This window comes from Kitasatospora sp. NPDC054939 (assembly GCF_053610105.1).
In genome coordinates, this window is record NZ_JBSGXP010000065.1 from 1 (window position 1) to 43,040 (window position 43,040).

General features: G+C 73.2%; 40 protein-coding genes. 15 read left to right on the top strand and 25 right to left on the bottom strand.

The features are described 5' to 3' along the window. Positions 1-77: 77 nt before the first annotated feature. The 7 genes from ACWGB8_RS19835 to ACWGB8_RS19865 form a co-directional block, all read right to left on the bottom strand. Complete coding sequence (locus tag ACWGB8_RS19835) at positions 78-668, bottom strand: hypothetical protein (protein WP_452214818.1); 591 nt, start codon at positions 666-668, stop codon at positions 78-80. A gap of 163 nt (positions 669-831) precedes the next feature. Next, positions 832-1,635, bottom strand: coding sequence for an exodeoxyribonuclease III (locus tag ACWGB8_RS19840; RefSeq protein ID WP_452214819.1), 804 nt, complete (start codon positions 1,633-1,635; stop codon positions 832-834). Positions 1,636-1,797: 162 nt separating this feature from the next. Next, complete coding sequence (gene ggt / locus ACWGB8_RS19845) at positions 1,798-3,591, bottom strand: gamma-glutamyltransferase (protein ID WP_452214820.1); 1,794 nt, start codon at positions 3,589-3,591, stop codon at positions 1,798-1,800. A gap of 133 nt (positions 3,592-3,724) precedes the next feature. Continuing rightward, complete coding sequence (locus tag ACWGB8_RS19850; RefSeq protein ID WP_452214821.1) at positions 3,725-4,831, bottom strand: ROK family glucokinase; 1,107 nt, start codon at positions 4,829-4,831, stop codon at positions 3,725-3,727. Further along, entirely contained in the window at positions 4,828-5,634 is an 807-nt protein-coding gene (locus tag ACWGB8_RS19855) for an ATP-binding cassette domain-containing protein (RefSeq protein ID WP_452214822.1), read from the bottom strand. The genes ACWGB8_RS19850 and ACWGB8_RS19855 overlap by 4 nt, the downstream gene beginning before the upstream one ends. Continuing rightward, on the bottom strand, positions 5,631-6,662 hold the full coding sequence (locus ACWGB8_RS19860; protein ID WP_452214823.1) for an ABC transporter permease: 1,032 nt from the start codon (positions 6,660-6,662) through the stop codon (positions 5,631-5,633). Before ACWGB8_RS19860 ends, ACWGB8_RS19855 begins: the two co-directional genes overlap by 4 nt. Beyond that, complete coding sequence (locus ACWGB8_RS19865; protein WP_452214824.1) at positions 6,659-7,684, bottom strand: substrate-binding domain-containing protein; 1,026 nt, start codon at positions 7,682-7,684, stop codon at positions 6,659-6,661. The genes ACWGB8_RS19860 and ACWGB8_RS19865 overlap by 4 nt, the downstream gene beginning before the upstream one ends. 305 nt (positions 7,685-7,989) lie before the next feature. Here ACWGB8_RS19865 and ACWGB8_RS19870 point away from each other — a divergent pair, with 305 nt between their 5' ends. Then, positions 7,990-9,198, top strand: coding sequence for an alpha/beta hydrolase (locus ACWGB8_RS19870; RefSeq protein ID WP_452214825.1), 1,209 nt, complete (start codon positions 7,990-7,992; stop codon positions 9,196-9,198). Here the strand turns inward: ACWGB8_RS19870 and ACWGB8_RS19875 are convergent. Beyond that, positions 9,142-10,788: a PucR family transcriptional regulator gene (locus ACWGB8_RS19875; RefSeq protein ID WP_452214826.1), complete on the bottom strand. Its 1,647-nt coding sequence runs from the start codon at positions 10,786-10,788 to the stop codon at positions 9,142-9,144. The genes ACWGB8_RS19870 and ACWGB8_RS19875 overlap by 57 nt on opposite strands. A 426-nt stretch (positions 10,789-11,214) precedes the next feature. Between ACWGB8_RS19875 and ACWGB8_RS19880 the strand changes: the two genes are divergently transcribed. From ACWGB8_RS19880 to ACWGB8_RS19900, 5 genes are all read left to right on the top strand, one after another. Beyond that, on the top strand, positions 11,215-12,102 hold the full coding sequence (locus tag ACWGB8_RS19880; RefSeq protein ID WP_452214827.1) for an FAD binding domain-containing protein: 888 nt from the start codon (positions 11,215-11,217) through the stop codon (positions 12,100-12,102). After that, positions 12,099-12,587, top strand: coding sequence for a (2Fe-2S)-binding protein (locus ACWGB8_RS19885; RefSeq protein WP_452214828.1), 489 nt, complete (start codon positions 12,099-12,101; stop codon positions 12,585-12,587). The genes ACWGB8_RS19880 and ACWGB8_RS19885 overlap by 4 nt, the downstream gene beginning before the upstream one ends. Further along, positions 12,584-14,944 carry a xanthine dehydrogenase subunit D gene (pucD, locus tag ACWGB8_RS19890; RefSeq protein WP_452214829.1) on the top strand — a complete coding sequence of 787 codons (2,361 nt, stop codon included), beginning with the start codon at positions 12,584-12,586 and terminating at the stop codon, positions 14,942-14,944. The genes ACWGB8_RS19885 and pucD overlap by 4 nt, the downstream gene beginning before the upstream one ends. A 230-nt stretch (positions 14,945-15,174) precedes the next feature. After that, positions 15,175-16,656 (top strand): NCS2 family permease, encoded by a 1,482-nt coding sequence (locus ACWGB8_RS19895; RefSeq protein ID WP_452214830.1) that lies wholly within the window; start codon positions 15,175-15,177, stop codon positions 16,654-16,656. 83 nt (positions 16,657-16,739) lie between these two features. Continuing rightward, on the top strand, positions 16,740-17,972 hold the full coding sequence (locus ACWGB8_RS19900) for an XdhC family protein (RefSeq protein WP_452214831.1): 1,233 nt from the start codon (positions 16,740-16,742) through the stop codon (positions 17,970-17,972). Positions 17,973-17,994: 22 nt separating this feature from the next. Here ACWGB8_RS19900 and ACWGB8_RS19905 read toward each other — a convergent pair whose 3' ends face one another. The 15 genes from ACWGB8_RS19905 to ACWGB8_RS19975 form a co-directional block, all read right to left on the bottom strand. After that, the gene (locus ACWGB8_RS19905; protein WP_452214832.1) at positions 17,995-18,291 is read right to left on the bottom strand and encodes a hypothetical protein; all 297 of its coding nucleotides are present in this window, start codon (positions 18,289-18,291) and stop codon (positions 17,995-17,997) included. A gap of 93 nt (positions 18,292-18,384) precedes the next feature. Next, on the bottom strand, positions 18,385-18,597 hold the full coding sequence (locus ACWGB8_RS19910; protein ID WP_452214833.1) for a cold-shock protein: 213 nt from the start codon (positions 18,595-18,597) through the stop codon (positions 18,385-18,387). Positions 18,598-18,685: 88 nt separating this feature from the next. Then, a complete protein-coding gene (locus ACWGB8_RS19915; protein WP_452214834.1) occupies positions 18,686-19,102 on the bottom strand; it encodes a PIN domain-containing protein in 417 nt (138 codons plus the stop codon). After that, positions 19,099-19,308, bottom strand: a complete 210-nt coding sequence (locus ACWGB8_RS19920; protein ID WP_452214835.1) for a type II toxin-antitoxin system VapB family antitoxin — start codon at positions 19,306-19,308, stop codon at positions 19,099-19,101. The genes ACWGB8_RS19915 and ACWGB8_RS19920 overlap by 4 nt, the downstream gene beginning before the upstream one ends. Positions 19,309-19,385: 77 nt before the next feature. After that, the gene (locus ACWGB8_RS19925) at positions 19,386-21,101 is read right to left on the bottom strand and encodes an SDR family oxidoreductase (RefSeq protein WP_452214836.1); all 1,716 of its coding nucleotides are present in this window, start codon (positions 21,099-21,101) and stop codon (positions 19,386-19,388) included. After that, complete coding sequence (locus tag ACWGB8_RS19930) at positions 21,098-21,958, bottom strand: M24 family metallopeptidase (RefSeq protein WP_452214837.1); 861 nt, start codon at positions 21,956-21,958, stop codon at positions 21,098-21,100. The genes ACWGB8_RS19925 and ACWGB8_RS19930 overlap by 4 nt, the downstream gene beginning before the upstream one ends. An 11-nt stretch (positions 21,959-21,969) precedes the next feature. Continuing rightward, positions 21,970-23,058, bottom strand: coding sequence for a PDR/VanB family oxidoreductase (locus tag ACWGB8_RS19935; protein WP_452214838.1), 1,089 nt, complete (start codon positions 23,056-23,058; stop codon positions 21,970-21,972). A 63-nt stretch (positions 23,059-23,121) separates the two neighbouring features. Next, positions 23,122-24,012, bottom strand: coding sequence for a metal-dependent hydrolase (locus ACWGB8_RS19940; protein ID WP_452214839.1), 891 nt, complete (start codon positions 24,010-24,012; stop codon positions 23,122-23,124). 219 nt (positions 24,013-24,231) lie between these two features. Next, complete coding sequence (locus tag ACWGB8_RS19945) at positions 24,232-25,011, bottom strand: IclR family transcriptional regulator (protein ID WP_452214840.1); 780 nt, start codon at positions 25,009-25,011, stop codon at positions 24,232-24,234. Positions 25,012-25,279: 268 nt separating this feature from the next. Next, entirely contained in the window at positions 25,280-26,740 is a 1,461-nt protein-coding gene (locus tag ACWGB8_RS19950; protein WP_452214841.1) for a catalase, read from the bottom strand. A 54-nt stretch (positions 26,741-26,794) separates the two neighbouring features. Continuing rightward, a complete protein-coding gene (gene alc, locus ACWGB8_RS19955; RefSeq protein WP_452214842.1) occupies positions 26,795-28,060 on the bottom strand; it encodes an allantoicase in 1,266 nt (421 codons plus the stop codon). Next, the gene (gene allB / locus ACWGB8_RS19960) at positions 28,057-29,436 is read right to left on the bottom strand and encodes an allantoinase AllB (protein WP_452214843.1); all 1,380 of its coding nucleotides are present in this window, start codon (positions 29,434-29,436) and stop codon (positions 28,057-28,059) included. Before allB ends, alc begins: the two co-directional genes overlap by 4 nt. A 120-nt stretch (positions 29,437-29,556) precedes the next feature. Then, positions 29,557-30,699, bottom strand: coding sequence for a glycerate kinase (locus ACWGB8_RS19965; protein WP_452214844.1), 1,143 nt, complete (start codon positions 30,697-30,699; stop codon positions 29,557-29,559). Between the two features lie 341 nt (positions 30,700-31,040). Further along, positions 31,041-31,928: a 2-hydroxy-3-oxopropionate reductase gene (locus ACWGB8_RS19970; RefSeq protein ID WP_452214845.1), complete on the bottom strand. Its 888-nt coding sequence runs from the start codon at positions 31,926-31,928 to the stop codon at positions 31,041-31,043. Positions 31,929-32,016: 88 nt separating this feature from the next. Next, entirely contained in the window at positions 32,017-32,862 is an 846-nt protein-coding gene (locus ACWGB8_RS19975; protein ID WP_452214846.1) for a TIM barrel protein, read from the bottom strand. A gap of 224 nt (positions 32,863-33,086) precedes the next feature. On the opposite strand from ACWGB8_RS19975, the gene ACWGB8_RS19980 reads away from it, so the two are divergent. From ACWGB8_RS19980 to ACWGB8_RS20010, 7 genes are all read left to right on the top strand, one after another. Beyond that, positions 33,087-33,332, top strand: coding sequence for a thiamine-binding protein (locus ACWGB8_RS19980; RefSeq protein ID WP_452214857.1), 246 nt, complete (start codon positions 33,087-33,089; stop codon positions 33,330-33,332). Then, complete coding sequence (locus ACWGB8_RS19985) at positions 33,329-33,721, top strand: helix-turn-helix domain-containing protein (RefSeq protein WP_452214847.1); 393 nt, start codon at positions 33,329-33,331, stop codon at positions 33,719-33,721. The genes ACWGB8_RS19980 and ACWGB8_RS19985 overlap by 4 nt, the downstream gene beginning before the upstream one ends. Before the next feature lie 204 nt (positions 33,722-33,925). Continuing rightward, entirely contained in the window at positions 33,926-34,432 is a 507-nt protein-coding gene (gene uraD, locus ACWGB8_RS19990; protein ID WP_452214848.1) for a 2-oxo-4-hydroxy-4-carboxy-5-ureidoimidazoline decarboxylase, read from the top strand. A gap of 86 nt (positions 34,433-34,518) precedes the next feature. Next, positions 34,519-34,854, top strand: coding sequence for a hydroxyisourate hydrolase (gene uraH, locus ACWGB8_RS19995; protein WP_452214849.1), 336 nt, complete (start codon positions 34,519-34,521; stop codon positions 34,852-34,854). Between the two features lie 28 nt (positions 34,855-34,882). Continuing rightward, a complete protein-coding gene (pucL, locus tag ACWGB8_RS20000) occupies positions 34,883-35,803 on the top strand; it encodes a factor-independent urate hydroxylase (protein ID WP_452214850.1) in 921 nt (306 codons plus the stop codon). 231 nt (positions 35,804-36,034) lie between these two features. Continuing rightward, the gene (locus ACWGB8_RS20005) at positions 36,035-37,495 is read left to right on the top strand and encodes a nucleobase:cation symporter-2 family protein (RefSeq protein ID WP_452214851.1); all 1,461 of its coding nucleotides are present in this window, start codon (positions 36,035-36,037) and stop codon (positions 37,493-37,495) included. Between the two features lie 57 nt (positions 37,496-37,552). Next, positions 37,553-38,938 carry an 8-oxoguanine deaminase gene (locus ACWGB8_RS20010; protein WP_452214852.1) on the top strand — a complete coding sequence of 462 codons (1,386 nt, stop codon included), beginning with the start codon at positions 37,553-37,555 and terminating at the stop codon, positions 38,936-38,938. A 197-nt stretch (positions 38,939-39,135) separates the two neighbouring features. Here ACWGB8_RS20010 and ACWGB8_RS20015 read toward each other — a convergent pair whose 3' ends face one another. Beyond that, on the bottom strand, positions 39,136-39,522 hold the full coding sequence (locus tag ACWGB8_RS20015; protein WP_452214853.1) for an allophanate hydrolase-related protein: 387 nt from the start codon (positions 39,520-39,522) through the stop codon (positions 39,136-39,138). A gap of 144 nt (positions 39,523-39,666) precedes the next feature. Beyond that, positions 39,667-41,316: a malate synthase A gene (gene aceB / locus ACWGB8_RS20020; protein ID WP_452214854.1), complete on the bottom strand. Its 1,650-nt coding sequence runs from the start codon at positions 41,314-41,316 to the stop codon at positions 39,667-39,669. 192 nt (positions 41,317-41,508) lie between these two features. On the opposite strand from aceB, the gene ACWGB8_RS20025 reads away from it, so the two are divergent. Both ACWGB8_RS20025 and ACWGB8_RS20030 read left to right on the top strand, forming a co-directional pair. Then, positions 41,509-42,306 carry an IclR family transcriptional regulator gene (locus ACWGB8_RS20025; RefSeq protein ID WP_452214855.1) on the top strand — a complete coding sequence of 266 codons (798 nt, stop codon included), beginning with the start codon at positions 41,509-41,511 and terminating at the stop codon, positions 42,304-42,306. 362 nt (positions 42,307-42,668) lie between these two features. After that, the coding region (locus tag ACWGB8_RS20030; protein WP_452214856.1) for a hypothetical protein at positions 42,669-43,040 on the top strand (372 nt) is incomplete at its 3' end.

Here is a 43,040-nt window from a genome sequence, read left to right on the forward strand (position 1 = left end):
GCCCGGACCCACGGCCACCCGGGCGCCGCCGCACCCCCCCGGGGTCCGGCGGCGCCCGCACCGCGTGGCGCGGGGCCTCAGGCCGAGCCGCTGCCGGTGCGCCGCCGCAGCAGCCAGATGCCGCCGAGCCCGCCGAGCACCAGGGCCGCGCCGCCGGCCAGCTGGGCCGGGTTCTCGGTGACGGAGCCGCCGAGGCCGGTGCTCATCGCGCCGTGCGGGGAGCCCGCGGCGCCGGACTGGCCGAGCGAGCCGGCCCATTCGCCCGCGGCCTGGCTCCAGCTCCCGGCGCTCTGGTCGGCCGATGGCAGGGTCACCGTGGTGACCGAGACGGTGGTCGAGAAGGCCGCCCCGTCGGGGCAGGTGCCGTCGACCTTGCTGTCGCCGCCGGCCTTGCCCACGAGCCGGGCGGAGCCGGTGTGCTTGCCGTCCGAGCCGAGGGTGAGGGTGGCGGGGCCGCCCTCGAAGGCCTGGGAGCTCGCGGTGATGGTCTTGGCGGTGGGCTTGTCGGACTTCTCGCAGGAGACCGTGACCGTCACGGTCTGGCCCGGTGCGGCCTGGGACGGGCTGACCGAGGCGGCGCCGTCCTTGGCCAGCGCGGTGGGGGCCGTCAGGCCGGTCAGCAGCGTCGCGCCGATCAGGGCGGCGGCGGCCGTACGCGTGGGGCGCATGCCGGAACCTCCGGGATTCTCGGGCGCAGCCGGGGACTCCGATGTCCACGTGATCGATCAACCACACCCAGTCAGCCACGACGCTAGGAGCCCTCCCCCGGGGCGGCCACCGCTCTGAGCCGTTCGGGGGAGAGCCGGTCACCCGGAGTGACCGTGCGGCGGATCAGAGATCCAGGTCGACCACGACCGGGGCGTGGTCCGAGGTGCCCTTGCCCTTGCGCGCCTCGCGGTCGACGTAGCTGTCGGTGACCGCCTCGACGAAGGGCTTGTTGCCGAAGGTGAGGTCGATCCGCATGCCGCGGTTCTTCGGGAAGGCGAGCTGGCGGTAGTCCCAGTAGGTGTAGGGGCGGTCGTACTTCAGCGGGCGGGGCAGGACGTCCTGCAGGCCGGCCTCGGTGAGCGCGGTGAGGGCGGCGCGCTCGGCGGGGGTGACGTGGGTGAGCCCCTCGAAGGCGGCGACGTCGAAGACGTCCGCGTCGGTGGGTGCGATGTTGAAGTCGCCGAGGACCGCGAAGGGGCGCGGGCCTGCGGCGTCGTCGGCGGCGACGTCCCGCAGGACCTTCAGCCACTCCAGCTTGTAGCGGTAGTGCGCGTGGTCGACCTCGCGGCCGTTGGGCACGTACACCGACCAGACCCGGACGGGGCCGCAGGTGGCGGCGACGGCGCGGGGCTCGACCTCGGGCAGCAGGGCGCCGTCGGCGAGGTAGCCGGGCTGGCCGGGCAGGCCGCGGACCACGTCGTCCAGGCCGATCCGGGAGACCACGGCGACACCGTTCCACCGGCCGGTGCCGTGGGCGGCGGTCTCGTAGCCCAGCTCGCGCACCTCCTCGAACGGGAAGGCGTCGGCGGCGCACTTGAGCTCCTGCAGGCAGAGCACGTCCGGCTTCGCGCTCTCCAGCCATTCGAGGAGCTTGGGCAGCCGCGCGGTGACGGAGTTGATGTTCCAGGTGGCGATGCGGACGGTCACGGCGGGCGGCCTTCCCGGGCTGAGCGGACGGGGGCGGGCGCCCGGCAGGACGCCCACCCCGAATCTACCTCCCGGCGCCGACAGCCCGGCCGTGGCGCCGAACCGCGGACCGGCCCGAGCGCGGCCCGGCGGGACCGGTTCCGCGGGCCCCGCCGGCGGCCCTCAGCGGGCGGGCCGCACCACCGCCGCCGCGCCGCCGCCGCGCCGCACGGGTTCGGCGGCGGCCACCCAGCGGCCGTCCGGCAGCCGCTCGACGCCGGTCGCGGCGCCGATCTCGGGGGTGGCGGCGAAGGCGTGGCCGAGTGCCTCCAGGCCGGCCCGCTCGGGCCCGGCGAGGTAGCCGGGCTCGGCCTGGGTGGCGGCGGCGTTGCGCTGGCTGGCGCGCGGGGCGGCGATGGCCTCGACCAGGCTGAGGCCGCGGTCGAGCCGCCCGAGCAGCACCTGCAGGGTGGTGGTGATGATGGTCGCGCCGCCCGGCGAGCCGGTGGCCAGGACGGGCACGCCGTCGCGCAGCACCACGGTCGGGGAGAGCGAGGAGCGGGGCCGCTTGCCGGGGCCGGGAAGGTTGGGGTCGGGCACCCCGGGGGTGAGCGGGGTGAAGCTGAAGTCGGTCAGCTCGTTGTTGAGCAGGAAGCCGCGTCCGGGGACGGTGATGCCGCTGCCACCGGTCTGCTCGATGGTGAGCGTGTACGAGACGACGTTGCCCCACTTGTCGGCGACGGTGAGGTGGCTGGTGGACAGGCCCTCGTACGGTTCGGCCGCGTCGGCCGGGCCGGCGCTCGCGCAGGCGGCCGGGTGGCGCGGGTCGCCGGGGGCGAGCGGGCTGGTGAGCGCCCGGTCGGGGCGGATCAGGCAGGCCCGGGCGGCGGCGTGCGGGGTGGAGAGCAGTTCGCGGACCGGGACGTCGGTGAACCGCGGGTCGCCGACCCAGCGGTTGCGGTCGGCGAAGGAGATCCGGGAGGCCTCCAGGAAGCGGTGCTGGTACTCGGTGGCGCCGAGCCCGGCGAGTTCGCCGGTCTGCTCCAGGATGCCGAGCGCCTCGCCGACGGTGGTGCCGCCGGAGCTGGACGGCGCGATGGAGTAGATGTCGTAGTCGCGGTAGGCGACGTGGGTGGGGCGCTGGACGTTGACCCGGTAGCCGGCCAGGTCGACGGCGTCCACCTTGCCGGGCCGGGCGGTGCGGCCGGAGGCGGGGTCGACCGGCGGGTGCTGGATGGTCCGGACGATCTCGCCGGCGAGGGCGCCCCGGTAGAGGGCCCGGCTGCCCTCCTTGGCGAGCAGCCGGTAGGTGCCGGCCAGATCGGGGTTGCGGAAGGTGGAGCCGACGACGGGCAGCGCGCCGCCGGGCAGGAAGAGCTTGGCGGTGTCGGGGAAGTCCTTGAAGCGGGCCTGGTTGAGCGCGGTCTGCTCCTGGAACGTCCGGTCGACGGTGAAGCCCTTGGCGGCGAGCCGCTCGGCGGGCTTGAGGGCCTCGGCGAAGGAGCGCCGGCCCCAGCGGTCGACGGCGGTCTCCCAGGTCGCCGGGGCGCCCGGCACGCCGACCGAGAGCCCGCTGGTGACGGCGTCGGGGAACGGGATCGGCTTGCCGTTCTCCAGGAAGAGCGTCTCGTCGGCGGTCCGGGAGGCGGTCTCGCGGCCGTCGATGGTGTGCACCCGGCCGGTGGCGGCCTCGTAGTAGACGAAGTAGCCGCCTCCGCCGATGCCCGCCGAGTACGGCTCGGTGACCCCGAGCGCGGCGGCGACGGCGACGGCCGCGTCGACCGCGTTGCCGCCCTTGCGCAGCACCTCGATCCCGGCGGCGGTGGCGTCGGCGTCGACGCTGGCCACCGCCCCGCCCCAGCCGACCGCCTCGGGCACCTTGGGCGGGGCGTCGGCGGCCCCGGCGGGGGCGGCGACGGAACAGACCAGGGCGGTGGCGAGCAGCAGGGGCGGGGCGATGCGGGCGGTGGCTCTCATCCGGATCCTCCTGAGTCGGCGTCAGCACCGTTGTTTCACAGGAGACATGATCAGGACAACCACACCGCGCGGGGCGGCGCCGGCGGGTGCTCGCAGGGTCGCGCCGGACCGGGCGGGGCTGTGCAGACACCCCCTACGACAGGCTGCGCTCCACCCGGCGGCGCTTGATCGTGCGGAAGCGGCGGGCCACCTGCCGGGCGAGGTCGGCCGCGCCGACCAGGCCGGCGTCGTTGCCCAGGGCGGCGTGCACGATGGTGGCCTCGGGCCGGAAGCCGCGGCCGGTCAGGGTGCGCCGGAAGGTGTCCCGGGCCGGTCCGAGCAGCAGGTCGCCGGCCTCGGAGACGCCGCCGCCGATCACGAAGCGGCCCGGGTCGAGCCCGGCGGCCAGGTTGGCGATGCCGACGCCCAGCCAGGTGCCGACCTCGTACAGCAGTTCGGTGGCCATCGGGTCGCCGGCCCGGGCGGCCTCGGTGACCAGCGGGCCGGTGATGCCGTCCACCTCGCCGCCGGCCCGGGCGAGCAGCGGCTGCACGGTCGGGGACTCCTCGGCGACCAGCTCGCGGGCGTCGCGGACCAGCGCGTTGCCCGAGGAGTACTGCTCCCAGCAGCCCCGGTTGCCGCACGGGCAGCGGTGCCCGCCCGGCATCACCTGCATGTGGCCGAACTCGCCCGCCAGCCCGTACTTGCCCCGGTCGACGTAGCCGTCGCGGACGACGGCGCCGCCGATTCCGGTGCCGAGGGTGAGCATCACCATGTGGTCCTCGCCGCGCCCGGCGCCGAAGCGCCATTCGGCCCAGGCGGCGGCGTTGGCGTCGTTCTCGACGATCACCGGGAAGCGCAGCCGTTCGCCGAGCGCCTCCTGCAGCGGTTCGTTGCGCCAGTTGAGGTGGGGGGCGAAGAGCACCCGGGAGCGCTCGGCGTCGACCCAGCCGGCGGCGCCGACGCCCACCGCGTGGACGTCGTGCCGGTCGGCGAGCTGCAGCACCAGGTCGACGATGACGTCCTCGACGACCTTCGGGCTCTTGCTCTTGTCCGGGGTGTCGGTGCGCAGCTTCTCCACCACCCGGCCCTCGCCGTCCACCACCCCGGCGACCACCTTGGTGCCGCCGATGTCGACGCCGATGGTGGGCAGGCGCAGGATGCTCGCCGGCAGGGCGCGGCGGCGGCGCTCGGCGCGCGGGCCGAGGCCGAGCAGGGTGGGCAGGACGGGGGGCCGGGTGGTGCCGCCGGTGCTGGTCACGGCTGCGGACGCTCCTCGGGGGTCGGGGGCTGGGTGCGGGCGAGCTCGTGGGTCAGCTCGGCGAGGTCGGAGCCGCCCGCCATCTCGGTGGTGAGCCGTTCGAGGCCGATCTCCGCCCGGGGGTGGCTGCCGACCGCGGTGCCGCGGCGCAGCAGGGTGAAGTGGTCGCCGACCAGGTGCGCGTGGTGCGGGTTGTGGGTGATCAGGACGACCCCGAGGCCGGCGTCGCGGGCGGCGGTGACGTACTTGAGGACCACCCCGGACTGCTTGACGCCGAGGGCGGCGGTCGGCTCGTCGAGGATCAGCACCCGGGCCCCGAAGTGGACGGCCCTGGCGATGGCGACGCACTGGCGCTGGCCCCCGGAGAGGGTGCCGATGGGCCGGTCGACGTCGTGCAGGTCGATGCCCATCCGGGCGAGCGCCTCGCGGGTGGTGGCGCGCATGCCGTCGGCGTCGAGCCGCAGGCCGCCCCAGCGCTTGTGGCCCTGCTCGGAGCCGAGGAAGAAGTTCCGCCAGACGGGCATCAGCGGGACGACCGCGAGGTCCTGGTAGACCGTGGCGATGCCGCGGTCGAGGGCCTGGCGCGGGGAGGTCAGCCGGACCTCCTCGCCGCCGATGGTGTAGCGGCCCTCGTCGTGCTGGTGCAGCCCGGCGATGATCTTGATGAGGGTGGACTTGCCGGCGCCGTTGTCGCCCAGTACGCAGCTGATCTCGCCGGCCCGCAGGGTCAGCGAGACGTCGCGCAGCGCGCGCACCGAGCCGTAGGTCTTGCCGACGCCCGTCAGGGAGAGCAGCTCGGTCATCGCGGCCCCCGCTCGGCCCGGCGCTTGACCCAGGAGTTGAGCAGCGCGGCGAGCAGCAGCATCGCCCCGAGGAAGAACTTGAACCAGTCCGGGTTCCACTGCGCGTACACGATGCCCTTGCTGGTCATGCCGAAGATCAGGGCGCCCAGCGCGGAGCCGAGCACCGAGCCGTAGCCGCCGGTGATCAGGCAGCCGCCGATGACGGCCGCGACGATGTAGATGAGCTCGTTGCCGACGCCCTCGCCGGACTGCACGGTGCCGAAGGAGAACAGCAGGTGCTGGCCGAGCACCCAGGCGCCGAAGCCGACGCCCAGGTAGAGAACGGTCTTGGTGAGCGCGACCGGCACGCCGACCGCGCGGGCGGCCTGGGCGTCGCCGCCGACCGCGAAGACCCAGTTGCCGAAGCGGGTGCGCAGCAGCACCCAGCTGCCGACCACCAGCAGGCCGAGCCACCACCAGACGGTGGCCTTGACGGTCAGTCCGCCGACGGTGATCTCGGAGGCGAACAGCCAGCGGCAGGAGGCGAAGCCCTCCATGTCGGAGATCGGCCTGGTGGCGACCGTCCCGGAGACCAGCTTGGTGATGCCGAGGTTGGCGCCGGTGAGCATCAGGAAGGTGCCGAGCGTGACGATGAAGCTGGGCAGTCGGGTCCGGCTGAGCATCCAGCCGTTGAAGCCGCCGACGGCGAGCACGGTCAGCAGCGACACCAGGACGCCGACCCAGGTCACCGCGGTCAGCTGGTAGCTGACCATCGAGGAGGTGAGGGCGGCGGTGGTCACCAGGACGCCCGCGGAGAGGTCGAACTCGCCGCCGATCATCAGCAGCGACACCGGGACGGCCATGATGCCGATGGTGGAGGCGGCGTACAGCACGGTGCCGAGCGAGGAGAGCCGCAGGAAGCTGTCGGCGGTCGCCGAGAAGACCAGGAACACCGCGACGGCCGCGATCAGCGCGCCCAGTTCCGGACGGGCCAGCGCCCGGCGCAGCGCGGCCGGGCGGTCCTGGGCGAGGACGTCGGTGGTGCTCACCTGGTCCCCCTCGCGACGTACGCGGCGAGCGCGTCGGCGTTGTCCCGGGTGAGGATCTGCGGGCCGGTCAGGACGGGCTTGCCGCCGCCGAGCACGTCGAGGTTGTAGCGGTACAGCCAGAGCAGGTCGACGCCCTGGTAGCCCTGGAGGTACGGCTGCTGGTCGACGGCGAAGCCGATGCCGCCGGACTTCAGGCCGTCCACCACCTGGGGGTTGAGGTCGAAGGTGTCGAGCTCGACCGCGCGCCGGGCGTCCTGGATCGCCTGCAGCCCGGTGGCGGCCATCGGGGCGGAGAGGGTGAGTACGGTGTCGATCGCCGGGTCGGCCTGGAGCTTGGCGGAGACGGCGGCGCGGGCGTCGGGCATGTTGACGCCGTCGACGTAGAGGATCTGCAGCGAGCCGCCCGCGGTCGCCCGGGCGCCGGAGCAGCGCTGCTCCTGGCCGACGTTGCCCTGCTCGTGGATGACGCACAGCACGTTCGTGCGCCCGCGCCCGGCGAGGGCGGTGCCGGCGGCCTGCCCGGCGGTGGTCTCGTCCTGCCCGATGTGGGTGAGCGCACCGTACTTGGCGGAGTACTCCTGGCCGGAGTTGACGGTGATGACCGGGATGCCCGCGGCCTTCGCCTTGAGCAGGACGTCCCCGAGGGCGTCGCCCTTGGCGAGGGTGACCAGCAGGCCGTCGACGCGCTGGTCGATCGCCGCCTGGACGAGCTGGACCTGACCCTGGGTCTGGGCGTCGTTGGAGTACAGGAAGGTGATGTTGTCCTTGGCGGCGGCCTGCTCGGCGCCCTTGCGCACGGTGTCCCAGAAGGCGTCGCCGGCACCGGCGTGGGTCACCATGGCGACCTTCCAGCGCGGGGTGTCGACGGCCGCGCCGCCGGCCGCCGCGGCCCTGCTGCGGGCCTGCTCGGCGCGGAGTCCTCCGGTACTGCTGCAACCGGCGAGGCCTGCGACCAGCGCCAGGACGGCGACGGCGGGCCAGAGCCGGCGGTTGGGGCGAAAGCGGGTATTGCTCATCCCCATAGTCTCGCTGGCCGCCGGGAGTGCGATCGCACCGCCTCGCCCTCGGCGGGCGTCCGTCCGGACGGTATCGTGCCCCTCCCGGGGCATTCCTGGGAGATCACCGGGTGCTGGGCGGGCCGCGGGCCCACGAGGTGGCAGGATGGGTCCGGCCTGGGAGCGGTTCGGCGCGTCGGACGTGACGTTCCTCTCAGGTTCCGCTCAGATATGGACGGCAACCGATCCGCCGGTCCGTACCGTCTGATGCGATGGAGCGCGGCCGGGCAAGTGGGAGCCCGGGCGGCTTGCAACCCGGATACGAGAACTCGATGCAACTGACAGGTACCCCCTTCTTCGTCCTCACGGTGATCCTCGTGCCGATCTCGATCGCCGTGGCGCTGTTCTTCTGGGGACGCGTCAAGGGCCCGCGGCCGGTGCGGATCCTGTCCCGCCTGGTGATGATCCTGTTCTCGCAGGTCACCGCGGTGCTGATGGTCTTCGTGATGGTCAACAACGCCAACCTGATCTACGGCAGCTGGGACGACCTGCTCGGCACCGGCAACCATGTCCGGGCCGTGCCGCCCGTCCCGACGGCCGACCCGGCGCCCAGCGCCTCCGGCAGCGCCGGCGCCGCGCCGGAGACCAAGGCCCCGCCGAAGGCCCTGCAGGCGTTCCGCGGCGTGGACGACCCCAAGGTGCCGGGCGACGTGAAGAAGACCGACCTCAAGGGCCAGGTCTCCGGCGTCGACGGCGAGGTGCTGGTCTGGCTGCCGCCGCAGTACGACGACCCGGCGTTCAAGGACCGGAAGTTCCCGGTCGTCGAGCTGATCCCGGGTTACCCGGGCTCCTCGTCCACCTGGTACGGCACGCTGAAGGTCTCCGAGCAGCTGAAGCCGCTGATGCAGCAGGGCAAGGTGGCCCCGTTCATCCTGGTCTCGCCGCGCACCCTGCTGCTCGACAAGCACCGCGACACCGGCTGCGCCAACGTGCCGGGCGTGGTCAACGCCGACGCGTGGCTCTCCCGGGACGTCCCGCAGATGGTGATCGACAACTTCCGGGCCGACCCGGACCCGGCCCGCTGGGCGGTGGCCGGCTACTCGGCGGGCGCCCACTGCGCCACCAAGCTGGCCGTCTCCCACCCCGACCGCTACCGGGCCGGCATCAGCCTCTCCGGCTACAACGACCCGGCCGCCGAGCCGGAGTCGCTGACCGGCAAGGACGCGGCCCTGCGCGAGGCCCACAACCCGGTCAACATCCTGAAGAAGGCCGCCACTCCCCCGAACGTGGCGCTCTACATGAGCGGCAACAAGGGCGACGGCTACGAGGGCGCGGTCGCGGTGAAGGACGCCGCCAAGGCCCCGACCACCGTCACCCCGGTCGAGACCACCGGACCGCACGCCAGCGACACCTGGAAGCCTTTGCGGCCGGGCGCCTTGGCGTGGGCTCCCAGGGGGACGCCGGGCACGCCGTATGGCCTCGCGTCACATCCACCCGGCCCCCGCCTGGAGCTCTCGGGGGGGGGCGCCGGCGTACGGTGAGGCGAGTTCCAGCGCCAGGTAGAAGTCCACCCGGTCCTCCAGCCGGGAGAGGTCCCGCCCGGTCAGCTCCTCGATCCGGCCGATCCGGTAGCGCAGCGTGTTGACGTGCACGTGGAGCTGGGCGGCGCAGCGCGTCCAGGAGCCGTCCGAACGGAGGAACGCCTCCAGGGTGCGGACCAGGTCGGCCTGGTGCTCGATGTCGTACGCGATGACCTTGTCGAGCAGCCGGCTGCGGAAGGCGCGGCGGACCTCGTCGGGCACCGCGGCCAGCAGCAGGACGTGCGAGGCCAGCTCCTCGGGGCCGGCCACGCAGACCCGGCCGACCCGGGCGGCGGCGATCCGGCGGGCGTGCCGGGCCTCCTCCAGGGCGCCGCGCAGGCCGCCGGCCTCGGAGGCGGGCGCCGACACGCCGAGGGTGATCCGGCCCTCGGAGCCCAGGCCGGCCTCCAGCGGGGCGAGCAGGTCGCGCAGGGTGTCGGCGGGCACGGTGCTGTCGAGGGCGGGCATCACCACCACGGCGCCACTGCCGGAGGCGGCGACCAGGGCGCGGTCGGTGGTGTCGGTCAGCGCCTCCTCCAGCACCGCCCGGACGACGCCCTCGGGCAGGCCGGTGCCGTCGGCGCTGAGCACCAGCCAGGAGCCGTCCGGCACCTGCGGGCGGGGCTCGGGTGTCTCGTAGCGGGCGGCCATCGCCGAGGAGGCGTACAGCGTGCGGCTGATCTCGGCCGGGTCGGCGTCGCGCTGCAGCAGGGTGAGCACCTCGTCGGCGAGGCGGCGGCGCAGCCGGCGGCCCTCGTCGCGGCGCTGGCGCTCGGCGGCGACCAGCCGGGCGAGGTTCTCGGCGAGCTGCTGGCGCTTGGGGCTCCACTCGGTGACGTCGCCCGCGACGGCGAGCATCCAGTCGGCGAGCGGCGCCTCGGTGTCGGCCGAGGCGGGGGCGGGCAGCAGCGAGTACGAGCCGGTGAGCAGCCGGGCCCGGTGCGGGGGGCGGCGGCGCTGGCGCTGGGCGCCGAGGTGGGCGCGGACCAGCTGGTCGCGGTCCTCGGCGGTGAGCTTGTCGGCCGGTCCGGCGATCACGGCGCCGGTCGGGGTGAGCACCCAGCAGTCGAGGTCGAGGTCGCCGCCGAGCAGGTCGAGGACAGCGTCCAGGCCGCCGCCGCCGGCCGCGGAGACCAGCAGCCGGTGCCGGTCGACCAGGGCCGCGAGGTCGGCGGCGCGGTCGGCGGAGACCTGCCGGCCGATGAACTCGGTGACGGTGCCGAAGGCGATGTCGTCCGGTACCGCCAACAGGGGCATGCGGTGGCGCCGACACGCCTCGACGAGGTCCTCCGGGACGGGGCCGACCTCGGCCTCGCCGGCGGCCAGGGCGACGGCGCCGCCGGCCACGATGGTGCGCACGAACCGTTCGGAGTCCTCCGGGCCGGTCCGCCACAGCATGCCGGTGAGCACCAGCTCGCCGCCGTGCAGGTAGCGCCCCGGGTCGTGCAGATCCGTGGTCATGACACCGCTGACCTGCCGGTCCAGCTCGTCCTCGGCCGCGAGCAGCCGCAGTCGCGGTGCTCCGGGAGCGAGCAGGTCACGGACGCGCATCCGCGGACTCCTTCGGCTGGGTGGGGGGGGTGGGGTGGGGCCCCTGGCCGGGAAGCCGGGGCTCACAGTGTGCACGAGAAGTCGTGCTCGGTGTTACGTACCGACGGCCGCCCGGATCACGGGCCCGTAGCTTCGCCGTCACGGCCGGATTACGGTCGTAGGTAGCGCCCGGACAACAGCTGGGCTGCGCAATTGTCCTCCTTAGAGGAACGTACAGGATGGCGGGGCGACCCACAGCCGGGGCTTCATGCCATCGGTGACTCCCAGTGGCCCCCGTCACAGGGGTTCACTGGCCATACGCCGTCGGACACACCGAGGTGACCAGGACACGACGCCGAGGCAACGAGGCGGTTGCCAGGTCCGGACACCGAGCTCCGGGCACTGTGCCCACCGGTCCGGCAGGCGACGACTTGAGGAGACACCCGCATGGAGTTCCTTCGGCCCGCCACCTGGGACGAGGCACTCGCGGCGAAGGCTGAGTACCCGACCGCGCTGCCCATCTCGGGCGGTACGGACGTCATGGTCGAGATGAACTTCGACGTGCACCGGCCATCCGCGATTCTCGACCTGAACCGCATCACCGAGCTGGCCCAGTGGGAGAACGACGGCAGCGTCGTGAAGCTCGGCGCCTCGGTGCCGTACACCCGGATCATCGACGAGCTGTCCGGCCCCCTGCCGGGCCTGGCCCTGGCCGCCCACACGGTCGGCTCGCCGCAGATCCGCAACCGCGGCGGCGTCGGCGGCAACCTCGGCGCGGCCTCCCCGGCCGGCGACTCGCACCCCGCGCTGCTGGCGGCCGGGCGCGACGTCTTCGTCGAGGCGGCCTCGGTGCGCGGCACCCGGCTGATCCCGATCGACGACTTCTACGTCGGTGTGAAGCGCAACAGCCTGGAGGCCGACGAGCTGATCCGCGCGGTGCACATCCCGGTCGCCGACGGACCCCAGCAGTTCTCGAAGATCGGCACCCGCAACGCGATGGTCATCGCGGTCTGCGCCTTCGGCTTCGCCCTTCACCCGAAGGACGGCACCGTCGGCACCGGTATCGGTTCGGCTGCCCCCACGCCGCGCCGCGCCGTCGAGGCCGAGGAGTACCTGCAGGGCGTGCTCGCCGAGCGCGGCCTGTGGGAGTCGGGCGACCTGCTGGGCACCGAGGTGATCCAGAAGTTCGGCGAGCTGGTGAAGGCCGCCGCCTCGCCGATCGACGACGTCCGGGGTACCGCCGACTACCGGCGGCACGCGCTGGCCGTGATGGCCCGCCGCACCCTCACCTGGACCTGGAACGACTACAGCAAGCAGATCAGGAGCGCGGCATGAGGGTCACTTTCACCGCCAACGGCAAGCCGGTGGAGGCGGACGACGTCTGGGAGGGCGAGAGCCTGCTCTACGTCCTGCGCGAGCGCGTCGGCCTGCCCGGTTCGAAGAACGCGTGCGAGCAGGGCGAGTGCGGCTCCTGCACGGTGTACCTGGACGGCACCCCGGTCTGTTCGTGTCTGGTCGCGGCCGGACAGGTGCAGGACCGCGAGGTCCGCACCGTCGAGGGCCTGGCCGACGAGAACGGCGAGCTGGGCCTCGTCCAGCAGGCGTTCATCGACGCCGGCGCCGTGCAGTGCGGTTTCTGCACCCCCGGCCTGCTGGTGCAGACCGACGCGCTGCTGGCGCAGGACGCCCAGCCGAGCGACTCCGACATCCGCGAGGCGCTCTCCGGCAACCTCTGCCGCTGCACCGGTTACGAGAAGATCATGGACGCGGTGCGGCTCGCCTCCGCCCGCAAGTGCACTGCCGAGGGGGCAGGCGAATGAGCACCCGAACGATTCAGGGCCAGAAGAACCTGCAGGACATCCGGCAGGCCTCCAAGGACGGCATCGGCGGCTCGCCGCTGCGCCCGGACGGCACGCTGAAGGTCAAGGGCGAGTTCGCCTACTCGTCCGACATGTGGCACGAGGACATGCTCTGGGGCATGGCGCTGCGCTCGCCGCACCCCCGGGCCAACATCCTCTCCGTGGACATCTCCGAGGCCCTGAAGGTCCCCGGCGTCCAGGCGGTGCTGACCCACGAGGACATCCCCGGCTCGAAGTTCTACGGCCTGGAGATCCAGGACCAGCCGGCCCTGGCGATCGACAAGGTCCGCTACCACGGTGAGGCGATCGCGCTGGTCGCGGCCGACCACCCGGAGACGGCCCGCCGCGCGGTGAAGAAGATCAAGGTCGAGTACGAGGTGCTCACCCCGCTCACCACCGAGGAGCAGTGCCTCGACCCCGAGACCCACGGCTACGTGCACGAGCCGCACGAGTACAAGTCGCACGGGTACGGCAACATCTGCCACGAGCAGAAGCTGGTCTCCGGCCTCGGCGTGACCGACGAGGTGCGCGCGCTGGCGGACGTCGTGGTGAAGGGCACCTACGAGGTCGGCATGCAGGACCAGGCCTTCCTCGGCCCCGAGTCCGGCCTGGCCGTGCCCGCCGAGGACGGCGGCGTCGACCTCTACATCGCCACCCAGTGGCTGCACGTGGACCGCCAGCAGATGGCTCCCGTGCTGGGCCTGCCGGAGGAGAAGGTCCGGCTCACCCTGGCGGGCGTCGGTGGCGCGTTCGGCGGCCGCGAGGACCTGTCGATGCAGATCCACGCCTGCCTGCTGGCGATGCACACCGACAAGCCGGTCAAGATCGTCTACGCCCGCGACGAGTCCTTCTTCGGCCACGTGCACCGCCACCCGGCGAAGATGTACTACGAGCACGGCGCCACCCGCGACGGCAAGCTGGTCTACGCCGACGCCCGGATCGTGCTGGACGGCGGCGCCTACGCCTCCGCCTCGCCCGCCGTCGTCGGCAACGCCGCCTCGCTCGGCCACGGCCCGTACGTGATCCCGAACGTGCGGATGCACGCCATCGCGCTCTACAGCAACAACCCGAGCTGCGGCGCCATGCGCGGCTTCGGCGCGGTGCAGGCCGCGTTCGGCTACGAGACCCAGATGGACCGCCTCGCGGTCGAGCTGGGCATGGACCCGGTCGAGCTGCGCCAGCTGAACGCCATGTCCGAGGGCGACTACATGCCCACCGGCCAGCAGATCGACTCGCCGGCCCCGGTCGCCGAGCTGCTGCAGCGGGTCAAGGACATGCCGCTGCCGCCGCCGCTCGACCTGGAGAACCTGGACATCCGCCAGGTGCCGGGCGCGCTGTCGAACACCTCGCACGGCGAGGGCATCGTCCGCGGCATCGGCTACTCCGTCGGCATCAAGAACGTCGGCTTCTCCGAGGGCTTCGACGACTACTCCACCGCCCGGGTGCGCCTGGAGGTGATCGGCGGCGAGCCGGTCGCCATGGTGCACACCGCGATGGCCGAGGTCGGGCAGGGCGGTGTCACCGTGCACGCCCAGATCGCCCGCACCGAGCTGGGCGTGGAGCAGGTGACGATCCACCCCGCCAACACCGAGGTCGGCTCGGCCGGCTCCACCTCCGCCTCCCGCCAGACCTACATGACGGGCGGCGCGGTGAAGCTCGCCGCCGAGGCGGTCAAGGCCGCGCTGATCGAGAAGGGCCGCCGCCGCTACGGCTGGGAGCACCGCGACATCGACCTGGTCGGCGGCAAGGTGGTCTCGGAGTCGGCCGGCGTCCTGGTCCCCATGGTCGACCTGCTCGGCGACGAGGCGATCGACCTCACCCGGGAGCACCACCACCGTCCGACCGTCCCCTTCGACAAGGAGACCGGACAGGGCTTCGGCCACGTCCAGTACACCTTCTGCGCCAACCGCGCGGTCGTCGACGTGGACGTCGAGCTCGGCCTCGTCAAGGTCGTGGAGCTGACCGCCGCCCAGGATGTGGGCAAGGCGCTCAACCCGCTGTCGGTCGTCGGCCAGATCCAGGGCGGCTGCACCCAGGCGCTCGGGCTCGCCGTGATGGAGGAGATCGTGGTCAAGGACGGGAAGGTGCGCAACGCGTCCTTCACCGACTACCTGATCCCCACCATCCTGGACACCCCGCCGATCCCGGTGGACATCCTGGAGCTCCCCGACCCCAACGCCCCGTACGGGCTGCGCGGCGTGGGCGAGGCCCCCACCGTCTCGGCGACGCCGTCCATCGTGGCCGCCATCCGCAACGCCACCGGCCTGGCGCTCAACCGGATCCCGGTCCGGCCCGAGCACCTCACCGACACGCTGTGAGACCTCCCCGGGGCGGCGACCGTCTTCCCCGCCGCCCCGGGGCGCACCACCGCACCACGGAAACCGAGAAGACAATGCACCAGTCCGCTGCCTCTCCCACGCCGGGGCTCTGCAGCGCCCTGCACCACCCTGCGCACGCCGTGAGTCGAATCGTCCCCCTGTGCCACTCCGTTGACTGGCTGTCAGGTCGGCTCGCCCACCCCAACCCCCTTTGACACTTGGGAGTGGACATGACCCGGATCCCCACGGAGACCGGCACCACTGAAGACAGACCCGCCGACGACGACGCCCCCACGTCGACCTCGGCCACACCACCGAGGAACGCGGTCGACGCGTACTTCAAGATCTCGGCCCGGGGCTCGACCTTCGGCAACGAGCTGCGCGGCGGCCTCACCACCTTCATGGCGATGGCCTACATCCTGCTGCTCAACCCGATCCTGCTGTCGGGCGCCGACAAGAACGGCCTCCACCTGGACCACGTGCAGCTGACCACCGCCACCGCGCTGGCCGCCGCCGTCACCACGATCCTGCTCGGCGTCGTCGGCAACGTGCCGCTGGCCGCCGCGGCCGGCCTCTCGGTCTCGGGCGCCATCTCGGCGATCGTCGTGCCGCACACCACCTGGCCGCAGGCCATGGGCCTCTGCGTGATCTACGGCCTGCTGATCGTGCTCCTGGTGGTCTCCGGCCTCCGCGAGAAGATCATGAACGGCATACCCCTGCCGATCAAGCACGCGATCACCATCGGCATCGGCCTCTTCATCGCCCTGATCGGCCTCAACAAGGCCGGCTTCGTCTTCCAGGGCAAGGGTCCGCTGCTGTCGCTGGGCCCCACCGGTGAGCTGGCCGGCTGGCCCGTCCTGATCTTCTGCCTCACCCTGCTGTCCATCTTCATCCTGCTGACCCGCAACGTCCGCGGCGCGATCCTGATCGGCCTGGCCGGCGGCACCGTGCTGTCGTTCATCGTGACGGCGGTCGCCGGGATCGACGACAAGGTCTGGGGCCTGCAGGTGCCCAAGTGGCCCGGCAGCCCGGTGGACTCCCCCGACTTCGGGCTCTTCGGCGACGTCGACCTGTTCGGCGCCTTCGGCAGCCAGGGCATGGGCGCGATCAGCGCCTCGGTGGCCGTCTTCACCCTGGTGCTGGCCGGCTTCTTCGACGCGATGGCGACCATCATCGGCGTCGGCACCGAGGCCGGGCTCGCCGACAAGCAGGGCCGGATGCCCGGTCTGAGCAAGGCCCTGTTCGTGGACGGCGCGGGCGGCGCGATCGGCGGTGCCGCCGGGGCCTCCGGCCAGACCGTCTTCGTCGAGTCCGCCACCGGCGTCGGCGAGGGCGCCCGCACCGGGCTCGCCTCGGTGGTCACCGGTGCGTTCTTCACCCTGATGCTCTTCTTCACCCCGATCGCCGGCATGGTGCCGGTCCAGGTCGCCTCCGCCGCCCTCGTCGTCATCGGCTCGATGATGATGAGCCAGGCCCGGCACATCGACTGGGCCGACCGCGAGGTCGCCATCCCCGCCTTCCTCACCTGCGTGCTGATGCCGTTCACCTACAGCATCACCGCCGGTGTCGCCGCCGGTGTCATCACCTACTGCGCGATCAAGGCCGGCCGCGGCAAGTGGCGCGAGCCCGGTCCGCTGATGTGGATCCTCACCGTGGTCTTCGTCGTCTACTTCGCCCTCACGCCGATCAAGGACTGGCTGGGCGTGCACTAGTCGCGGTTCCGCCGCCGTACGGGGATCGTTCTCCGTACGGCGGCACCTCCCGTTACCCTCGAAAGCGCCAAGGAGCACCGGAAATGCACGACATCGCCGAGCAGCTGCAGGCCTGGCACGCGTCCGGCCGCTCCTTCGCCGTGGCCACGGTGGTCGGCGTCTCCGGCAGCGCCCCCCGCGACCCCGGCGCCGCGCTCGCCGTCGACGCGGCGGGAGAGGCGATCGGGAGCGTCTCCGGCGGCTGCGTCGAGGGCGCCGTGTACGAGCTGTGCCGCGAGGCCGTCGAGTCCGGCACGCCCGTGCTGGAGCGCTTCGGCTACAGCGACGAGGACGCCTTCGCGGTCGGCCTCACCTGCGGCGGCACCCTCGACGTCTTCGTCCAGCCGGTGGTGCCCGGCAGCGACCCCGGCATCGACGCCGGCATCGCCTACATCGCCTCCGGCACCCCGGTCGCCCTGGCCCGGGTCGTCGCCGGCCCCGCCGGGAACCTGGTCGGCGCCGCCGTCGCGGTCACCGCCGACACCCACCACGGCACGCTCTCCCCCGCCGCCGCCCTCCCGGCCCCGGCCACCCGGGCCGCAGCCGGGGGGACCCCCGCCGCGCGCCCCCTCCTGCTCGCCCTGGAGCGCGCGGTCGTCGCCGAGGCCCGGGCCATGCTGGACGCCGGCCGCACCGGCCGGGTCGTCCTCGGCCTCGACGGGCGCCCCTGCGACGAGGAGGGGCAGGGCACCGTCACCGTCTTCGTCGAGTCGTACGTCCCCGCGCCCCGGATGCTGGTCTTCGGCGCCATCGACTTCGCCGCCGCCGTGGTGCGGATCGGCAAGTTCCTCGGCTACCACGTCACCGTCTGCGACGCCCGCCCGGTCTTCGCCACCGAACGGCGCTTCCCCGACGCCGACCGGGTCGTCGTCGACTGGCCGCACCGCTACCTCGACTCCCAGCTGGACCGCCTCGACGGCCGCACGGTGATCTGCGTCCTCACCCACGACGCCAAGTTCGACATCCCGCTGCTGGAGCGCGCCCTGCGGCTGCCGGTCGGCTACGTCGGCGCGATGGGCTCCCGCCGCACCCACCGCGACCGCAACACCCGGCTGCGCGAGGTCGGCCTCACCGACGCCGAGATCGCCCGGCTGCGCTCCCCCATCGGCCTCGACCTCGGCGCCCGCACCCCCGAGGAGACCGCCGTCTCGGTCGCCGCCGAGATCGTCGCCCACCGCCGCGGCGGCAGCTGCCTGCCGCTCAGCCGCGGCGACGGCCCGATCCACCGCGACCTGGCCCGCGCCGAGGAGCCGGCCGCCGCCCCCAGCGCGGCCTGACCCGCGCCGGACGCCGGTCGGCTCAGCGGGTCACCACGGTGTGCGCCTCGCAGATCAGCGGCCGGGCGGTGGGCATCCCGATCTCCTCCAGGATGGGCCGCAGCACCGCCGAGAAGCGTTCGAAGGCCTCCACCGACTCCCAGACGTCCGTGATGTGCCAGCCGCCGCCCGGCGTCTCCCCCGCCGCGTGGACGATCAGACCGGGCACCGGCCAGTCCGAGGGCTCGTGCAGGCCCGCACCGCCGGTGAGCCGGTCGACCGCCTCCTCGTACTGGGCGCGGGTGACGTCGGAGAACTCGAACGAGACGATGACCGGCACGGGGCTGCTCCTGTCCGCGGGGACGCTGTCGCCCTCCAGTGCAGCCCCGCCGCGTTCCACCGGCCATCCCGGCACGGCAGCCGGGTGACGGGCTCAGCCCAGCGCTCGGACCCGCTCCGCGACCGGCCGCAGCTCCTGCTCGGTCTCGTCGTACTCCACCCGCTGGCCCTCGGTGAGCAGCCGCCCGCCGTCGGCGTCCGCGACGATCGAGTCGAAGTACACCGTCAGCTCCGGCCCGCCGCCGTCCGGCGCGATCGTCCCGTAGCCGTGGTCCGCGTGGTACGCCTTCACCGTTCCGGTCGCCATGGCGGCCTCCTCCGTGTCTCGTGGACGTGAACGCCCCAGGAGTACCAAACGCCGCTGCCCGATCCCCGGGACACGCCCGGCCGCCCGGTCAATCCGCCGTCCCCGCGGGGACGACCCACCGCGTGGGCTGGCCGGTGACCGCGGCGATCATGTCGTAGTCGCCGTCGTAGTGCAGGACCGTCGCTCCGTGCCGCTCCGCGGTCGCGGCGACGACGAGGTCGGGCACCGAGAGGGCCCGCCAGTTGCCGGCGGCGATCAGCATGGCCTGGACCTCGACAGCCCGGTCCCACACCTCGCCGGGCGTAGCGAGCCAGTCGAAGCCGCGCATGCCCTCCCTGATCCGGTCGGCGTCCGCCTTGGAGCGGGCGCTGTGCACCACCTCCAGCTCCACGGCGCCGCAGACCGCCAGGAGGCCGGCGTTGTGCAGCGGCTCGATCACCGCACGGACGCTCGGCTTGGGGTAGCGGGCCAGGGCCGATTTGTCGATCAGGTAGCGGCCGGTCACGCCGTCCGGTCCAGGGGTTGTTCCACCGGGCCGGTGAGGTCGGGCAGGCCGCCCTCGGCGAGCCAACCGAGGAACTCCTCCCGCCGACGCCGCTTGATGGCGTCCTCCAGCGCCGCATTGACCGTGGCGACCTTGGTGGTGGTTCCGAAGATCTCGGCCGCCTCTGCGAGCAGCTCGTCATTGACGTCTATCACGGTACGGGCCACGGGAGACCTCCTGACGGGGGGCCAGTGATATCGACTTCAATCCTATCCGATATCACGGCCCCACTGAATCAGCCCCGTCAGGTCAGGTCGAGGCGGGCGGCGAGGCGGAGCAGGCCCGGGGCCAGGCGGGAGAGCACGCGGGCGGCCTTGGCCTCGGGGGTGACCGGGACGATCGGCTTGTTGGTGCGGACCGCATGGACGATCCGGGCGGCGACCTTCTCCGGCGGGAAGCCGCGGCGGGCGTACAGCCGGGCGGCGCGGGCCTGCTTGGCCGCCTGCTGGTCGGGGGTGGTGGCGGAGAACGTCGAGGTGCGGGTGATGTTGGTGTTGACGATGCCGGGGCAGACGGTGGAGACGCCGATGCCGTGGCCGGCCATCTCGGCGCGCAGGCAGTCGGAGAGCATGAACACCGCGGCCTTGCTGGTGGCGTAGGCGGTGAGCGCCTTGGACGGCAGGTAGGCGGCGGCCGAGGCGAGGTTGACGAGGTGGCCGCCGGCGCCGCGCTCGGCCATCAGGGCGCCGAAGGCGCGGCAGCCGTGGATGACGCCCCACAGGTTGACGTCGAGGATGCGCTGCCACTCCTCGTCGGTGGTCTGCAGGAAGGTGCCGGAGTGGCCGATGCCGGCGTTGTTGACGACGACGTCGGGCACGCCGTGGTCCGCGGCGACCTGCTTGGCGAAGGCGTCCACGGCGGCGCCGTCGGCGACGTCGATGCGGTAGGCGTGCGCCGGCGGCCCGATCAGGGAGGCGAGTTCGGCGGTGCGCTCGGCGGCGGCGAGGTCGAGGTCGCAGACCACGACCCGGGCGCCGTCCTCGGCGAAGGCGAGCGCGGTGGCCCGGCCGATGCCGCTGCCGCCGCCGGTCACGACGACGAGCCGGCCGTCGTCGTGGCGGGCCGCGCCCAGGCCGGCCTCGGTGCGGGCGGCGTGCTCGCGGATCATTCCGGCCACGGTGGACCCCTTCTCCAGCAGTGCGGACCAGTGGGTGGCGTGCAGGGTGCGGCGGGTCAGCCGCGGCACCCAGCGCTCCAGGCCCTCGGACAGGAACGGCGCGACGTAGTGGTCGGCGGTGAGGGTGACCAGCTGGACGGGCACCTCGGTGGGCCGTTCGCGCGGGTTGCGCAGGGTGGGCCGCATGTTGGCCCGGTAGAGCTCGATGCCGCGCACCGCGTCCTGCCGCAGGGTGGGCTGCGGGTGGCCGGGGCGCGGGGTGACGCCCTCCAGGTCGCGCAGCACCCGGGGCCAGGCCCGGGCGAGGCCGAGCCGCCAGATGCCGGGGGCGAGCCAGGGCAGGTGGAAGGCGGTGATGTACCAGGAGGAGAGGCCCTGGGTGAGCAGCTGCCTGAGGTGGCGCGGGGTGGGCCGGCGGTAGCGCTCGCGCAGCCAGTGGCCCATGTGGTCGAGGCAGGGGCCGGACATGGTGGTGTAGGAGGCGATGCGGGCCTCGGCGCCGGGCGCGGTGACGGCCTCCCAGGACTGCAGCGAGCCCCAGTCGTGGGCGGCGAGGTGCACCGGGCGGTCGGGGCTGACGGCGTCGGCGACGGCGAAGAGGTCGGCGGCGAGCTGTTCCAGCCGGTAGCCGTGGCGGCCGGCCGGGGCCCCGGAGGCGCCGGCGCCGCGGACGTCGTAGCGCACCACGTGGTGGTCGCGGGCCAGGTCCGCGGCGACGTCGTCCCAGACCGCGTGGGTGTCCGGATAGCCGTGCACCAGCAGGACGGTGGGGGCGGCCGGGTCGCCCTCCTCGTACACGGCGAGCGGGACTCCCCCGGACTGCACGATGCGGCGGGTGGTCATACGGCCTCCTCCAGGGCGGTCCAGCGCCGCACGTGCGGCAGGTCGTCGTCCAGCCAGTAGGCGCCACCGTACTCGTCGTCGGGTGAGTCGGTGACCACGAGCAGTTCCTCGAACTTGATGCCCACCGAGCGGAAGCCGATGTGTGGTTCGACCGCCCACAGGCCCGGGGTGGGGGCGTGCCGGGACGCCCGGCCGTCCGCCCAGAGCGGGGAGCGGCCGTGCAGGCGCTCGCTGATCAGCTCCCGGCCGAGGGTCTGGAGGGTGCGCACCCCGAAGCCGAAGAGGTTGACGCCGGCCGGGCCGCGGGCGGTGGTCCGGGTGACCTGGTGGCCGATGACCCGGCCGGGGTAGACGCGGTGGCGGTTGTCGTAGCCGTGCTCGGCGATCTGGGCGTCGACGGCGGCGTACACCTGGTCGAGGGTCCGGCGGGCGCGGACCTCCCGGAGGATGAGTTCGCGGTAGACCCGCAGGTCGGCGGCGAGCCGGTCCCAGACGGGGTTCTCGCCGACCTTGCCGCCGTAGCCGATGTCGGCGGTGTAGCCGTCGACGACGGGGGCGCAGTCGAGGACGTACGGCATGCCCTCCTCCAGCCGGCGGTTGCCGGCGAAGAACTGCAGCGGGGTGTGGAAGTGCCGGAAGGCGGTGCGGTCGCCGAACCACGCGAACGGCACGTGGAAGAAGTCCTGGACGCCGGCGGCGACCAGGCAGCGGCGCAGCTTCGCGGTGGCCTGGCGCTCGGTGACGCCGGGTTCGATCCAGGCGGCGACCTGTTCGGCGCAGTGGTAGGCGAGTTGCTGGGTCTCGCGGAAGCGGTCGAGGTCGCGGTCGGTCCAGCGGAAGGCGGGCGTGGTCGCCACGGCGGGGCTCCTCACAGGTCGAGGACGAGGGTCTCGCCCTCGGCGGCTCGGGAGACGCAGGGCAGCAGCGCGCCGGCGGCGCGCTGTTCGGCGGTCAGCCGGCGGTCGCGGTGCTCGGGGGTGCCGGCCACCAGCCCGACCTCGCAGGTGCCGCAGAAGCCCTGTCGGCAGGAGTACGGCAGGTCCGGGCGGGCCTCGCGCAGCACGTCGAGGGCGGATCGGTCGGCGGGGACGTCCAACACGGGTCCGCCGGTGCCGAGTCCGAGCCGGAACGGGCTGCCGCCGGTGACCGGGGCGGCGCCGAAGCGCTCGAAGTGCAGGGCGGTGGCGGGCGAGGCGTCCAGGGCGCGCTGGACGGCGGTGAGCATCGGGGCCGGGCCGCAGCAGTAGACGGCGGCCCCGCGCGGGGCGTCGGCCAGGAGTTCGGCGCCGGTGGGCGGGCCGCCGTGCTCGTCGTCGGTGCGCAGCCGGACCCGGTGCGGGTCCAGGGCGCGCAGTTCGTCGGCGTACGGGAGGGTGTCGGCGGTGCGGCCGGTGTGGACGAGCCGCCAGTCGAGGCCGAGGCGGTGGGCCTCGTGGGCGGCGGGCAGCAGCGGGGTGATGCCGATGCCGCCGGCGAGCAGCAGGACGGCGGGTTCGCCGCAGAAGGCGAAGCCGTTGCGGGGGCGGCGGGCGGTGAGCCGGCTGCCGGGGTGCAGGGCGTCGTGGATCTCGGTGGAGCCGCCGCCGCCGTCGGGCAGCCGGCGGACGGCGATCCGGTAGCCGGTGCGGTCGGCGGGGTCGCCGGTGAGCGAGTAGTGGCGCCGGCGGCCGGAGGGCAGGGTGAGGCGCAGGTGCGCGCCGGGCTGCCAGCCGGGGAGCGGGCCGCCGGATGGGTCGGCGAGGCGCAGTTCGACGACGTCGGTGCAGAGGTCGCGGCGGGCGGTGACGACGAGTTGCAGCGGCGGGGTCGGCCGGGCCGCGGGGCGGCGCGGGTTGCGGCGCAGCAGCGGGCGGCCGAGGGCGGGGGTGTAGCGGTCGCCGAAGGCGGTGAGGCGCCGCAGGAAGCGGTCGGGGCCGGGCCGGCCGTAGAGGTCGGGGGGCGGATTGTGCAGGTCCATCGGTGCGGTGGTCCCCGTTCTGGTGGGTGGCGGCACTGGCGGGCGGCGGCGCGGGTTGCGGCGCTACCGGGAGGCGGCGGCGCGGGCGGCCGGGGAGGCGGCGAGGTAGCCGAGGGCCTGGCTGGAGGAGCCCTCCTGGGTGGGGTGGTAGCCGCGGCGCAGGTAGCGCAGGCCGGAGCGGAGGGACTGCACGGGGTCGGGCAGCATGCCGCGCCGGGAGATCCGGTGGGCCTCGCGCCAGGTGGGCCGGATGCGGCCGTCGAGGGTGGGGTCGGCGGCGAGCAGGAAGCGGGCGCCGCGCACCCAGAGGTGGACGAGCAGCGGGCCGGAGACCAGCATGCCGCGGACCCGGCGGAGGTAGCCGGGGTCGAGGTGGACCATCAGGTCGAAGGCGACGCTGCGGTGTTCGACCTCCTCGGCGCCGTGCCAGCGCAGCAGGTCGAGCATCGTGGGGTCGGCCTGGGCGCGGTCGAGGCCCGGGGAGTTGAGCGCCCAGTTGCCGAGGAAGGCGGTGAAGTGCTCGATGGCGGCGACGAAGGCGACCCGTTCGATGATGTTCTCGCGCCGCTGGGCGGGCGTCAGGCCGGGCTTCTCGCCGAGGATGCGGCGGAAGAGCCAGGAGACCTGCCGGACGTAGGGACGGGGGTCGAGGCCCTGGCCGAGGAGGTGGTCGAGGACCTCCTGGTGGGCCTCGGCGTGGATGGCCTCCTGGCCGATGAAGCCGAGCACCTCCTCGCGCAGCTGCTCGTCGGTGATCAGCGGGAGGGCGTCCTTGAAGACCGTGACGAACCAGCGCTCGCCCTCGGGGAGCAGCAGGTGGAGGACGTTGATGGTGTGGGTGGCCATCGGCTCGTCGGGGATCCAGTGCAGCGGGAGGCGGGACCAGTCGAAGTGGACGTCCCGTGGTTCGAGGACGAGGTCGCGGTGCACGGGGGTGGGGGCGGGGGTGGGCATGAGGGGGCCTCCTGACCTGCGGGTGGCAGCTCGACTCCGGGAAACGTACTCGCGGGTAGGCCGGGCCACAAGGGTTTCGGCGGTTCTTATCGACATTGCGTCTAATAGCGTGCCCGCACGGGTGCCCGGACATGCCGGAGCCCCGCCCTCGGAAGGGCGGGGCTCGGGGTGCGGGGCTCGGGGTGCGGGTACGGCGCGCGACGGCGGCGGGGCGCCGGCTCAGACCGCCATGGCGAGCATCAGCGGCGCGGCCCGGGCGGCCAGCAGCTCGGCGGCGGCCTTCAGCCGGTGGGCGTTCTCCACCGGCATCGAGGTGGCCAGGCAGCCGACGGTGTTCCCGGCCGTCACCGGCACCGCCGCGCAGACCGTGCCGAGCGCGTACTCCTGGATGTCCAGCACCGGCACGGTGGCGGGCTGGCGCTCCAGGCGGTGCATCAGCTGGTCGGTGTCGGTGACCGTGCGGGAGGTGAGCCGGGCCACCGGGTGGCGGGAGAGGTGGTCGCGGCGGGCGTCGTGGTCGAGCTGGCCGAGCAGGCACTTGCCGATCGCACTGGCGTGCGCGGTGGCCCGGAAGTCCACCCACTCCTGGACGGCGGGTGCGTGGTCGGCGGCGGAGACGGCCTCCACCGACAGTTCGCCGTCGTGGTAGCGGCTGAAGTACACCGCGGCGCCCAGTTCGTCGCGCAGTTCGGTGAGCTTCTGGTTGAGCCGGACCCGGACCAGCTGCTCGCGGTTGTACTGGCCGAGCAGCGCGAAGGTGCCGCCGAGCACCCAGGCGCCGTCCTGGCACTGCAGGTACCCCTCGATCTCCAGCAGTTCGGCGAGCCGGCGGACGGTCGGCAGGCCGAGCGAGGTCTCCCGGGCGAGGGAGACCAGGGTCGCGCCGTTGGGGTGCCGGTCGACGGCCTCCAGGAGTCTGAGGGCGTGCTGCAGGGAGGTGAGCGGACCGGGCTGGCCCTGGTCCAGCGTGGCGTGGCGACCCGAGGCCGGTGTCGACATGTCCTCCCCTTCCGTCCCCCGCACGCGGAACCGGTGCGGTCCCCTCCAGCCTAGCCACCGGGGGCCCGGCGGGTTGCCGCTCGGCGGATATTCGTGCAGGTACCGTGCGGGCGGGCGGAGGCCGGGCGCCGCGGGCGCCCCACCGGCCCCGGGAGGCGACAGCACGCGGCCGGGCCGCTCCCCCACTGCCCAGGGGGGAACGGCCCGGCCGGGGTCACCGGGGTGCGGGCCCCGGTGACCTGAGGGTGGGTCGGTCGGCTGTCGTCGCTCAGCCCTCGTCGCCCGAGCGGAGCTTGGTGACGGCCGCCTCCAGGCGGGCGCCGTACTCCTCGTCGGCGGCGTGGAAGTGGGCGAGGTTCCGCTCCACGACGTCGTCGCGGGACACCTGGGCCAGGAAGCCCGCGATGTTGTCGATCAGGCGGGTCTTCTCGCCGGCCGACATCAGCCGGTACAGCTCGCCGGCCTGGAAGAAGTCGTCGTCCTTGGTGTGGGCGGGCGTGGTGTAGGTGCCGGTGTGGCCGTTGACCGCGGAGGCCGCGGCGAGCGGGCTGTCGGTCTGCGCCGGGCCGTCGTACGAGTTGGGCTCGTAGTTCCTGCCGCGGCCGGACTTGTTGGCGGCGTGGAAGCCGTCGCGGCCGTAGTTGTTGGCCTCGGTGGCGCGCGGGGCGTTCACCGGCAGCTGCGTGTGGTTGACGCCGAGGCGGTAGCGCTGGGCGTCGGCGTAGGCGAACAGGCGGCCCTGGAGCATCTTGTCGGGCGACGGGCCGATGCCGGGCACGAAGTTGTTCGGCGAGAACGCGGACTGCTCGACGTCGGCGAAGACGTTCTCGGGGTTGCGGTTCAGCACCAGGCGGCCGACCTTGACCAGCGGGTAGTCGGCGTGCGGCCACACCTTGGTGAGGTCGAAGGGGTTGAAGCGGTAGTCCGCGGCCTCGGCGACCGGCATCAGCTGGACGTAGAGGGTCCAGGACGGGAACACCCCGCGGTCGATGGCCTGGTGCAGGTCGCGCTGGTGCGAGTCGGCGTCGGCGCCCAGCAGTTCGGCGGACTGCCCGCCGTCCAGGCTGCGGATGCCCTGGTTGGTCTTGAAGTGGTACTTCACCCAGTACGCGTCGCCCTGCTCGTTGACCCACTGGTAGGTGTGCGAGCCGTAGCCGTTCATGTGGCGGTACGAGGCCGGGATGCCGCGGTCGCCGAACAGCCAGGTGATCTGGTGGGTGGAGGCCGGCGAGTGGGCCCAGAAGTCCCACACGTTGTCGGCTTCCTGGATGCCGGTGTAGGGGTCGCGCTTCTGCGAGTGGATGAAGTCGGGGAACTTGATCGGGTCCTTGATGAAGAACACCGGGGTGTTGTTGCCGACGAGGTCGTAGTTGCCCTCCTCGGTGTAGAACTTCACCGCGAAGCCGCGCGGGTCGCGGACGGCGTCGCTGGAGCCGAGGGCGCCGGCCACGGTCGAGAAGCGCAGGAACAGCTCGGTGCGCTTGCCGACCTCGGAGAGGAAGGCGGCCTTGGTGTACTGCGAGACCTCGTCGGTGACCTCGAAGTAGCCGTAGGCGCCGGAGCCGCGGGCGTGCACGACGCGCTCCGGGATGCGCTCGCGGTTGAAGCGGGCGAGCTTCTCCAGCAGCTGCTGGTCCTGGATGAGCAGCGGGCCGTACTCGCCGGCCGAGGCCGAGTTCTGGTTGTCGGCGATCGGGGCGCCGGACTCCGTGGTCAGGATCTTGGGCATGGAGGGTCCTTCAGGGATGGGAAAGGCGGTGCGTGGAGGGGGTCCGGCGGCGCGTCAGATGCCGAGCAGGCGCCAGATCGCCGAGCGGCGGCGGGAGGAGTGCTCGCCGTCGGGGCCGTCGGCGGGCTGCAGGGCGGCGACCGCGGCGGTGGTCGCGGCGGTGTCCGCGAGCGGGCGGGCGGCGGCCAGGGCCGCGGCCTCGTCGGTGGTGAGTCCGGCCTCGGCGAGCGCGGCGGCGGCCTGCGCGGCGGGTACCGCGTTGAACCAGCGCAGGGCGAGGGCGGCGCGGCCGGCCTCGGTCAGGCGGCCGGTGAGCCGCAGCCGGGCGAGGCCGCCGTCCGGGTAGACGTCGATCCGCACGTGGGTGACCGGGCGGCCCACGTCGAGGCGGAAGCGGTGGCGGGTGTCGGGCTGGAGGCGGGTGCGGGGCAGGATCTCGAACCAGCCGTCGGCGTCCTGGGCCGGGTCGCCCCCGCCGGACGCGTCGTAGCCGACCAGAGCGGCCCAGCCGGGGGCGTTGGCGACGAAGTGGGTGGTGTCCACCTCGGCGGCCAGGACCTCGCCGCCCCCGGCCAGGGCTATCTGCACCCAGTCGTTGGCCTTGTCGCGCCGACGCCGGGTCTCCCAGCCCTCGCCCATGACGGAGGCGCGACCGGGAGCGTTCAGGTTGTGCGGGGAGGAGAAGTAGCGGTCCGAGGCGGCCTCGGCGACCCCGCCGTACTCCTGCGCGGCCAGGTCGAAGGTGAGGCCGTCCAGCTCGCGCGGGTCGGGCAGCACCTCGCCGTGCACCCGCAGCCGCGCCACGCCGCCGTCCGGGAAGATGTTCAGCCGGACGTGGGTGTAGCGGGTGTCGTCGTCGATCGCGAACTCGTGGGCGGTGTCGCCGCGGAGCGGGGTGCGCGGGAGGATCTCGACCCACGCGGCGGCCTGCAGCTCCTCCGGAGAGGGGTGGCCGGCCACGGCGGCGGCCTCGACCGAGGCGCTCTCCGGGTAGTTGCCGGTGAAGTGCGCGGTGTCGATGATCAGGCCCCGGACGGCCCCCGCCACGCCGAGCCGGACGATCGTCCAGTCGTGGTCGTCGTCGGTGGGGTGCGGCTGCTCGGCGCTGACGCCCCGGCGGCGCTTGGACTCCCAGCCGTCCATGATCTGGCCCTTGTGCCCGAAGGTGTGCGGGCGGAACTCGGCCGGCTTGGCGACGAGCAGGTTCTCGGCGTCGGCGAAGGTGTCCTCGTTGGTCGCGACGACACCGGCGCCGAGCAGCCGGGAGGCCAGGTTGACCAGCTCGGTGAAGGGAGCGCTGGGGCTGTTGACGGTACTCACTGCGACTCCTGGGGGCGGGTGATCTGACGGCCGAACGGCTCGGCGGCGGTGTCGACGACCCGGCCGCGGAGCCAGGTGGTGCGCACGGCGCCGGTCAGCGTGCGTCCGGCGTACGGGGTGACGGGGTTGCGGTGGTGCAGCTCGGCCGGGCGGACCGCGAACGCGCCGTCGGGGTCGAAGGCGACCAGGTCGGCGTCGTGGCCGACGGCGATGGCGCCCTTGGTGCCGTCCAGGCCGACCAGCGAGGCCGGGCCGCTCGACATCCAGCGGACCACGTCGGACAGCGTGTGGCCGCGGCGGCGGGCCTCGGTCCAGACGGCCGGCAGGCCCAGCTGGAGGGAGGCGATGCCGCCCCAGGCCGCGGCGAAGTCCCCGCTGCCGCCGAACTCGGGCAGCAGCTTGAGGTCCGGCGTGGACGGCGAGTGGTCGGACACCACGGCGACGAACTCGCCGTCCGCCAGCGCCTGCCAGAGCGCGTCGCGGTTGGACTCGTCGCGGATCGGCGGACAGCACTTGAAGGCGGTGTCGCCGTCCGGCACCTGCTCGGCGGCCAGGGTCAGGTAGTGCGGGCAGGTCTCGGCGGTGACCCGGACGCCGTCGGCGCGGGCCTGGCGCAGCAGCGGCAGCACCGCGGCCGAGGAGACGTGCAGGATGTGCACCCGGGCGCCGGTGCGCCGGGCGGTGTCCAGCAGCCGGGCGACCGCCGCGGTCTCCGCGTCGGCGGGCCGGGAGGCCAGGAAGTCGCGGTAGTGCACGCCGGGCTGCTGGGGCGCGGCGTCGAGCACCGCCGGGTCCTCGGCGTGGATGATGGCCAGCGCGCCGATCCGGGCCTGCTCGGCGAGCGCGGCCTCCAGGTCCGCCTGCTCGACGTGCGGGAACTCGTCGACGCCGGACGGCGCGAGGAACGACTTGAAGCCGAACACGCCCTGGCGGTGCAGGGGTTCGAGGTCGCCGGTGTTGCCGGGGATGGCGCCGCCCCAGAAGCCGAGGTCGACCCAGGCCTGGCCCTCGGCGGTCTTCCGCTTGGCCGCCAGGCCGTCCACCGTGGTGGTGGGCGGGACGGAGTTGAGCGGCATGTCGATGATCGTGGTGACGCCGCCGGCCGCGGCGGCCCGGGTGGCGGTGGCGAAGCCCTCCCACTCGGTGCGGCCGGGCTCGTTGACGTGCACGTGGGTGTCGACCAGACCGGGCAGCAGGGCGGTGTCGCCGAGGTCGGTCAGACCGCCCACGTTGTTGCGGCGGTCGCCGACGAGCAGCGAGCCGTGCTCGGCGATCTGCTCGATCCTCCCGTCCCGGATCAGGACGTCGGCCGGGCGCTCGCCGTCCGGAAGGACGACCCGACGGGAGCGGATGACCGCCGTCTCGCCGATGGGCATGGGAGACCTCCGAAAACCTTGGTACGAGTGGGGTGTGCCGAAGGAATGCCCGGAGCCTAGGACTGCCTTCAACAAAACGTCAATGTAGGAAAGTACGAGGGGTCGCCCGGAGCCGGGCGCTCAGCGGCCCAGCAGGTCGCGGGCCAGCCGCTCCCCCGCGACCTCGGCGAGCTCACCCGCCCTGGTCAGGCTGTCGCCGGGCTTCTCCGCGAGGTCGGTGAGCGCGTACGCGGCCGCGAAGCCTGCCTCCCGCCACTCCCGCTCCGAGAGCTCCAGCCGTCCTGCCACAGCGGCCACCCGAACCCCCGCCCGGGTGGCCGCCGCGGCAACGCCGGCGGGGGCCTTGCCGTGGAGCGTCTGCGCGTCCAGGCAGCCCTCGCCGGTCACGACGAGGCGTGCCCCACGCACGGCCTCGTCGAAACCCAGCAGTTCGAGCATCAACTCGATGCCGGGTCGCATGGTGGCGCCCAGCAGCGCGAGGGCGGCGAAGCCGACCCCGCCTGCGGCCCCGGCGCCGGGGGCGTTGCGCAGGTCCCGTCCGATCACCGCGCCGACGGTGTCGGCGAAGCGGGTCAGGCCCTCCTCCAGGATCACCAGGTCGTCGCCGTCGGCGCCCTTCTGCGGGCCGTAGACGGCGGTCGCGCCGCGCGGGCCGAGCAGCGGGTTGTCGACGTCGCAGGCGACCACGATCTCCACGCCGGTCAGGCCGTCGGCCAGGGCGCCGAGGTCCAGCCGCTCCAGCCTGCGCAGCGCGGCACCGCCGGGGGCGAGCTCGTTGCCCTCCCCGTCGAGCAGGCCCACGCCGAGCGCCTGGACCATGCCCGCGCCGCCGTCGGTGCAGGCGCTGCCGCCGAGGCCGAGCACGATCCGCTTGGCGCCGAGCGCCACGGCCCGCCCGATCAGCTGGCCGACCCCGTACGAGCCGGCCGCCAGCGGCGCGGTGCGCCCGCCGGGGAGCCGGGCCAGGCCGGAGGACTGCGCCAGTTCGACCACGGCGGTGTCGCCCCGTACGGCGAGCGCCGCGTCCACCGGCAGGCCGGTCGGACCGGCCACCTTCGCCGGGACCCGGGTGAAGCCGGCCGCCAGCGCGGCGGCCAGGGTGCCCTCGCCGCCGTCGGCGACGGGCAGTTCGCGCACCTCGGCGCCGGGCGCGGCGCGGCGGATGCCGGCCGCGATCCGCGCGGCGACCTCGGCGCCCTCCAGGGTGCCCTTGAACTTGTCGGGAGCTACGACCACATGGCCCTGTCGGGGGGTGGCGGGCATGGCGTGGGCCTCACTTCCGGGCGTCTGGCGATGGTACTGACTAGCTTGCGCGCCCAGCGGGCGTCCGATCGGGCGGACGCGGCGCGGGGTGCGCCCCCTCCCCGCCGTTCCCCTCGTCCCGCTTCCGACGTACGAGGGGCTCCCCTCGGCGGGGAGGGGGCCTGGCGACACGCAGCTGGCACGACCGAAGTGCCCCCGTCAGGGGTGCGCGTCACCGGTCTGGATCGGCCGGCAGTGGGCGGATGAGCCCCAGCCCGCCTGCCGGCCGGGCCTGGCCTCCTGGTGGCGCGGGCACGACCGGATAGGTACACGCCACCAGGAGGAGTCTGTCGACCGCGGGGTTACTTGACCTCGCGGCCCGAGAGGCGCTCGACGCCGCGCAGCAGCGCCGAGTGGTCGAGGGAGCCGTCGCCGTTGGCGCGGGCGGAGGCCACCAGCTGGGCCACCACGGCGCCGACCGGGAGGGCCGCGCCCACGGCGCGGGCGGCGTCGGTGACGATGCCCATGTCCTTGTGGTGCAGGTCGATCCGGAAGCCGGGGGCGAACTCGCGGTTGAGCATGTTCGCCTTCTTGCGGTTGAGGACCGTCGAGCCGGCCAGGCCGCCGCCGAGGACGTCCAGCGCGGCGGCGAGGTCGACGCCGGCGTTCTCCAGGAAGACCACGGCCTCGGCCAGGACCTGGATGTTCACCGCGACGATCAGCTGGTTGGCGGCCTTGACGGTCTGGCCGGCGCCGGCCGGGCCGACGTGGACGACCGTGGTGCCGAGCGCGTCGAACAGCGGCTTCGCGTCGGCGAAGTCCTCGGCCGCACCGCCGACCATGATCGACAGCACCGCCTCGACGGCGCCCGCCTCGCCGCCGGAGACCGGGGCGTCCAGGGTGCGGACGCCCTTCTCCTTGGCCGCGGCCTCGACCTTGATCGAGGTCTGCGGGGTGATGCTGGACATGTCGATCACGAGCGTGCCGGCCTTGACGTTCTCCAGCACACCGCCCTCGCCGAGGATGACCTGCTCGACGTGCGGGTCGGCCGGGACCATCGTGATGACGACCTCGGCGTCCTTCACCGCGTCCGCGATGCTGGCGGCACCGTGGCCGCCGGCGGCGACCAGTGCGTCGATCTGCGGCTGGGTGAGGTTGAAGCCGGTGACGTGGTGGCCGGCCTTGACCAGGTTGGCGGCCATCGGGCTGCCCATGATGCCGAGGCCGATGAAGGCGATCTTGCGGCTCATCGCGTCGTTCCTTTGTTACGTGTGGGTGGGGAGGTGGCGTGCTCGGCGGCCGGGCCGCCGGCCGGTGCGGCGGGGATCCCGCCGCGGCTCACTTCGCGGCGCGCAGCTCGCGCGGCAGCCAGTCGAAGCTGTCGGCGCTCACGCCGTTCGCCGGGCGGTACTCCAGGCCGATGCGGCCCGTGTAGCCGGCCGCGGTGAGCCGGGCGAAGAGGTCCTCGAAGTCGAGGTCGCCGGTGCCGGGCTCGTTGCGGCCCGGGTTGTCGGCGATCTGGACGTGGCCGATGCGGTCGGCGTGGCGCTCGATGACGCCCGCCAGGTCCTCGCCGTTCTTCGCCAGGTGGTAGAGGTCGCAGAGGAACTTGGCGTTGCCCAGGCCGGTGGCGGCGTTGACCTTGTCCACGACCTCGATCGCGGCCTCGGCGGTCACCAGCGCATAGTCCGGGGACTCCGCCTTGTTGAGGGTCTCGATCAGCAGGACCGCGCCGATGCCGTGGGCGGCCCGGGCGGCGAGCACGAGGTGCTCCAGCGCGAGCGCGTCCTGCTCGGCCGGGTCCACGCCCTCGATCCGGTTGCCGTAGAGCGCGTTGAGCGCCTTGGTGCCGAGCGAGCCGGCGAGTGCGGCGGTGACCGGGACGTTGGCCCGGAACCGCTCCCGCTCGGCGGGGACGGAGACGGTGCCGCGGGCGCCCTTGGTCAGGTCGTCGAGGAAGTTGAGGCCGGTGAGCTGCACGCCCGCGTCGGTGAAGGCCTTGCGGAGCGCGTCCAGCTCGGCCTCGGACGGGTCGTGCTCCTCGCCGAAGGGCCACCACAGCTCGGCGGCGGTGAAGCCGGCGGCGGCCGCGGCGGCGGGGCGCTCCAGGAGCGGGAGCTCGCCGAACAGGATCGACAGGTTGACCGTGTAGCTGTGCCCGGAAGCGGCAGTCACGTTCCTCACCTCTCACTCTCTTCCTACATCCTCAACTTCCACGATCCGGAAGAGGGATTCTGCTTGGTGGAAGCATGTCCGCCCGGCTGAGCGGGTGTCAAGGCCGCCGCAACAATTTGTTGAAGCTGCCCGGAGACGCCCCCGGACGGGGCTCCGCGCTGTTCGATCGACCAGCTCCCGACCGCCCGGGCGCCCCCGCCACCCCCGCTCGCTACAGTGAGCGGGTGCGATTGATGGTGGAGTTCACGACAGAACCGTTCGAACTGGACACGTTCCCGGAGCACGCGGTCGCGGCCCGCAAGGTGGTCGACGAGGCCGGCCTGGAGGTCGCCGTCGGCCCGTTCGGCACGGGCGCCGAGGGCGAGGCCGAGCAGGTGCTCGCCGCCGTGTCCAAGCTGCTGCGCGAGACCCTGGGGGCCGGCGCGACCCGGATCTCCGTCCAGGTCAGCGTGCTGGACGAGGAGGGCGGTGCACCGTGACCGAGCACGAGCACCCGCAGATCGAGCACCCGCTCGCGGCCGCGATAAAGCCGCTGCTGGACGCGGTCGGCGCGACACCCGTCCCGCCGGGCGAGGCCCGCACCGAGGACGTCGTCCTGGAGTGGGAGGGCGCACCGGCACTGGCCGTCCGCCTGCCCCACCTCTCCAGCGCCCTGGACCGCCTACTGGCGGAGATGACCCGCCAGTTCGACGGCCGCCCGCTGGCCGAGCTGGACCGCTGGGAGAAGCAGCGCGTGGTCGCCCTGCTGGAGGAGCGCGGCGCCTTCACCGTCCGCCACGGGGTGGAGACGGTCGCGTCGGCGCTCGGCGTGAGCCGCTTCACCGTGTACAACTACCTCAACCGCCAGGACGGGACGAAGAAGGACTGAGCCCCGCAAAGGGGAGCAATCCCCTCCGGTTCGCCAAGTCTGTCGCAGCGGCCGCCTCCGGCACACTTGGCGGATCGCACACGACATGCGGCCCCTGCGGGGTGCGGCGCAAAACGTAACCACCAACCGTTCAACAAAGTGTTGACGGCCAGTGGTGGCCGATCTAGCTTGTGCGGGTGGCACCACTCTTCAGGAGGTCCACCCGTGGCCAACCACCCCCACGCCCTTGACGCTCTGGCGACGGCCGACGCCGCCGAGCTGGAGGCGATCCTGCTGGACGTCTGCTCCAGCCCCCGCTGGGCCGCCGCCGTCGCGGCGTCCCGCCCCTGGTCCGACCCCGGGTCCCTGCACGCCGCCAACGCGGCGGCCATGGACTCGCTGACGGCCTCCGACCTGCACGACGCGATGGCCGGCCACGCCCGGATCGGCAAGCCCAAGGCGGGCGACGCCACCTCCGAGCGCGAGCAGGCCGGCATCCGGGGGGTCGACACCGCCCTCCTCGACGAGCTCTACGAGGCCAACAGCGCCTACGAGGCCAAGTTCGGCCACGTGTTCCTGATCTGCGCCACCGGGCGCACCGCGGACACCATGCTCGCCGCGCTCCGGGAGCGCTACCCGAACGACGCCGCCACCGAGGCGGAGATCGTCCGGGGCGAGCTGCGCAAGATCAACGACATCCGGCTCGGCCGCCTGCTCGACGACCAGTCGTGACGTCCGCGGCGCCCCGGGCGCCGCAACGCACCACCGGATCTTTCTGACACACCCTCACATCTGCCATCAGTAAGGTCACTTCACCCATGACTGGCATCTCCACCCACGTGCTCGACACCAGCCTCGGCCGCCCGGCCGAGGGTGTCCCGGTCGAGCTCGCGCTGCACACCGAGGGTGGCTGGAAGGTGCTCGGCACCTCCGCCACGGACTCCGACGGCCGGGCCAAGGACCTGCCGGCCGTGGAGGCGGGCTCGGTCGTCCGGCTGCTCTTCGACACCGCCGCGTACTACGCGCAGACGTCGGACGAGGCGCCGTTCTTCCCCGAGGTCTCGATCGTCTTCACGGTCGCGCCCGCGCAGCACCACTACCACGTGCCGCTGCTGCTCAACCCGTTCGGATACTCGGTCTACCGCGGAAGCTAGACCGCTCGATTGATTTGGGAGCCATGTCATGGCCCACGTGCTCGGTCAGAACCAGTACGGCAAGGCGGAGAACCGCATCGTCCGGATCTACCGTGACTCGACCCGTCACGAGATCAAGGACCTGAACGTCTCGGTCGCCCTCTCCGGCGAGTTCGACGACGTCCACCTCACCGGGTCGAACGCCAACTGCCTCCCCACCGACACCACCAAGAACACGGTCTACGCCTTCGCCAAGGAGTACGGGATCGAGTCGGCCGAGGCGTTCGGCATCACTCTGGCGCGGCACTTCGTCGACGACACCGAGCGCGGCGTCGTGCGCCGCGCCCGGATCCGGATCGAGGAGTACGCCTGGGACCGGATCAAGACCCCGGACAGCTCGGCCCGCTTCATCGGCTCCGAGGAGGTCGGCCACTCCTTCGTCCGCAACGGCCAGGAGACCCGCACCACCGAGATCGTCTACGACGGCGAGACCGTCCAGGTCATCTCCGGCCTCAAGGACCTCATCGTGATGAACTCCACCAACTCGGAGTTCTGGGGCTACATCAAGGACAAGTACACCACCCTGCAGGAGGCGTACGACCGGATCCTCGCCACCCAGGTGACGGCCCGGTGGAAGTACGGCTTCAGCGGGCGCGACGGCGAGGCCCAGCCGAACTGGAACCGCTCCTACACGCACGTGCGCCGCCACCTGCTGGAGGCGTTCGCCGAGACCTACTCCTACTCGCTGCAGCAGACCCTGCACGCGATGGGCACCCGGGTCCTCAACAACCGGGCCGAGGTCGACGAGGTCCGCCTGGAGCTCCCCAACAAGCACCACTTCCTGGTCGACCTGGAGCCGTTCGGCCTCAAGAACGACAACGAGGTCTACTACGCCGCCGACCGGATGTACGGCCTGATCGAGGGCACCGTGCACCGCGAGGGCGTCGTACCGGTCATCCCGGTCGCCTGACCCACCGGCCGCCGGGCACCCCCCGGCCGGCCCGCACCACCCGCACCACCGCTTTCTCCATCCCCCACCCACCGGAGACCGTGCCCGCTCGACAGCGGCCGGCCCGGGGTGTTGGAGAGGCCGGCCGAGGGACCCTTGCACCGCCGTCCCGCCCTCGGCCACCCGTGCACCAGGCCACACTCCAGCGCCGCGGGCGCGCCGAGAGCTCACAGGGCACAAGAGGGGCTCGACATGGCACTCCGCAACACCCGCAAAGACGGCGGTTCCACCCCGGAAAGACCTCCAGGTCCGGACGGCGTGTCAACCAACCTCCCCGACACCCCGTCCGGGCCGGGAGTCCACCCCGTGGACGAGATGCTGCCCCCGGCGAAACTCATCACCACCGGACTGCAGCACGTCGCCGCGATGTACGCGGGAGTCGTCGCTCCCCCGCTCATCGTCGGCGCCGGCGTGGGCCTCACCCCCGCCGAACTCGCCCTGCTCATCTCGGCCAGCCTGTTCACCGCCGGACTGGCCACCCTCCTGCAGACCCTCGGCATCTGGAGGATCGGCGCCCGACTGCCGTTCGTGAACGGCGTCTCGTTCGCGGGCGTGGCGCCGATGATCGCGATAGCCAAGGAGCACGGACCCGAGGACGCCCTCCCGGTGATCTTCGGAGCGGTGATCGTCGCGGGGCTCCTGTGCTTCCTCGCGGCACCGTACTTCTGCAAGCTCATCCGGTTCTTCCCACCGGTCGTCCAGGGCACCGTGATCACCCTCATCGGGGTGTCCCTGCTGCCGGTGGCCGTCAACTGGGCGCGCGGCGGCTCGCCGTCCGCACCCGGCTTCGGCTCCGTACGGGCCATCGGCCTCGCCGCGCTCACCCTCGCCGCGGTGGTGCTCTGCAACCGTCTGCTGCGCGGCTTCTGGCAGCAGCTCTCCCTGCTCGTCGGCCTGGCGATCGGCACCCTGCTCGCCTTCCCGCTGGGCCTGGCCGACTTCGGGGCGGTACAGGACGCGAGTATCTTCGCGCTCCCCTCCCCGTTCCACTTCGGCGCCCCGATCTTCGACCTCGCGGCGATCACCTCGCTCTGCATCGTCATGGTGGTCTCGATGACCGAGTCCACCGCCGACATGCTGGCGCTCGGGAAGATCGTCGACCGGGAGGCCGACGAACCGGTGCTCGCCGCCGGCCTGCGGGCCGACGGCCTGGCCACCGCGCTCAGCCCGGTCTTCAACGGGTTCGCGGCCAGCGCATTCGCCCAGAACATCGGGCTGGTGGCGCTGACCCGGATCCGCAGCCGGTTCGTGGTCGCGGCCGGCGGAGGCATCCTGATCCTGCTCGGGCTCTTCCCGGTCCTCGGATCGCTGGTCTCCCTCGTCCCGCAGCCCGTGCTCGGCGGCGCCGGGATCGTGCTCTTCGGCACGGTCGCCGCCAGCGGCATCCGCACCCTCGCGGAGGCCGGCATGGAGTCCGCCTCCAACACCGTCCTGGTGTCGGTCTCGCTCGGAGTCGGCATCGTCCCCATCGCGGTACCGACCTTCTACGACGCCTTCCCGGAGGCCGTCCGCACCCTGATGCACTCCGGGATCTCGGCCGGCACCGTGATGGCCGTCCTGCTCAACCTGCTCTTCCACCACGTCGGCACCGCCCGTTCCGGGCCCGCCGGCGAAGCGCCCGGCGCGACGGTGCCGACGGCGACACCGTCCTGACCCACCGGGCGGGCATGCACACCGTGCCCGCCCGGCCCTCCCCCATAGGAGCTCCCCATGGCAGTCCAGCCCCCGCCCGCCGACCAGCGGATCGTGATCGAGAACGTCGCCATCGCGACGGTCGACGCCAACGACACCGAGTACGCCCGCGGCCACGTCGTGATCCTCGGCAACACGATCGAATCCGTCGGCGACGGCCCCGCTCCGGCCTGGCTGGACAACGTGGTGCGCCGCATCAACGGCGAGGGGCACCTCGTCACCCCGGGCCTGGTCAACACCCACCACCACTTCTACCAGTGGATCACCCGCGGCCTCGCCCAGGACAACATCCTCTTCGACTGGCTGGTCGCCCTCTACCCGACCTGGGCCCGCATCGACGAGAGGCTCGTCCACGCCGCCTCCCAGGGCTCCGCCGCCGCCCTGCTCAAGTCAGGCTGCACCACCGCCTCCGATCACCACTACGTCTTCCCCAAGGACGGCGGCGACGTCCTCGGCGCCTCCATCGAGGCCGTCCAGGAGCTCGGCCTGCGCTTCACCGCGCTGCGCGGCTCCATGGACCGCAGCAAGAAGGACGGCGGCCTGCCGCCGGACCACGCCGTGGAGAAGACCGAGGACATCCTGATCGCCTCCGAGGCGGCCGTCGACAAGTGGCACGACTCGTCCTTCGGCTCGATGCTGCACGTCGCCATCGCCCCCTGCTCGCCGTTCTCGGTCTCCACCGAGCTGCTCAAGCAGTCCGCCGAGCTGGCCCGCCGCAAGGGCGTACGGCTGCACACCCACGGCTCGGAGACCGCCGAGGAGGAGGAGTTCTGCAAGCAGCTCTTCGGCATGGGCCCGACCGACTACTTCGAGTCCACCGGCTGGCTCGGCGAGGACGTGTGGATGGCGCACTGCGTCCACATGAACGACTCCGACATCGCCAAGTTCGCCGAGACCGGCACCGGCGTCGCCCACTGCCCGTCCTCCAACGCCCGCCTCGCGGCCGGCATCGCCCGCGTCCCGGACATGATCAAGGCCGGCGTCCCGGTCGGCCTCGGCGTCGACGGCACCGCCTCCAACGAGTCCGGCGAGCTCGGCACCGAGCTGCGCAACGCCCTCCTCATCAACCGCCTGCACGGCTACCCGACCGCCCTCACCGGCCGCCAGGCACTGCGCCTGGGCACCATGGGCGGCGCCCGGGTGCTGGGCCGGCAGAACGAGATCGGCTCCGTCGAGGTGGGCAAGCTCGCCGACCTCGCGCTGTGGAAGATCGACGGGATCATGCACTCCTCGATCGCCGACCCGATCGCCGCGCTCACCCTGGGCGCGCTGCCGCCGCTGGCCACCCTGTTCGTCAACGGCAACGCCGTCGTCGAGAAGGGCCAGCTGACCACGGTCAACGAGGACCGCATCGCGCAGGCATGCGCCCGCGCCGCCAAGGACCTGGCGGCCCGCCCCGTCTGATCCCCCCTGAAACTCCGGGCCGCCCAGGGACGGTGCGTCACCCGGACTCCGCCGGCCCCCTCCGGGCAGCCGGCGGAACACAGCCCCGGACCCACGGCGAGGGTCCGGGGCTGTGGCGTGCCCGGGGGCGGGTCGCGGACGTCACGCAGAAGGGCCCCCGCCGGGTTGGCGGGGGCCCTTCTGCGGTGCGTGCGGGGTCAGGCGGTGCGGCCGAGGGTGGCGAGGTAGGGGCGCCAGCCGCCGTACTCGGTGATCTCGCGGTGGACGCCGCGTTCGAGCTGGCCGCGGGCGAGCAGCATGGAGAGGCAGGGGCTGCCGTCCTCCAGGGTGATGACGCCGAGTTCGAGCTCGACGGGCTCGCCGGGGAGGATGACGTCGCGCAGGTGCTCCAGGGTGATGTCGTACAGCTCGCCCTCGATCGCGGTGCCGACGGACGGGTCGGGCAGCAGGCCGGGGCAGACGTCGCCGATCGAGAAGAAGCGGTAGCCGGGGGCGGTGCGGACCGGCCCGACGAGCGCGTCGGCCACCGAGGGGTGGAACGGACCGCCGACCATGGCCTGGCCGTTGAAGAAGATGCGTGCCACGGGGGACTCCGGGAGGGAAGAGCCGTTCCGCACGGCGACGAGAGGACAGGTGGGAGATCGTCGCCGTACGGAACGGAGCAATGGGGCGCGCCGACTGCTACAGGTCGGCAGGCGGCGCCGGGGCGGTGCGCCGATAGATTGGGATCAGCCCAGCAGGGGCAGCGCGGGGAGGGTCAGGAAGTCCGCGAAGTCCTCGGCCAGGGCGACCTGTTCGAAGAGCTTGGCGGCCTCGCGCCAGCGCCCGCCGGCGTAGGCCTCGTCGCCGAGTTCGGCCCGGAGCTCGGCCAGTTCCTCGGCCACCAGGCGGCGCACGAGATCGGCGGTGGCCTTCTCGCCGGTATCGGCGAGCACCACGCCGTTGTTGATCCACTGCCAGATCTGCGAGCGGGAGATCTCGGCGGTGGCGGCGTCCTCCATCATGTTGAAGATGCCGACCGCGCCGTGGCCGCGCAGCCAGGCCTCGATGTAGCGGACGCCGACCTGGACGGCGTTGTGCAGGCCGGCCCGGGTGCAACTGCCGCCGGCGCCGGCGATGTCGAGCAGCTGCTCGGCGGTGACCGGCTCGGCCGGGCCGGGGTTGTCCTTCTGGTCGGTGCGCTCGCCGAGCACGGCGTCGAAGGAGGCCCGGGCGACCGGGACGAGGTCGGGGTGGGCGACCCAGGAGCCGTCGAAGCCGTTGCCGGCCTCGCGGTCCTTGTCGGCCTTGACCTTCTCCAGGGCGGCGGCGTTGACCTCGGGGTCGCGCCGGCTGGGGATGAAGGCGGCCATGCCGCCGATGGCGTGGGCGCCGCGCCGGTGGCAGGTCTGCACCAGCAGGCGGGTGTAGGCGGCCATGAACGGCGAGGCCATGGTGACGCTGTTGCGGTCGGGCAGGATGTAGTGCTCGCCGGCGTCGCGGAAGTTCTTGACGATCGAGAACAGGTAGTCCCAGCGGCCGGCGTTGAGGCCGGCGGCGTGGTCGCGCAGTTCGAAGAGGATCTCCTCCATCTCGAACGCGGCGGTGATGGTCTCGATCAGCACGGTCGCCCGGATCGTGCCGTGCGGGATGCCGAGGGCGGCCTGGGCGTGCGTGAAGACGTCGTTCCAGAGCCGGGCTTCCAGGTGGCTCTCGGTCTTCGGCAGGTAGAAGTACGGCCCGGAGTTGGGGTCCTCGGCGCCGCGGGCGAGCAGCCGGGCGGCGTTGTGGAAGAAGTAGAGCCCGAAGTCGAGGAAGGCGCCGGCGACCGGGACGCCGTCGACCAGCAGGTGGGTCTCGTCGAGGTGCCAGCCGCGGGGGCGGACGACGACGGTGGCGAGTTCGGCGGCGGGCCTGAGGGTGTACGCCTTGCCCTGCGCGCTGGTGAAGTCGATCCGGCCCTCGAAGGCGTCGATCAGGTTGACCTGGCCGCTGACGACGTTCTCCCAGGTCGGGGAGGTGGCGTCCTCGAAGTCGGCGAGCCAGACCCTGGCGCCGGAGTTGAGGGCGTTGACGACCATCTTGCGGTCGGTGGGGCCGGTGATCTCGACGCGGCGGTCCCGGAGGGCGCGCGGGGCCTCGGCGACCTTCCAGTCGCCGGCGCGGACGTCTGCGGTGCCGGGGAGGAAGTCGAGGGTGCCGGTCTCGGCGATCTCGGCGCGGCGGGTCTTCCTGCGGGTGAGCAGCTCCTGCCGGCGGCCCTCGAACGCGCGGTGGAGGCCGACCACGAACGCGACCGCCTCCGGGGTGAGCACCTCCTCCGAACGCTGGACGCGCGGACCGGCGACAGTGACGACCGGAGCGGCGGGGGAGGCGCCGGGTCCCTGATCTGCAGCCATGGGCAGGACACTCCTAAGACGGTTGAGCCAGGCGAAGGGGGTTCCGGTGGGAGCCTCCCTGATCGGAAACCTCTCCAATCGGAGGGTTCGATTCTGTAAGGTGGAGACTAGTTTCCGCGATACAGAATTTCAACGGTTTGTTGAGGCGATCGCAGGGACTCTACTCCTCCCCCGACAGCGAAGGGAACGCCGGTGGTCCCGAGCCCCGACCCAGCACCGACGACAGGCAGCGACCGCGCGAGCGGCGGCGTGCAGTCCGTCGAACGCGCCTTCCTGCTGCTGGAGGCCCTCGCCGACTCGGGCGGGGTGGCGACGCTGAGCGAGCTGTCCACCTCCTCGGGGCTGCCCATGCCGACCATCCACCGACTGGTTCGTACCCTCGTGCAGCAGGGCTATGTGCGGCAGGACACCGCCCGCCGGTACACCCTGGGCCCGCGGCTGATCCGGCTGGGCGAGACGGCCGGCCGGCTGCTCGGCAGCTGGGCCCGCCCGTACCTGGCCGAACTGATGGAGGCCACCGGCGAGACCGCGAACCTGGCCGTGCTGGAGGGCGGCGAGGTGGTGTACGTCGGGCAGGTGCAGTCACGGCGCTCGATGCGGATGTTCACCGAGGTCGGCCGGCGGGTGCAGCCGCACTGCACCGGGGTCGGCAAGGCCCTGCTGGCGCAGCTGCCGGAGGTGGAGGCCAGGGCCGTGCTCGGACCCGACCCGCTGCCCGCGCACACCGCGTACACCGTCACCGACCCGGAGGACCTGCTGCGCCAGCTGGCGGAGGCGCGCGAGCGCGGCTACGTGGTGGACGACCAGGAGCAGGAGATCGGGGTGCGCTGCATCGCCCTCGCCGTCCCGGGGGCGCCGACGCCGACCGCGCTCTCGGTGTCCGGCCCCGAGGCCCGGATCCGGGCCCTGGAGGAGCAGGCCGGCAGTTCCTCACTGGTGGCGGTGATGCACCGGATCGCCGGCCGCCTGGGGCAGGTCCTGGCGCCCTGAGGACGGCCCGCCGGCCCGGCCCCAGGCACGGCCGGCGGCGCCGCGCATCCGCTGTTGGGCCGGTGGCGGGCGGACTTCCCCCCTTCGAGCGGCCCCGGGGCCGGGTTGCGGCGGCGCGCCGGGAGGGCTCGGTCACCCTGATCCGGACGCGTCCCGCGACGGCGCGGGGCGGCTGAGCACAGGGCAGGTGAGCGGTGATGTCCCGAAGATTTCCGGGCAGGGTCCGGGTTGGTTCGGTCCGCAGGGCACGGTCGGCCGGAGTGGTGGTGGCGGCGCTGGCCGCCGGACTGCTGCCGGCCGCCCCTGCGGTGGCGGCAGGGCAGGTGAGGGCGCCGGCCGGGTCTGACCCGAGGGTGCTCCGGGTGGACCCCCTCACCACCCCCGACGGACGCACCCTGGTGCACGTCGTCCTCACCAACGGGGGCCCGCGACGCACCGCCTCGGCGGTCACCCTGGTGGTCACCCTGCCGGAGGGGATGACCGCGGAGGGGCCGTTCGCCCCGAAGAACTGCTACCCCTTCCAGAACGGCCACCGGGTGCGCTGCACCTTCGACGCGGGCCTGTTCCCCGGAGGACTGGCGAGGGCGCTGGTCCCGGCCCGCCCGACGGACGGCGCCGGCGCCCGCGTCGCGCCGGCCGAGGGCTGGGCCGCGATCCGCAGCGCGGACGACCGCAACGAGGCGAACAACAAGGTGCCGTTCTACGTCGGCGGCGGCCGCCACGGCCTGCCGGGT

Coding starts and splice junctions, on each gene's coding strand:
- ACWGB8_RS19855 (WP_452214822.1), bottom strand. CDS start 5,634: ATGACCGAGCTGCTCTCCCTGACGGGCGTCGGCAAGACCTACGGCTCG.
- ACWGB8_RS19945 (WP_452214840.1), bottom strand. CDS start 25,011: ATGTCGACACCGGCCTCGGGTCGCCACGCCACGCTGGACCAGGGCCAG.
- ACWGB8_RS19865 (WP_452214824.1), bottom strand. CDS start 7,684: ATGGGGATGAGCAATACCCGCTTTCGCCCCAACCGCCGGCTCTGGCCC.
- ACWGB8_RS19835 (WP_452214818.1), bottom strand. CDS start 668: ATGCGCCCCACGCGTACGGCCGCCGCCGCCCTGATCGGCGCGACGCTG.
- ACWGB8_RS19970 (WP_452214845.1), bottom strand. CDS start 31,928: ATGAGCCGCAAGATCGCCTTCATCGGCCTCGGCATCATGGGCAGCCCG.
- ACWGB8_RS19980 (WP_452214857.1), top strand. CDS start 33,087: ATGGTGGAGTTCACGACAGAACCGTTCGAACTGGACACGTTCCCGGAG.
- pucL (WP_452214850.1), top strand. CDS start 34,883: ATGGCCCACGTGCTCGGTCAGAACCAGTACGGCAAGGCGGAGAACCGC.
- ACWGB8_RS19900 (WP_452214831.1), top strand. CDS start 16,740: ATGCACGACATCGCCGAGCAGCTGCAGGCCTGGCACGCGTCCGGCCGC.
- ggt (WP_452214820.1), bottom strand. CDS start 3,591: ATGAGAGCCACCGCCCGCATCGCCCCGCCCCTGCTGCTCGCCACCGCC.
- ACWGB8_RS19870 (WP_452214825.1), top strand. CDS start 7,990: ATGCAACTGACAGGTACCCCCTTCTTCGTCCTCACGGTGATCCTCGTG.
- ACWGB8_RS19950 (WP_452214841.1), bottom strand. CDS start 26,740: ATGCCCAAGATCCTGACCACGGAGTCCGGCGCCCCGATCGCCGACAAC.
- ACWGB8_RS19895 (WP_452214830.1), top strand. CDS start 15,175: ATGACCCGGATCCCCACGGAGACCGGCACCACTGAAGACAGACCCGCC.
- ACWGB8_RS19940 (WP_452214839.1), bottom strand. CDS start 24,012: ATGCCCACCCCCGCCCCCACCCCCGTGCACCGCGACCTCGTCCTCGAA.
- ACWGB8_RS20005 (WP_452214851.1), top strand. CDS start 36,035: ATGGCACTCCGCAACACCCGCAAAGACGGCGGTTCCACCCCGGAAAGA.
- allB (WP_452214843.1), bottom strand. CDS start 29,436: ATGCCCATCGGCGAGACGGCGGTCATCCGCTCCCGTCGGGTCGTCCTT.
- uraH (WP_452214849.1), top strand. CDS start 34,519: ATGACTGGCATCTCCACCCACGTGCTCGACACCAGCCTCGGCCGCCCG.
- ACWGB8_RS19880 (WP_452214827.1), top strand. CDS start 11,215: ATGGAGTTCCTTCGGCCCGCCACCTGGGACGAGGCACTCGCGGCGAAG.
- ACWGB8_RS19935 (WP_452214838.1), bottom strand. CDS start 23,058: ATGGACCTGCACAATCCGCCCCCCGACCTCTACGGCCGGCCCGGCCCC.
- ACWGB8_RS20010 (WP_452214852.1), top strand. CDS start 37,553: ATGGCAGTCCAGCCCCCGCCCGCCGACCAGCGGATCGTGATCGAGAAC.
- ACWGB8_RS19875 (WP_452214826.1), bottom strand. CDS start 10,788: ATGCGCGTCCGTGACCTGCTCGCTCCCGGAGCACCGCGACTGCGGCTG.
- ACWGB8_RS19925 (WP_452214836.1), bottom strand. CDS start 21,101: ATGACCACCCGCCGCATCGTGCAGTCCGGGGGAGTCCCGCTCGCCGTG.
- pucD (WP_452214829.1), top strand. CDS start 12,584: ATGAGCACCCGAACGATTCAGGGCCAGAAGAACCTGCAGGACATCCGG.
- ACWGB8_RS19910 (WP_452214833.1), bottom strand. CDS start 18,597: ATGGCGACCGGAACGGTGAAGGCGTACCACGCGGACCACGGCTACGGG.
- aceB (WP_452214854.1), bottom strand. CDS start 41,316: ATGGCTGCAGATCAGGGACCCGGCGCCTCCCCCGCCGCTCCGGTCGTC.
- ACWGB8_RS19885 (WP_452214828.1), top strand. CDS start 12,099: ATGAGGGTCACTTTCACCGCCAACGGCAAGCCGGTGGAGGCGGACGAC.
- ACWGB8_RS19965 (WP_452214844.1), bottom strand. CDS start 30,699: ATGCCCGCCACCCCCCGACAGGGCCATGTGGTCGTAGCTCCCGACAAG.